Source organism: Pseudoalteromonas mucoides, from assembly GCF_049257175.1.
GTDB lineage: Bacteria > Pseudomonadota > Gammaproteobacteria > Enterobacterales > Alteromonadaceae > Pseudoalteromonas.
In genome coordinates, this window is sequence record NZ_JBMMUC010000007.1 from 57,672 (window position 1) to 115,342 (window position 57,671).

45 protein-coding genes (2 of these 45 cut by a window edge) are annotated in these 57,671 nt (G+C 41.3%); 28 read left to right on the plus strand and 17 right to left on the minus strand.

Features of this window, described 5'->3' with window-relative positions:
* Together AAEU30_RS09510 and AAEU30_RS09515 are read left to right on the plus strand one after the other, a co-directional pair.
* A protein-coding gene (locus AAEU30_RS09510; RefSeq protein ID WP_421960289.1) for a S9 family peptidase crosses the window boundary here: on the plus strand, nt 1-1,657 show its 3' portion. Its footprint begins 422 nt before the window's first position; 1,657 of the gene's 2,079 nt are visible here — the last part of the coding sequence; its start codon lies off the left edge, out of view; its stop codon occupies nt 1,655-1,657.
* Between the two features lie 33 nt (nt 1,658-1,690).
* On the plus strand, nt 1,691-2,089 hold the full coding sequence (locus tag AAEU30_RS09515) for a hypothetical protein (RefSeq protein WP_421960290.1): 399 nt from the start codon (nt 1,691-1,693) through the stop codon (nt 2,087-2,089).
* 34 nt (nt 2,090-2,123) lie between these two features.
* Here AAEU30_RS09515 and AAEU30_RS09520 read toward each other — a convergent pair whose 3' ends face one another.
* Nucleotides 2,124-2,597, minus strand: coding sequence for a Dps family protein (locus AAEU30_RS09520; RefSeq protein WP_421960291.1), 474 nt, complete (start codon nt 2,595-2,597; stop codon nt 2,124-2,126).
* Between the two features lie 359 nt (nt 2,598-2,956).
* On the opposite strand from AAEU30_RS09520, the gene AAEU30_RS09525 reads away from it, so the two are divergent.
* Nucleotides 2,957-3,166 (plus strand): hypothetical protein, encoded by a 210-nt coding sequence (locus tag AAEU30_RS09525; protein WP_290209904.1) that lies wholly within the window; start codon nt 2,957-2,959, stop codon nt 3,164-3,166.
* Here the strand turns inward: AAEU30_RS09525 and AAEU30_RS09530 are convergent.
* On the minus strand, nt 3,163-3,759 hold the full coding sequence (locus AAEU30_RS09530) for a PGAP1-like alpha/beta domain-containing protein (RefSeq protein WP_421960292.1): 597 nt from the start codon (nt 3,757-3,759) through the stop codon (nt 3,163-3,165). The two genes, AAEU30_RS09525 and AAEU30_RS09530, sit on opposite strands and share 4 nt — an antisense overlap.
* A gap of 25 nt (nt 3,760-3,784) precedes the next feature.
* A complete protein-coding gene (locus AAEU30_RS09535; RefSeq protein WP_421960293.1) occupies nt 3,785-4,321 on the minus strand; it encodes a YaeQ family protein in 537 nt (178 codons plus the stop codon).
* A 382-nt stretch (nt 4,322-4,703) separates the two neighbouring features.
* On the opposite strand from AAEU30_RS09535, the gene AAEU30_RS09540 reads away from it, so the two are divergent.
* The 7 genes from AAEU30_RS09540 (at nt 4,704) to AAEU30_RS09570 (ending at nt 14,621) form a co-directional block, all read left to right on the plus strand.
* The gene (locus AAEU30_RS09540; protein ID WP_421960294.1) at nt 4,704-5,102 is read left to right on the plus strand and encodes a type IV pilin protein; all 399 of its coding nucleotides are present in this window, start codon (nt 4,704-4,706) and stop codon (nt 5,100-5,102) included.
* Nucleotides 5,096-5,557, plus strand: a complete 462-nt coding sequence (locus tag AAEU30_RS09545) for a pilus assembly FimT family protein (protein ID WP_421960295.1) — start codon at nt 5,096-5,098, stop codon at nt 5,555-5,557. Before AAEU30_RS09540 ends, AAEU30_RS09545 begins: the two co-directional genes overlap by 7 nt.
* Nucleotides 5,535-5,957 (plus strand): prepilin-type N-terminal cleavage/methylation domain-containing protein, encoded by a 423-nt coding sequence (locus AAEU30_RS09550; protein WP_421960296.1) that lies wholly within the window; start codon nt 5,535-5,537, stop codon nt 5,955-5,957. The genes AAEU30_RS09545 and AAEU30_RS09550 overlap by 23 nt, the downstream gene beginning before the upstream one ends.
* Entirely contained in the window at nt 5,954-6,556 is a 603-nt protein-coding gene (locus AAEU30_RS09555; protein ID WP_421960297.1) for a hypothetical protein, read from the plus strand. The genes AAEU30_RS09550 and AAEU30_RS09555 overlap by 4 nt, the downstream gene beginning before the upstream one ends.
* Before the next feature lie 23 nt (nt 6,557-6,579).
* Nucleotides 6,580-8,820, plus strand: coding sequence for a hypothetical protein (locus AAEU30_RS09560; protein WP_421960298.1), 2,241 nt, complete (start codon nt 6,580-6,582; stop codon nt 8,818-8,820).
* Between the two features lie 253 nt (nt 8,821-9,073).
* On the plus strand, nt 9,074-10,027 hold the full coding sequence (gene ylqF / locus AAEU30_RS09565; protein ID WP_421960299.1) for a ribosome biogenesis GTPase YlqF: 954 nt from the start codon (nt 9,074-9,076) through the stop codon (nt 10,025-10,027).
* Between the two features lie 1,144 nt (nt 10,028-11,171).
* Nucleotides 11,172-14,621: a PAS domain-containing hybrid sensor histidine kinase/response regulator gene (locus tag AAEU30_RS09570; RefSeq protein ID WP_421960300.1), complete on the plus strand. Its 3,450-nt coding sequence runs from the start codon at nt 11,172-11,174 to the stop codon at nt 14,619-14,621.
* Here AAEU30_RS09570 and AAEU30_RS09575 read toward each other — a convergent pair.
* The 7 genes from AAEU30_RS09575 to AAEU30_RS09605 all read right to left on the minus strand — a co-directional run bounded on the left by AAEU30_RS09575 (nt 14,613) and on the right by AAEU30_RS09605 (nt 25,014).
* Entirely contained in the window at nt 14,613-15,899 is a 1,287-nt protein-coding gene (locus AAEU30_RS09575; RefSeq protein WP_421960301.1) for a sensor histidine kinase, read from the minus strand. The two genes, AAEU30_RS09570 and AAEU30_RS09575, sit on opposite strands and share 9 nt — an antisense overlap.
* Entirely contained in the window at nt 15,899-17,275 is a 1,377-nt protein-coding gene (locus AAEU30_RS09580) for a sigma-54-dependent transcriptional regulator (RefSeq protein WP_421960302.1), read from the minus strand. The genes AAEU30_RS09575 and AAEU30_RS09580 overlap by 1 nt, the downstream gene beginning before the upstream one ends.
* A 53-nt stretch (nt 17,276-17,328) precedes the next feature.
* On the minus strand, nt 17,329-19,782 hold the full coding sequence (locus AAEU30_RS09585) for an ABC transporter permease (protein WP_421960303.1): 2,454 nt from the start codon (nt 19,780-19,782) through the stop codon (nt 17,329-17,331).
* Nucleotide 19,783: 1 nt separating this feature from the next.
* Nucleotides 19,784-20,536 carry an ABC transporter ATP-binding protein gene (locus tag AAEU30_RS09590; RefSeq protein WP_421960304.1) on the minus strand — a complete coding sequence of 251 codons (753 nt, stop codon included), beginning with the start codon at nt 20,534-20,536 and terminating at the stop codon, nt 19,784-19,786.
* Nucleotides 20,533-21,810, minus strand: coding sequence for an HlyD family secretion protein (locus AAEU30_RS09595; RefSeq protein ID WP_421960305.1), 1,278 nt, complete (start codon nt 21,808-21,810; stop codon nt 20,533-20,535). The genes AAEU30_RS09590 and AAEU30_RS09595 overlap by 4 nt, the downstream gene beginning before the upstream one ends.
* 159 nt (nt 21,811-21,969) lie before the next feature.
* A complete protein-coding gene (locus tag AAEU30_RS09600; RefSeq protein WP_421960306.1) occupies nt 21,970-22,632 on the minus strand; it encodes a response regulator in 663 nt (220 codons plus the stop codon).
* A gap of 96 nt (nt 22,633-22,728) precedes the next feature.
* Entirely contained in the window at nt 22,729-25,014 is a 2,286-nt protein-coding gene (locus tag AAEU30_RS09605) for a TonB-dependent receptor (RefSeq protein WP_421960307.1), read from the minus strand.
* A 263-nt stretch (nt 25,015-25,277) separates the two neighbouring features.
* Between AAEU30_RS09605 and AAEU30_RS09610 the strand changes: the two genes are divergently transcribed.
* From AAEU30_RS09610 to AAEU30_RS09660, 11 genes are all read left to right on the plus strand, one after another.
* Nucleotides 25,278-26,579, plus strand: a complete 1,302-nt coding sequence (locus tag AAEU30_RS09610) for a GntP family permease (protein WP_421960308.1) — start codon at nt 25,278-25,280, stop codon at nt 26,577-26,579.
* A gap of 9 nt (nt 26,580-26,588) precedes the next feature.
* Nucleotides 26,589-27,773: an E22 family MetX-like putative esterase gene (locus AAEU30_RS09615; RefSeq protein ID WP_421960309.1), complete on the plus strand. Its 1,185-nt coding sequence runs from the start codon at nt 26,589-26,591 to the stop codon at nt 27,771-27,773.
* A 4-nt stretch (nt 27,774-27,777) separates the two neighbouring features.
* Nucleotides 27,778-28,539: a 3-hydroxybutyrate dehydrogenase gene (locus tag AAEU30_RS09620; RefSeq protein ID WP_421960310.1), complete on the plus strand. Its 762-nt coding sequence runs from the start codon at nt 27,778-27,780 to the stop codon at nt 28,537-28,539.
* Nucleotides 28,540-28,547: 8 nt separating this feature from the next.
* Nucleotides 28,548-29,255, plus strand: coding sequence for a CoA transferase subunit A (locus AAEU30_RS09625; protein WP_421960311.1), 708 nt, complete (start codon nt 28,548-28,550; stop codon nt 29,253-29,255).
* 10 nt (nt 29,256-29,265) lie between these two features.
* On the plus strand, nt 29,266-29,925 hold the full coding sequence (locus AAEU30_RS09630; protein WP_421960312.1) for a CoA transferase subunit B: 660 nt from the start codon (nt 29,266-29,268) through the stop codon (nt 29,923-29,925).
* Between the two features lie 331 nt (nt 29,926-30,256).
* Nucleotides 30,257-31,510 (plus strand): OprO/OprP family phosphate-selective porin, encoded by a 1,254-nt coding sequence (locus AAEU30_RS09635; RefSeq protein ID WP_421960313.1) that lies wholly within the window; start codon nt 30,257-30,259, stop codon nt 31,508-31,510.
* A gap of 12 nt (nt 31,511-31,522) precedes the next feature.
* Complete coding sequence (locus AAEU30_RS09640; RefSeq protein ID WP_421960314.1) at nt 31,523-32,506, plus strand: Bug family tripartite tricarboxylate transporter substrate binding protein; 984 nt, start codon at nt 31,523-31,525, stop codon at nt 32,504-32,506.
* A gap of 12 nt (nt 32,507-32,518) precedes the next feature.
* Complete coding sequence (locus AAEU30_RS09645; RefSeq protein ID WP_421960406.1) at nt 32,519-32,989, plus strand: tripartite tricarboxylate transporter TctB family protein; 471 nt, start codon at nt 32,519-32,521, stop codon at nt 32,987-32,989.
* 3 nt (nt 32,990-32,992) lie between these two features.
* Nucleotides 32,993-34,534 carry a tripartite tricarboxylate transporter permease gene (locus AAEU30_RS09650; protein WP_421960315.1) on the plus strand — a complete coding sequence of 514 codons (1,542 nt, stop codon included), beginning with the start codon at nt 32,993-32,995 and terminating at the stop codon, nt 34,532-34,534.
* Nucleotides 34,535-34,549: 15 nt separating this feature from the next.
* Nucleotides 34,550-36,172, plus strand: coding sequence for an ATP-binding protein (locus AAEU30_RS09655; protein WP_421960316.1), 1,623 nt, complete (start codon nt 34,550-34,552; stop codon nt 36,170-36,172).
* 22 nt (nt 36,173-36,194) lie between these two features.
* Nucleotides 36,195-36,917 carry a response regulator gene (locus tag AAEU30_RS09660; RefSeq protein WP_421960317.1) on the plus strand — a complete coding sequence of 241 codons (723 nt, stop codon included), beginning with the start codon at nt 36,195-36,197 and terminating at the stop codon, nt 36,915-36,917.
* On the opposite strand, the gene AAEU30_RS09665 is transcribed toward AAEU30_RS09660, so the two are convergent.
* The 3 genes from AAEU30_RS09665 to AAEU30_RS09675 form a co-directional block, all read right to left on the minus strand.
* The gene (locus AAEU30_RS09665) at nt 36,914-38,197 is read right to left on the minus strand and encodes a DUF3472 domain-containing protein (protein ID WP_421960318.1); all 1,284 of its coding nucleotides are present in this window, start codon (nt 38,195-38,197) and stop codon (nt 36,914-36,916) included. The genes AAEU30_RS09660 and AAEU30_RS09665 overlap by 4 nt on opposite strands.
* A 54-nt stretch (nt 38,198-38,251) precedes the next feature.
* On the minus strand, nt 38,252-41,089 hold the full coding sequence (locus tag AAEU30_RS09670; RefSeq protein ID WP_421960319.1) for a TonB-dependent receptor: 2,838 nt from the start codon (nt 41,087-41,089) through the stop codon (nt 38,252-38,254).
* Between the two features lie 99 nt (nt 41,090-41,188).
* Entirely contained in the window at nt 41,189-42,562 is a 1,374-nt protein-coding gene (locus AAEU30_RS09675) for a Gfo/Idh/MocA family protein (RefSeq protein ID WP_421960320.1), read from the minus strand.
* 264 nt (nt 42,563-42,826) lie between these two features.
* Between AAEU30_RS09675 and agaR the strand changes: the two genes are divergently transcribed.
* From agaR to AAEU30_RS09710, 7 genes are all read left to right on the plus strand, one after another.
* Nucleotides 42,827-43,597 carry a transcriptional repressor AgaR gene (agaR, locus tag AAEU30_RS09680; RefSeq protein WP_421960321.1) on the plus strand — a complete coding sequence of 257 codons (771 nt, stop codon included), beginning with the start codon at nt 42,827-42,829 and terminating at the stop codon, nt 43,595-43,597.
* Between the two features lie 46 nt (nt 43,598-43,643).
* Nucleotides 43,644-44,927 (plus strand): D-tagatose-bisphosphate aldolase, class II, non-catalytic subunit, encoded by a 1,284-nt coding sequence (locus tag AAEU30_RS09685; RefSeq protein ID WP_421960322.1) that lies wholly within the window; start codon nt 43,644-43,646, stop codon nt 44,925-44,927.
* A 17-nt stretch (nt 44,928-44,944) separates the two neighbouring features.
* Entirely contained in the window at nt 44,945-46,081 is a 1,137-nt protein-coding gene (locus tag AAEU30_RS09690) for an SIS domain-containing protein (protein ID WP_421960323.1), read from the plus strand.
* Nucleotides 46,074-47,003, plus strand: a complete 930-nt coding sequence (locus tag AAEU30_RS09695; protein ID WP_421960324.1) for an ROK family protein — start codon at nt 46,074-46,076, stop codon at nt 47,001-47,003. Before AAEU30_RS09690 ends, AAEU30_RS09695 begins: the two co-directional genes overlap by 8 nt.
* A complete protein-coding gene (nagA, locus tag AAEU30_RS09700; RefSeq protein ID WP_421960325.1) occupies nt 47,000-48,172 on the plus strand; it encodes an N-acetylglucosamine-6-phosphate deacetylase in 1,173 nt (390 codons plus the stop codon). The genes AAEU30_RS09695 and nagA overlap by 4 nt, the downstream gene beginning before the upstream one ends.
* 145 nt (nt 48,173-48,317) lie before the next feature.
* Nucleotides 48,318-50,402, plus strand: a complete 2,085-nt coding sequence (fusA, locus tag AAEU30_RS09705; protein ID WP_087531296.1) for an elongation factor G — start codon at nt 48,318-48,320, stop codon at nt 50,400-50,402.
* A gap of 361 nt (nt 50,403-50,763) precedes the next feature.
* Nucleotides 50,764-51,195 carry a hypothetical protein gene (locus AAEU30_RS09710; RefSeq protein WP_421960326.1) on the plus strand — a complete coding sequence of 144 codons (432 nt, stop codon included), beginning with the start codon at nt 50,764-50,766 and terminating at the stop codon, nt 51,193-51,195.
* Nucleotides 51,196-51,287: 92 nt separating this feature from the next.
* Here the strand turns inward: AAEU30_RS09710 and AAEU30_RS09715 are convergent, their stop codons facing one another.
* From AAEU30_RS09715 to AAEU30_RS09730, 4 genes are all read right to left on the minus strand, one after another.
* The gene (locus tag AAEU30_RS09715; protein ID WP_421960327.1) at nt 51,288-54,023 is read right to left on the minus strand and encodes an ExeM/NucH family extracellular endonuclease; all 2,736 of its coding nucleotides are present in this window, start codon (nt 54,021-54,023) and stop codon (nt 51,288-51,290) included.
* Nucleotides 54,024-54,189: 166 nt separating this feature from the next.
* Nucleotides 54,190-55,197 carry a porphobilinogen synthase gene (gene hemB, locus AAEU30_RS09720; RefSeq protein ID WP_421960328.1) on the minus strand — a complete coding sequence of 336 codons (1,008 nt, stop codon included), beginning with the start codon at nt 55,195-55,197 and terminating at the stop codon, nt 54,190-54,192.
* 9 nt (nt 55,198-55,206) lie between these two features.
* On the minus strand, nt 55,207-57,060 hold the full coding sequence (locus AAEU30_RS09725) for a sensor domain-containing diguanylate cyclase (RefSeq protein WP_421960329.1): 1,854 nt from the start codon (nt 57,058-57,060) through the stop codon (nt 55,207-55,209).
* A gap of 2 nt (nt 57,061-57,062) precedes the next feature.
* A protein-coding gene (locus tag AAEU30_RS09730) for a TatD family hydrolase (RefSeq protein ID WP_421960330.1) crosses the window boundary here: on the minus strand, nt 57,063-57,671 show its 3' portion. It continues 174 nt past the right edge of the window; 609 of the gene's 783 nt are visible here — the last part of the coding sequence; its start codon lies off the right edge, out of view; it ends in the stop codon at nt 57,063-57,065.

Sequence of the window (57,671 nt, forward strand, 5' to 3'; positions counted from 1 at the left end):
AGTGGCGATCAGTCCTAATGAGCAACTACTTGCTTACTCAGAGGACACTGAAGGTCGCCGTATATACACCGTAAAGTTTAAAGTGATAAGCGATGACTGCTTACTTGACGATGTACTTGAGAACACAGAAGGCCAAGTGGTTTGGGCTAACGATAACCAAACAGTGTTCTACGTTAAAAAAGATTTAAAAACCTTGCTAGGCTTTCAGGTTTACCGCCATGTATTAGGTACTTCTCAAGATGACGATGTCTTGGTATATGAAGAGCATGATCGCAGCTACTTTATGGGCTTGGGCAAAAGCCGCGATGAAAGCTTAATTATTATTGATTTAGCAAGCACAGAAACCAATGATACCTGGGTGCTCGATGCCAATCAGCCAAGCGGTGAGTTTTCACAGTTAATGCCTCGAGAAGAAGGTCACGAATTTGATGTTGATAAGTTAGGTGATACTTTTTACATCGTCACTAATTGGCAGGCAAAAAACTTTCGCTTAATGACAGCGACACAAGCAACGGTAGCAGATAAAAGTCAGTGGCAAGAACACACCCCGCACCGTGAAGATGTGCTGCTTGAAGGTGTTGAAACGTTCGATAAATTTTTAGTGCTAACTGAGCGCGAGCTTGGTCAAACGCGCTTTGTAGTTGTTAATCAGCAACAGCAGCGTATGACCTTGGAGTTTGATGATCCTTGTTATTATGCTGCGGTTGCTATGAACCCAGAAAGTAACTCTAAAACAGCACGTATTTATTATTCAAGCCTAACGACACCAGGCTCTTTATATGAGGTGAATTTAGCAACGGGTGCAAAAACCTTGTTAAAGCAGCAGCAAGTATTAGGCGACTTCAAAGCTGAAAACTATGCCTCAGAGCGATTAATGGTGACTGCTCGAGACGGCGAAAAAATTCCTGTTTCATTGGTTTATCGCACAGACTTGTTCACACAGGATGGCACTAACCCGTTATTTCAATATGGTTATGGCGCATATGGTATAACCATTGATCCCAGCTTTTCGAGTACCTCACTTAGCTTATTAGACCGTGGCTTTGTTTACGCGATTGCTCATGTTCGTGGTAGTGAAATGCTAGGACGAAATTGGTATGAACAAGGTAAAAAGCAACATAAACAAAATAGTTTTAGCGATTTTATTGATGTCACCAATGCCTTGGTTGAGCAAGGCTATGGGGCAAAAGATAAGATATTTGCATCGGGTGGTAGTGCGGGTGGTTTATTAATGGGCGCGGTGGTTAATCAAGCGCCAGAATTATATTTAGGCATAGGTTGCCACGTACCGTTTTTAGACGTACTGACTACCATGCTTGATGAATCTATCCCTCTAACGACTAATGAGTATGATGAATGGGGTAACCCAAATGACCCTGAGTATTATGATTTAATAGCTGCATATTCTCCGTATGATAATATTACAGCACAGGCATACCCAAATCTCTTGGTGACAACAGGCTTACATGACTCGCAAGTACAATACTGGGAGCCAATGAAGTGGGTGGCTAAAGTACGAGAGCACAAAACGGATGATAATATTCTAGTATTTAAAACTGATATGGATGCAGGTCATGGCGGTGCATCAGGACGTTTTAAGAGCTTAGAAGAAAAAGCCTTAGAAATGGCCTTTTTTGTTAGCTTAATTAATAAATAGCCCTTACAGCGGGCACTTTCGATAGGTAAAACAATGTTTGATGCTCATGGTGATTGGCAATACTCGATAGAACCACCAATTATTTATATAAAAGTGATAGGTTGTTTTAATCGCGAAGGCGTTCAAGCTTTCACTAAATCAATTTTTTCGGACCTGACACAACTGCCTGCTAACTCAATTGAATATGCCATAATTAATCTGGCAGAGTTTGAACTTGCCACAGCTGATAGCTTAGCCGTTGCTAAAGAATATTTTCATGGTGTTAAGGCACGTGGCTATAAACGGGTCGACTACCTTCAACCAAGTTTAATTGCAAAAAATATGCTGGAAAATATCTGGAGTGGAAATGACATGGATATTCAGTTTTACTCATCCATACAAGAGTATCTCCAGCAATATCCCGATCACCAATACGTGAAAAAGTGGCTTTAAATAACAAGGCCCTCATTTGAGGGCCTTGTTATTTTTAATCTAAGTATGCTTTTAACATCCAAACTAGCTTTTCTTGCTCGGTGATGTAATCACCCATCAGAGACGCTGTACCTTCATCATCTGCCTCGCCAGCTTGAGCTAAAATTTCGCGCTGCATTTTAATTAATGTGCTGTAACCCGCAAGCAAGTTTTCTACAGCAGTCACCCCATCGCTAATACCTTTTGCTTCTTTAATCTCACTGATCTCTAAATAATCAGAGAAAGCATGCAGTGGTGCACCATCAAGCGTTAAAATACGCTCTGCGATTTCATCTACTTTTAAAAGTAGTAAGTTATAAATTTCTTCAAATTTTACGTGAAGTTCAAAAAAGTTGCGGCCTTTGATATTCCAATGAAAGCCACGTGCGTTCATGTACTGAATTTGATAACTGCTCAACAGAGTATTTAGTGATTTTACGATATCTTCACTTTTTGCGCTGTTAAGACCAATTGCGTTTACCTGTGACATATTTCTCTCCTAAAATAAACTGATAAGTGTTCTCGGTGACTGAGGTTAAAGTATCACCGATCACTGTTAATCTGTAAAATGGTTATAATCAATGATGGAGATAGATTTTACCTATCATTGATTGAGTTTAATAAAATATTTGCTATCCAAACTTATAATAGACATGGGACCTAATTTTGTAAAAACCACCCCTAGTAATATAAACACTCAATTGGTAAGTAAAAATTAGATGAAAAATATGATCTACAGCAAACTTTTTATCGCATTGTGGGTTGTGATGTAGCAGAGTTGATTTAGGTCAATAGTTTGTTTTTTAGTCGGCTCATACTAAGCCCAGTTACATAACTGGGAGAGTTCACATGCAAGCTAAAACAGAAAAAGAAAGTAAAATGGAGTTGGTTGTTATTGGTATCGCACTGCTGGCATTTGTTGTTGGATTAGTGGGCCATTTAGCGGGCGCAAGTTTTGCAAACTTCGACACCTTTGGTTATATAGCAGCACCAACCCCATTGATACTAGCAATCATTGCATTTGTTGCTTATAAAGTGGCTGCTAGTGCAGAGCACTAAACAAGTAAACTGACAATATAATTCATCACTTGGCGTGAGTAGATCATACCTGTGTGACTTAAATGAAACACTTTATGCTCTGCCATGCCATTGAGTTTGGTCTCGTCTAGCAGTACAGTGCCATCGGATTGACTGCCTTTGGCTATTAATGGCATCAAACCTAAAGGCAGATCGCCAGCGATACTGTAAAGTTTGGCATCAAATGGCCAATCCCCATTTTTAGACAGTAAAAATTCCACACTGTTTTTTAAAAATACATCAAAGCCTTTTTGTTGCATCTGATGCGCAATATGGCTGCCTTTATGTGGAGTACCTAAGGTGATGACCTTTGTAACATTAAGGCTTTGATCTGATTTCGCTTCTAGGTAAGCGCGTGCCACCAAGCCGCCCATAGAATGGCAGACTAGCGCAGTGTTTTTGTCACTTATAAAGGCATCTATTTGCTTAAAAATAGTGTCACGATCAGGTATGAGAGTATTATACGTTAGATTTAGGATGCTCAACCCAGCTTTTTCAAGGCGTGAGCACAGCGGGCGCATGACAAAGCCAGACATATACAATCCATGTAATACCACAACTTGTTTAACAGCCATACGCCCTCTTATTCTATTTAACCCGTTACATTAATTGTACTGGTTTAATCTCAATGTTAACTGAATCAGAGCTCACCCATACTTCACCATCTTGAATCGTAATGGTTAGCGATATATTGCGATCAACCAATGCGGCAAGTGCTTGAGTTGCGGCAAAGTCTAAACTATAAATGCTCAGATTCTTAAAATCATATAGTTTAGGTTGATGTTTTTGCCACCAAGTAGCTTGGTTATTTTCACCATAAGTATAGAGCACGACGTGTTTAGATTTATTACAGGCTTTTTTAAGACGTTTTTCATCTGGTAAGCCTAGCTCCACCCATAACTCAATCTCATCGCTGTAGTTTTTATGCCAAAGTTCAGGCTCATCATCAGCCGATAAACCTTTAGTAAATTCTAAACCATCACAGGCATTGAGTGCATACGCAAGCAAGCGGATCATCAGTCGCTGTTCGTTTTCAGATGGATGCTGCGCCAAGGTTAAATTAAAATCTTGGTAAAGGTGACGGTCCATATCGCTTAGCGATAATTGCGCTTTAATAATCGTAGATTTAAGAGCCATAACAGTTTATTTGAAAAAATTTGCGCCAGTATAGCGCAATTAAACAGTAAAAAACTGATGATGCTTTAAGTTCTGTTATTGGTATTAAATTAAGTCTGTAGAGTTATATCTGCATCTGATTTTTAGCTCAGCTGCTGCGGTTGATCTAAGTTTAATAAAAATTGTAATACTATTGAGTAGAGCTCTTTTGCTCAGCGAGGTATAAATTATTATGTAAAAGCTATAAATAGTTTCTTTTATAACCAATAGTTATTACCAAATATCGTTTCTCTGAATGTATAATAGAAGTTTGTGATGATAAACTGGTAACAACATAGGCCCAAAGTGTTGGTCCTCCTTGAGTTTATAGCTATAAATTGTCTTTTAATGGAAAGGTGTTGTAATGAAATACTGTTCTGATCAGTATAGTAGCTGTTATAGGCAGCTAGGTTTTACCTTAATTGAGTTGATGATTGTACTGGCTATTACAGCAATTTTGGCAACAATTGCATTACCATCTTACCAAAATTACATTGAGCGTAGTCGTGCTCAAGTTGCAGGTGCGGATTTAGTTGCGCTCTCCGTTGCACTAGAAAACCACTTTCAACGTCAATTGAGTTACACTGGTGCAACAACCACTAATGTGAATTGGTATCAGGCTTCTACTGATTACACTATAACCATGACTCTTACCGCTAGTACGTATAGCCTAAAAGCAACCGGCTCTGAATGTAAACTCACATTAACTCATGAAGGCACTCGTACCTTGTCAGGAGAGTGTGGTGGGTTGAGCTCTTGGTAAACAAACAATCGGGCTTGTCTCTTATTGAGTTGATGGTGGTTGTGAGTATTATCGGTGTATTGGCACTGGTTGCTGTGCCTTATACAAAAGCATGGATTTACAATGCACAAATTAATGATGCTAAAAGCCAACTGAATAGTGCTTTTAAACAAAGTAAAGCATTGGCTCTACGTAACCCTATAGATGCCAGAGGCGATAGTAGTAGCGCTTCTTGTATAAGCCTAACGAATAATAAGCTAGAAGTTCGAGAACCTAATGGAAATAATTGTTCAGGAATAGTTATATGGCAAGGGAAATGGCCAGAAGGTGTAGATTTAAGCAACAATAACAAAAATATAACGACTATCTTTATCAATAATCGTGGAGCCGTGTTAAGTAATAATATTCCCCTCAATTCAAATTTAGATTACGCATTAAGCAAAGGCAGTGTGAATGATACCGGTCAACTTTACTAACGGAGGAACTTATCAAAGAGGTATATCTTTAATTGAAGCCATGGTTGCAATGTTGATTCTTGGTATTCTTTTTCTGGGAATTGCGCAAGTACTGGCGCGTGGACTTGTGAGTCAGCGTTATATGAATACTCAAAACTTAGCTTTGTTGGAAATGCGAGAGCGTTTACAACAAAGCAGCGAAACAGATCTATGCACAAATCCGGGCAGTTTAAATTGGGTCGGTATTGTACCCCTGACGGCGAACTGTAATGAATCTGAGGTGACTATTTCTGCTGGCGGTATTAGCGCACCTGTAACTGCTTATTCTATTACTTTATCTACAACAGAAAATGACACCTCAAGTGAATTATTTGGTGGCGATGGAGTTATTCGAATGTCGGACGAGCAGGAAGTGGATTGAATAAGCAACACGGTATATCGTTAATCAGTTTGTTAATTGGGTTGTTAATCTCTTCTATTACTTTGATAGGGATGATGATGATTTTTCGAAATACGATACAAACCACAGTACCTGCATCTGAATCCTCTCGCAGCGATGGTGAACGTGTATCAGCTTTGCTATCTTCGCACATGTTATTACAAGATGCAGGCTTTGGGATCACAGATGCGGCTTATAATACACATTTACGTATATTAAATGATGATACGTTGGTGGCTTTAGATGCACTTTCAGGGTCAATAGCCACAGGGAATACAATTGTGTGGTTAAGTGATATTGCTGGCAGCATACAATGCAATGGATTACGTGCAGATACAAGTGGCGGTTTATGGCGAGTATCTTGTGATAATACGATGGGTAACATTACTCCCAATACTCGACTTGTCTTACCTTCTCAATATTCAACCGACGATGTTGAGCCAATTACAATAGTGGCTACACGCGCCCCTTGTTGGCCATTTGGTATCGGAGTTGAGGGGAGTATTAAAATTACGCTAGTTGTGCAAAATTCAACAGAACACTTTATAGATAGCTCTACGTGTATGGTTAATTTTGTATAATAAGTGAGCAAAAAATGAATGCTATGAAGTTTAATAAACCATTCAAACAGAGTGGAGTTGCCACCATTGCTATATTACTTTTTGTTGGCGTAGCAATATCAGTCGCAGTATTTGGCGCCTTTAGAGCTGTAGAGGGGTCACAAAGTCAAGCTATGACCTTTCATGCTCAAACTCAAGCCCAACGAAAAGCTTGGATAGGTGTCGATATAACATCAAAATATCTAAGCTCTTTAAGTAGTGATAATTTAGAAACATTGATTGAAGCTTTACCCTCAAAGTCAGATTCAGAGCTGTCACAGCAAAAGTTAAATGCAGAAGTTGGGGATGAAAATATACAATTGTATATTTATAAAGAAGAGGTTGGTGGTGATGTATTCGTTTATGCAGAAATCACAGGTGAAGCTGCAAAAAATTCAAAGGCGCATGCTACTTCTACGATTGAAGCTGTATTTGAAATGCAACAAAGTAGCACCACAGAGACCACTTCATGCTCAGTAAACAGAACCGCAGTTATGCGTGGAGTAACTAATTTAACTGGCGGGGGAACGAACTTTATTTCTGGGGATGCCTTATCTGATATCGCTGTTGAAGGAAGCTTAACGCTGGGTTCCTCTTCAAAAAGTGGCATATCAGGCTGCGCTAGCGGCGATGTTACTATGAGTGGTGGTGGAATTAAAGATAATGCAACTTTGCTCGTTGGAGGAGAGTTTAAGGTTGACTCGATGTCTCAACCAAATAATGCAAGTGTCTGGGCGCGTGATATTAATATCGGAAATACAGGAAGTGGAGATTATAACTTTCTCCGTGCAGGTGCATATACCACTACTGTATTAGATAAAACTGGAATAGTAATTGGTAAGGGTGATGTTGGAGGCAAGCTAATCACAAGCACTACAAAATCCTCTCTTCCTTGGATATCTGGTACTTTAATACCGACCAAAAACATTCCTTTTGTTATAGAAATGGATACTGGTGGGCAATTGTTGGTTGATTTGAGCGAAGCTATTATAGATGAAGTCAGTGGGTTTGTTACTGGGCATAAATATGAGGTATTGGAAGGTGAAGGGTCTTTACCTTCCACATTACAATTTGAAGCAAATAATATTTCTGGCGGCAGTATAAACATATATGACTTAAACGTTAACCAGCTCTGGGGACATAGTATTTCCGCTGATGGCTATGGTGCTAACTATAATACGGTTCTATCAAATGGTGATTTTAATATGGGTGCTGGAGATATTGGAACATTGGTTGGCGGAGGGAACCTAACAGCTAGTAAAGGTGGATGCAATAGTAGTTCAAACTGTTGGAACACCCCCAGTTTTGCAAGCCCCAGTGAAATTGCCGGTTTATTTAATGTACCTAGCTACTCTGGAAGTGTAGATCTTAACAATCTAACACAGCAAGTTTCGCATCTTAGTCCTGGGTTACCTGGGATTCCATTCTGTGACACAAGAGTTGAACAAGTTGTTGCCGAAGATTTTAAAACATCTGCTAATTATATATTTGAAGAGATAGGTACTAAACGACAATTAACCATTCAGAATGTGACATTATCGGATGGTACTGAGCTAGATGGGGTTTATAATTTACTGACAGATGATATGCGTTCATTCAATGGGCAGCAATTTTTAACCTGTGGTTGGGGCAATAATCATTGTTTTCGAGATTATAGTGTTTGGGAATTAGATGGGATTTCTGCTTTTCCTCCAGGAGTTGCTTGGTTTGATAGCTCACTTAAAATTAATGGTGTGGGTAGTAATAATGCTGTAAGTGGTATAGGAAACGATCTTCTAAATACTTTAATTACTGTTGGGAATGTTGAGTTAACTAGCTCAGGACATGGTGATATTATCGCTCCCAATTTTGATGTTGTGACTCTATGTCAAGGCAATATTACTCCTACAAACCTTTGTAATCAAAGTGGTGAGTTAGTTGGTGATGACAATAGCGGCTTGCCTATTGCCAATTCAGCTATTGTTTCAGAAGAGTCTTTAGATGTTGCTGGTTGGAGTATAAATGGCCATGTTACGCTTGGTAGTGGAATCACAACGACAGGAGCTAAAGTTATTATCAATGGAGGCTTAGTTGTCGGATCTAACAGCGATGCAAGTACTACTGTCGGCCAAGGGGGCTTGGAAGTTAACACTCAGAATTTATCTGAAGATCAATTACAAACTTCATGCACTAATGATAATGGAACCAATGAAAGCACTGGTATCCAGCTCAAAGGAAGTGGTCCAATTTGGACTCGATATCTATAAATAGTGCATATATTAAGGTGAGTTAAGGGTAAGCTAAGCCTTTAGTCATTTCTCAATTATTAAAAGTAATTACATAACTTATAGTACATAGGTAATATTGGTTTGATTACTGTTTTATTTTTAAAAACACTAAATCACTCTTCTGTAGTAAACTACCCAATATTAGTTGAGGTGATAAATCGAAATTATTCACCCAGTACCCCACACAGTACCCCATGGTGTTATGGGTTGAATTAAAAGGTTTAATAATCAAATGAGTAGAGCAGGAATACAGTGGTTCCCTGGGCACATGAATAAAGCCCGTAATGAAATTAAAGAAATCATGCCACAAATGGATGTGATCATTGAAGTGCTTGATGCGCGCATTCCTTACAGTAGTGAAAATCCTATGGTGACGAGTTTGCGCGAAGGCAAGCCGGTCATCAAAATCTTGAATAAGGCGGATTTAGCTGACCCTAAAATGACCCAAGCGTGGAAAGATTATTTTGAGCAAGAAAGTGGTGTAAAAGCTATCGCGTTCGGTAATGATAAAGCGGGGCAGGTTCATAGCATTAACGAATTATGTAGAAAACTAGTGCCGCATAAGGTTGGCGCGGATAAGCAAATTAAAGCCATGATCATGGGTATCCCGAATGTGGGCAAGTCTACGCTTATTAATACTTTAGCAGGTCGTATAGTTGCAAAAACAGGTAACGAGCCGGCGGTAACGAAAGCACAGCAACGCATTAAACTTGAAGATGGCATTATGCTTTACGATACGCCGGGTATGTTATGGCCAAAAGTAGAAAATGAAAACTCAGGTTATCGCCTTGGTGCTACAGGGGCTATTCGTGATACGGCGCTTGATTATGAAGAAGTGGCCAGTTATACCGCTGAATATTTATTGCATGCCTACCCAGAACTTTTAAAAGCGCGTTATAAAATTGATGAATTACCGCAAAGCGATTGGGAGTTTGTTGAAATGGCGGGTAAAAAACGTGGCTGTATTCGCGGTGGTAACCAAATCGATACGTATAAAATGTCAGAAATTCTAATTAATGAATTACGCGATGGCATTATTGGCCGTATTACTATGGAAACACCAGCCATGCGTGAAGAAGAGGAAGTGATGGTTGCTGAACTTCGTGCTGCAGCTGAAGCTAAAAAAGCAGCTAAAGAAGAAGAGAAAAAGCAACGCCGAGCGCGAGCACGTAAAAATCGTCGTTAGTTTTTGCTAAGGCTCTTCAAGCCATAAATCACAGACATAAAAAAAGCCCGTAAGGGCTTTTTTAGTTTCATATCAACCGTCACCGATATGAGCAATGTAGCAAGTAAATAGTAGGAGCGGTTACCCGTTATCAACATCAAGGGGCGTTGCGATTAATAACAGGTAACCATAGCTTTAACGTGGGCTACACGTTGTTTCAGGGTCGAGAAACAAATTCAGTTTATTCCGTACAAGCCGTTGTGTTTTATCGCCTTGTTAATATTGATTATCAGTTAGATTTAGTAAGGTGTCAACATCTATTTGAAAATAATTCTCATTAAGTTTTGGTTGTTGGGTATTTCTATTTAATTTAAGTAGTTACAGGAGAGAGAATTAATTTTTATAGGAATTTGAGGCATAAAAAAAGCCCGTAAGGGCTTTTTAGTTTCATATCTACCGTCACCGATATGAGCAATGTAGCAAGTAAAATAGTAGGGCGGTTACCCGTTATCAATATCAAGGGGCGTTGCAATTAATAACAGGTAACCATAGCTTTAACGTGGGCTACACGTTGTTTCAGGGTCGAGAAACAAATTCAGTTTATTCCGTACAAGCCGCTGTGCTTTATCGTCTTGTTGATATTGATTATCAGTTAGATTTATTGAAGTGTCAACATCTATTTGAAAATAATTCTCATTAAGTTTTGTTTGTGAGTTATTTCTATTTAATTGAAGTAGTTACCAGGTGGATCTAATTTTTATAAGAATTTGAGGCATAAAAAAAGCCCGTAAGGGCTTTTTAGTTTCATATCTACCGTCACCGATATGAGCAATGTAGCAAGTAGGGTGGTTATCTGTTATCAACATCAAGGGGCGTTGCGGTTAATACCAGATAACCTTAGCTTTTTACGTGGACTACACGTTGTTTCAGGGTCGAGAAACAAATTAAATTCTGTTCTGACAAGTCGTTATGTCTATCGGCTTGTTGATATTGATTATCAATTAGATCTTGTGATGTGTCAATAGTCATTTGCAAATAATTATCATTACTTTCTTTGCTTTGATAAAGCTGTTTTTACAACAACCACTTAGGACTAAAGTTAGTGCTGATTTTTTTTACAAAAACACCTATGCTGATTTAATAATAATTAAAAGAATCTGTGATTATGTTTTCTATTTGGTCAATAAGTTTGCTTGCGGTGGTCTATCTAGGGATTTTATTTGCTGTAGCTGGCTGGGCTGATAGACGAAAAGTATTACCTTTTAAAGGCTTAACTTACGGTTTATCGTTAGGTGTTTATTGTACCTCGTGGGCATTTTTTGGCACCACAGCGCAAGCGGCTAACAATGGTTGGTGGTTAGCGCCAACCTATGCGGGTACTATTTTATTGTTTCTTTTTGGCTGGCAAATCTATTGTCGTATTGCGCATATCTGTCGTCAGCAAAAGTTGACTTCAATGGCTGATTTTATTGCTACCCGTTATGGTCAATCATCAAGTTTATCTGGCTTGATCTCGTTGATTTCAGTAATTGCAATTGTGCCTTATATTTCGTTACAGCTTAGTGCGACTGCGCAAAGCATTAACTTACTCACTGCACGGGCTGCATCACAAAGTCATCAAGTATGGGCTGATAGCACTTTTTATATCACCTTGTTATTAGCGCTATTTGCTATTTTATTTGGCGCTAGGCGATTAAGGCCAAGTGAGCATAATCCAGGGCTTATCGCCAGTATTGCCTTTGAGTCTGTGGTTAAATTAATTGCATTTATTGTGGTTGGTTTATACGTGTGTTTTGTGCTTTTTGATAGCCCGAGCGTTCTGTTTGCAAAAGCCGCTGAGCTTAATATAGATAAACAAGTAGCCGCAACTCAAAGCCCAACCTATGTGTATGTTGCGCATACAATATTGGGTATTTTGGCTACTCTATGCTTGCCGCGACAATTTCATATGAGTTTTATTGAAAACAACAATGACAAAGAGCTGACAACAGCACGTTGGTTATTTCCAGTTTATTTATTACTTATTAACCTATTTATTTTGCCGATTGCTTATGCTGGCTTGATTTACTTTCAACACAGTGATGTAGGGTACGATACCTTTGTACTGGCACTTCCCATGGCGGCAGATAGCCCGCTTGTTGCTTTACTCGCTTTTTTAGGCGGTTTTTCTGCTGCAACCAGCATGGTGATTGTATCGGCTATTGTATTGTCGGTCATGATCACAAATGACTTTATTAACCAATTTATTCTCCGTCGTTCACAGCTTACTTCGGGTAGCCGAGGACTTGATAAGAGCAATTTACTGCATGCCCGAAAAGTGGTTATTGTGCTAATTTTGCTGCTTAGTTATTTTACTCATCGGGTGTTAGGTGAAACCAATACATTGGCCAATGTAGGTTTAATGTCGTTTACCCTTGTGGCGCAGTTTGCTCCTGCAATGATCATCGGATTATGGTGGCGGCAAGCCTCTTGTAAAGGCGCACAATTGGGTATTTTGAGTGGTTTTGTTATTTGGGGCTACACCTTATTGTTACCGAATCTAGCGAGCGGTTTAGGCGGTGATAACAGCTGGCTAGTAAATGGTCCTTGGCAGATTGCTTGGTTGGCACCAACGGATCTATTCTCCCTTGGGCTTGAGAGTATTAGCCAAGCGTTAATTTTATCATTGGGTGCCAACTGCTTAGTTTATTTTTTAATTCCCCTATTTAGCCAAGCCACATTAGCTGAGCGCTTGCAAAGTAATAAATTTATTAGCCAAGTAACTGACTCGCGAGTAAATACAGCCTTGCAACCACTTAGCTACCACGATTTAGGGGCATTACTGCAACGCTTTGCTGAGAAAGATGCGAGCCAAACCTTAGTGAGTGACTATTTTCCTGCTGATAAAAGTAAGTGGAAGCATCCAGCTAATGTTGAACTTGAGCTATTAATTGAGCGAGAGATGTCGGCAGTGATTGGTGGTGCATCTGCGCGGTTAATTTTAGACGTTGCTAAGAATGAGCAGCGTCAACCGCTTGAGCAAGTGGCTGAGTTTGTTGATGAAGCAACACAAGTATTAAAGTTTAATCGTGATTTATTACAATCGACCATAGAAAACATACAGCAAGGTATTAGTGTGGTCGACAGTGAGTTACGCTTGGTGGCATGGAATCAAGGCTATAAACAGATGTTTGCCTACCCTGATGACGCGCTTTATATTGGTCGGCCAGTAGCTGATATTATTCGCTTTAATGCTGAGCGAGGCTTATTTAGTAGTGAAAATATTAATAATGAAGTTGAGAAACGGCTGGCGTATTTAAAACAAGGTAGCACGTATAAATACCAGCGCTTTCACAATGATGGCCGGGTGTTTGAAATGCAAGGTAACCCTTTGCCGGGCGGGGGCTTTGCAACCACGTATACAGATATTACTGAGTTTGTTAAACAACAAAAAGCGCTCACTGAAGCTAATGCAAGTCTTGAAGAAAAAGTGGCGGCGCGCACTACCGCGTTAACTCAAGCCAATCAGGAACTATCACAAGCTAAGCAAGTCGCAGAACAAGCAACAGTGAGTAAAACACGCTTTTTTGCTGCTGCGAGTCACGATTTACTGCAACCATTCAATGCCGCTAGTTTATTTTGCTCATTAATGAATGAAAAAGCGCAAAATACTGAGCTCAAAGAGTTAGCACTCAATATTAAAAACTCACTGGGAAGTGCCGAGGAGCTACTATCGAGTATTTTAGAATTAACCAAGTTAGATTCAGGTGCATTTAAAGTACAAACGAGTGAGTTTTTAATAAGTAGCCTAGTTGAACCACTACGTAATGATTATGCTGCACTTGCCGAGGAAAAAGGTTTACGGTTTATTATTGAAACCTGTGATGTCCGTTTAACCACAGATAAAGCTTTGCTACGTCGAGTGCTTCGTAATCTACTGAGTAATGCAATTCGTTATACTGACCAAGGTGAAGTACGGTTGAAAATGCAACATCATGATGAGCATGTTTCTTTCATTGTTGAAGATACGGGTATTGGCATTGCAACGGCTGATCAGCAAACTATTTATCAAGAGTTTAAACAACTAGGCGCTAAGCATAACGCTGAAGGATTAGGTTTGGGTTTAGCCATTACTAAGCGTATTTGTGATTTACTTAATATCCCCTTAGTTATGGGCTCAGAGCTGGGCAAGGGCACGCAATTTACGCTAACGCTGCCTTGTAAAAAAAATCATACTCATAATGGTGTTCATCATATCGAACAAAGCCAAGAAACACAGTTAGGTCGGTTACGAATTTGGTTAGTTGATAACGACAGCAATGTCCTCGAAGCACTTAAACAATTACTTGAAAATTGGGGCTGTGAAATAGCCACTGCAACTAACTTAACAGAGCTTGAGCAATTAAAATCAGCTCACGCTTTACCACAATTACTGATCGTTGATTATCAACTAGACGACGGTGTGACTGGGCTTGACGTTATTGATCAGGCAGGCCTTGATACTCTGCCTGCTATAGTTAACACTGCCAATCATGATGAAGGTATTCGTGAGCGCGTGCTTGATGCAGGCTACCCGCTTTTATATAAACCACTCAAAGCGCCTGCATTAAAACGAATGATAAAACGGCTAACGTGATTGCAAGGACACGAATACTTGGGTTCCCGATTTATTTGCGCGTGCGTTAACACTTAGCTCACCGCCTTGGTTGCGTATCAATTCGCGGCTGATCACCAAACCAATGCCTGCACCTTGTGTTTTGGTTGAGTAAAAGGGCACAAATAGATTGTCGGGGTTGGCAATGCCAGTACCGCTGTCAGTCAGCTCAATCACAACGCCATCATTTTCCTGTTGCCAGTTAAGTGTGGGGGGCGTGTTACCGCCCGCTTCAAAGGCATTTTTTATCAGGTTGATAAGTGCTTGTTCAAGCTGACCTAAATCGGCGGTAAAATTAACTGGCTGAGATGAGTGAATTACGAGCTCAGGGAATATTGCCTGTAGCCGTAAGTTCACTTGCTCGCTATTGATTTGCTGTTTATTTGGCCTAGGGAGTTTTGCAAACGCACTGTAGCTATTTACAAAATCTAATAAATGTTGGGCGCGTTTTTCAATCACTTGCAGCATATCTTGGGCAAGGTCAGGGCTCGGGGTTATTTGCCCTTGTTGTTTCATGGTTTGCAGTGATTGGCTCATCGAGTAAATTGGCGTTAAGGAGTTACGTACTTCATGGTTGAGCACGCGAATTAAGCGCTGCCAAATGTCTTGCTCATTTGCGCGCAGCTGTTGTTCGATTGAAAATAGCGTAAGCAGTTCGTAGTTTCGCCCTGTGCGCCAAAATGTTTGTGCTGATACGATAAAGCGGCGCTTAAAACGAGACTCTTTCTCTATTTGCCAACGGCCGTCGTTATAAACTAATCCTAAATCGGCGCTACTTAACCCCTCAACATTGGATGTTGTTAAAGTGTTTAAAAATGCTTTATTGGTAAAGTAAACTTGCCCGTGAGGGTCTAAAATAACAATGGGTAAATCAAGCATGCTGGCAAACTCAAACACGAACTCTTCGGTTTGCATATAGTGGCGTTTACTTTGCGCTATTTTGTCACTGAGCTTGGTAAAGTCATTTTTAAGGTTGGCTACTCGCCCACTTTGATACTGTGCTAAATGCCAGCTATTACTCTCGTTGTTAGCCAGTGCATCGAGCTGTGTTCCAAAGCGTTCGATAACATCAAGGGTTAGCTTGTAGCTTTTGACAACTGCAAACAGGCTTACTGCAACAATGGGGAGTATAATACTAATGCTTGCAAACCAATCGAGCCCCCACGTTATTACAAGCAAAATACACAGCATTAATACAATAAACATCACTAAGGCGGCATAACGCATTAGGCGCTGTTCGAGCGAGTGAGTGCGGGCCATTAAAAGTCTGCTTCTTTTAAATCAAGCTGGTGTTTATCGATTCGTCTGTAAATCGCTGATTTACTCAAGCCTAAAAACTCACCTGCGGCCACAACATTACCATTAAATTGCGCCAATGCTTTTTGAATCATCTGTTTTTCAAGTTCTTCCAGAGGCAGCAGGGGTAATGATTCACTCGTTGCGGTGTTGCTTGCATCACTACTGGGTTGTTCAAGAATTAAATCACTGGCGTCAATATTGTCGTTATCGCTCATGATTACGGCACGTTCAATACAATGGCTAAGTTCTCGGACATTGCCCGGCCACGTGTAGTTCGTGAGAGCCTTGGTCGCAGAGGCTGACAGTGACATGCCTTCACGCTGGTATTTTTTACTGTGTGTTGCAAGCAAGTGATGGGCTAATTCTATAATGTCTTCAGGGCGCTCACGTAGTGGCGGAATATGCAGTTCAATGGTGTTGAGCCTGAACAGTAAATCGCGGCGGAATTCCCCCGCTTCAATGGCTTTAGCAAGCTCTGCGTTAGTGGCAGCAATAATCCGTACGTCCGCTGTTTGGGTCTGGCTTGAGCCTAATACTTCAAACTCTTGGCTCTCTAGTACGCGCAGCATTTTACTTTGTAGCTCAAGGGGGAGTGTGGCTATTTCATCTAAAAATAAGGTGCCGCCATTGGCTATTTCAAAGCGACCTAAACGGTCTTCTTTGGCGTCGGTAAAGGCGCCTTTTTTGTGACCAAATAATTCGCTTTCAAATAAAGAGGGCGCAATCGCGCCAATATTTACGCTCACATAGCGTTGCTCGCAGCGGTTAGAGTGTTGGTGAATATAGTTTGCAAGCAGGCTCTTACCGGTGCCATTTTCTCCGGTGATTAAAATACTGGCATCGGTTTTTGCGGCGCGTTTAGCGCGTGTTAGTAATTGTTGCATTACCGCTGAATTGGCGATGTAATCAGTTTTTTTTGGTAAGTTCAGTGCTTTTAAACAGGCATTATCGTGATTGCTTTTTTTCAGCGTTAGTTGCTGTTGTACAACGCTTGTTAGACGCAGGTTATTCCAAGGCTTTTCAACAAAATCAGCAGCGCCTAATTGCATCGCTTTTACCGCGACATCTACACTCGCCCACGCGGTCATTACGATAACAGGAATAGTTGAGCCAAGTGATTGCAGTTGCTTTAAAAATCGCAACCCTTCATCCCCTGAGGTGGTATCGAGGCGAAAGTTCATATCGAGCAAAATAAGGCTAATTGTATTGCTGTTTATAATATCAAGAGCTTGCTCAGGGCCTTGTGCTTCAATACATTGCAAGCCAAGTTGGTTTAAAGCGACGATGGCGGCCATGCGAACATCGGCTTGGTCGTCGATTACTAAAATTGGGTCCATTTTATATGTATGATCCTGTCGTGGTGGCCCTGTTTGGGCCACCCTTATCATTATTATTCGTTACGAAGTGCGGCCATGGGTTTGGCTTTAATTAATAGCAATAGTGGCCTAAAGCAGGCGAACATTGCAATAATCAAAGTGATAAACCACGCCATTAATTGCAAGCGCACGTCTAAAATTAACCAAGATACAAGCTGTTCTTGCAGGCTATGGTAGCCGGCTATCATTACACTTAGCGCTAAAATAAAACCGATTAACACAGGGAGTACGGCTTCTTTGCTCATAAGTTTAAATAAGCGTGCTTTTTTAGCCCCTAGCGCCATACGAATACCAAATTCATACCGACGTAGGCCTAAGTTGTAGCTAAGTACTCCAAATATACCTATTGCAGCGAGTAATAGAGTAAAAAGCGCCAACGTACAACACAATACTAATGTAAGGCGGCTCATATACAGCAAACCATCGTACTCTTGCTGTAAGTCTCTAAATTGCCATAAGGTTAGGTGACTATTGGCTTTTCTTAATAAATTCAAAACTTGCTTGCTAGTAAGCTCAACACTGGGTTCTGTTTCAATAACAAACATATAACTCCAAGGTTGTGCTGGCCACCACATGTGCCGACCAAACGATTCATCATAGTACTTAGGGTGATTAAAATCTTCGGTTACCCCGACAATTTCAAACATTTTATCTTCAAGGCCTTGGTAACTTTTACCGATAATGTCTGTGTATTCTTGATCAGGTAATAACCATTTAGCCACACTAATAGATACCAAAAGTTCATTTGTTTCCCCTCGCATAGCTTGTTCGCTAAAAGTACGCCCTGCGAGTATTTTGGTGTTTACTAAATCAAAGTAATCAGGCCCGACCCATTGGCTGGGGAAGAAGATGGAGCTTTTACCTTCAACATCGGTCAGGGTATTGGCATTTTGCCTTGGCGATACTGGGCTTTGCCCAAGTGCGACATCTTTAATGCCTTCGCTATTTTGTAATACTTTTTGATACTGCTTAATTTGCTCGTAGCGCTCAGCTAATGTTGCATCGTTATTAACTTGAAATAACTGTGCAAAATACAGGTTTTCAGTATCGCTGCCTAAAGGGCGGTTGATGGTCTCTAAGGATTTACTCACCACCATGACCGAGAAGCTAACCAGTAAAGCGGCTACAAACATTTGCACGCCAATTAATAAACGAACAGTACGCCCTGATACTTGCGAAACACCGCCTTTACCGCTGTTCTGCATTTGCTGGTTGAGGGTTTTATAATTAATTAAATACGCTGTGATGATTGAGAAAATGTAAGCTAAAGCAATACACATCACTATGGCGATAAGTACCAAGTTGATATCTACAGTTAGGCTATTCACTAATGGTAAGCGGCCTTCAGCAAGCACTTTAAATAGCCTAATTCCCCAGACTGACAAAAACAGCGCAATACTGACCGAAATACTCATCAATATAAGCGATTGTAGTAAAATGCTGTTAAATAATGTTTTACGTTTTGCGCCCAGCACAGCTTGTAAAGCTAAGGTTTTATGTTGCGCTAACGCTCGAGAAAAGAATAAGGTACTGACGTTTAGTACAGCAATGACGAGTAGCCCTAACGCACCAGCGAGCATCATTAAGCTTAAATCATCGTTGTTACCTAGCTCTACTTCACGGTAAGGCGTGACAACGGGGTTCACATCTGTAATACCACCATTATTAAGCCACTCAGATTTTATGGTATCAATTTGGGCTTTTAAGTCGGTTTTTACTTGCGAAGTAGTGACTCCTGGCTTTAATACTGCTATTAACTTGAGATTTCTAAAGGTGTTAGTCCATGGGCTTTGCCAGTCATCGTTATGAAAAAATCGACGATCGGCACTGCTTGGATACCAAACATCAACAGAGCCCGCTTTAATCATGTAGGGTGGGCTGAAATTAGCCGCTACAACACCGGTTATAATATGCCCATCACCTTCAATTTCACTGGCTGTTTTTAAGGGTTTACCAATTACATTAGGGTCACTATTAAAATGCTCTTTCCAGAACTTCTCTGAAATGACTACACTATTATCAACTTCCTCTAAGGTTTCGCCCTTTTTAAAGCCACGTCCGAGTAAAAAAGGAGTATGTAGGAGTTCAAAGTATTCACCACCTACATACAGCACATCTTTTTTTGGTTGACCGTCTAAGTTTAAAAAAATATTTTCAGCGGCATTCATCATAAATGCCTGCTCAAAACTTTGATTGTTCTTAATCCAGTGCACCATGGATTGATAACTTTGAAAGCCAACCGCATCATAATCATCATAAGTGAGGCTTTGCTCAACCACCACCATGCGGTTCTCATCAAATACATCGAGCGGTTTTAAAAAGTAACTATTCACTAAACTTAATACAACAAATAATGCCGCTAAAGTCAGTGCGAGTGTTGAAACAACGGCGGTGACAAATCCTGGTGCATTCATCAGTGATGCCCATGCTAAGTGCAGTTGGCTTCGTGTTTTAGTTAAACGGCTCATGTTAAACGACCTCAGCACTGTCTGTTGCTAAGTTGGCTGTTGGTGCCGCTTGGTTTTTGCTCGCGTGCGAGTAAGAGACAATTTCGCCATCGAGTAGTTTTAGCTGAGTTTTTGCCCGCCCGGCATAACGTAAATCATGGGTTACCATGCAAATGGTGGTGCCTTTTTGATTAAGTGCATCGAGTAGGTCCATCACTGCATCGCCGTTTTTAGAGTCAAGGTTACCGGTAGGCTCATCGACCAATAAAATACTCGGCTTTCCGGCAAGTGCGCGAGCAATAGCAATACGCTGTTGTTGGCCACCAGAGAGCTGGTTGGGCTTATGTTGTGCGCGGTGACCCATTTCAACTTCATCAAGGGCATGTTTTACTGCACTTTGAATATCAGCTTGGCTCATCGCGGGCTCGCGATAAGTCAGCGGCAGGGCAACGTTATCAAATACTGATAGCTCATCGATTAAATTAAATGACTGAAAAATAAAGCCAATGTGTAAATTACGTAGCTCGGCTTGCTGGTCCATATCAAGGGTTTTGGTATCGACATTTTTAATGGCATATTGACCACCTGTTGGGCTATCAAGTAAACCTAATAGCGACAGCAAGGTCGATTTTCCGCAGCCCGATGGGCCGCTAATACAAATATAATCACCTTCATTAATAGTCAGGTCGATATTTTTTAAAGCATAGGTTTCAACGTTTTGGCTGCGATAAACCTTGGCGATGTTTTTGAGTGAGATAAGCGTATTGTTGTTCATAAACTTTCCTGTTCGATTTTTATAGTTGCCAAATGCTGCCATTTTGAAAGGTCTGAAATGATCAGCTGTTCGCCCACCGTAGCGCCATCTAAAAGTTGAATTTTATTATCACTGAGTGTACCAAATTCAATATTTATTGGGGCAGCTAAATGAGTGTTGGGGTTAAGTTTAAAAAGCATCGCTTTTGAATGAGCTTTTGCTTTTTGCGGTAATTTGATGGTGAGTGCATTCGCTATTACATTACTTATAACATGGCCTTCAATGCTTAAGTCGGGGCGTGCATTGGCAGGTAATTCACCAATAAGGTCGAGCTCAATCATTACCCGACCATCACTCACGATGGGGTCAATTCGGGTCACTTTAGCTGTTACTTCGCCTTGCTTTGAGTTGCTAAAGGTATTGACGCGGGCTGGCATATTGAGTGCGATTTTTTCAGCGTCACTTTGTTTAATACTGAGCTCTGCTTTGAGTGCGCTATCAGAGCCCACCACAGCTAAGCGAGTGCCTGGTGTGAGGTTTTGGCCTAGTTCTACGTTGAGCTCTTGCAGCATGCCGTCAATGCCCGCTGTAATTTTTAGGTCATCAAAAGCTTGCTGTTGTACTTTATAATTTAACTCAAATTGGCGTAATAACTCTTGCTGAACCTTACTGCGCTGCAGGTGCATTTGCGCTAATTGCGCGAGACGTTTTTGTTCAATCTCAACGCGCTGCTTTAGCTGTTTTACGGTGAGTAAGCTGCGTTTGTAATCAAGACTTGAAACAATGCCTTGTTCGATTAATTGACTCTCGGCTTCGCTTCTTAGCTGGGCGCTTTCAAGCTCACTCTGTAAAAGAGTTAGGTTAGCTTCGCGCTCCAATAACTGACTCTTTTGGTTAATTTTTTGTTCGCTAAAGCTTGCTTGTTGCCGTGCAAGCTCCAATCTCGCGATCGACAAACGCTGCGCTTGTAGTGGGTTCACTAGGCTGATAATAACCGTGTCTTTGCTAACACGTGTACCTGGATACACATGAATGGCCTCGACCATTGCAACATCTGTGTTGGTTAAATAACGTTGATACTTGGATTTTAATCGGCCAAAGCCTTTCACTTTTACAACAAAATCAGCTTGTGTCACGCTGGCAATCTGTAATTGGCTGGCAGAAATTGTTGTAGGGGCGAGCCAAGATTGCACCAGCCATATAAAAATTATGATGCTAACCATTAAGGCAGCAGCAATGAGCTTTTTACGCTGATTTGGTTTTTTACTCGTCTTTAAAGTGCTATCTAAATCCATTGGCTGTGTTTCATTATATTTTAATTAATGAACACAGTAGCGAGGAATATGCCAAATCTTAATGCTTTGATTTAAAATGGTTTTATGTTTTTATCAGAAGTTGCCTTTCCCATAAATGGGATTATTTAATTGAAACTGGGATAGCAGTTTACTGATTTGTTAGCCCTCTACTGCTTTACCAACTTGTGAGAGCTGATTAAATAAAATGCCTGCTTGGGTGCGGTTATATACGTTGAGTTTGCGCAAGATTGCGGATACATGTTGTTTGATAGTGGTTTCTTGAATCGACATTTCAAACGCAATTTGTTTATTCAGCAGGCCATCAGCAATCATGGCTAAAACACGGTATTGTTGCGGGGTGAGTTTTTCGAGGTTACGGGCAAAACTGCTTTGTTCGTCATTGACAACGACATCGGTTAAATCTATGTCGAGTGGCAGCCAGGTATCGCCGTTGAGAACATGGCTAATAGCATCACTGATAACATCTAATGATGATGACTTTGGAATATAGCCTGCAGCACCTAAGCTCATTGCTTGTTTAATTATAGTGGGTGTTTCGTTGGCTGATACCATAATAACAACAATATCAGGGTGGCGGTTTCGCAGTTGCGACAGTGCTTGCAAGCCATTAGCGCCGGGAATGGTTAAATCTAAAAAAATAAGTTCAGTTTCCGGGTGGCTTTTAAGTAAAGTGAATAAGCCATCTATATCGCTGGTTTCTTTTATATGCTTTTCAGGCACACAGGTTGCGGCCGCTTGGCGCAATGCGCTTCTAAATAGTGGGTGATCATCGGCAATTATTGTGTTCACAGCGAAAGACATTCCTAATACTCCAACACGTTATGTTATAAGTGATTTTTTAGATTGAAACAAGGTTTACCTGCTAGGGAAATATCAGGTAAACCTTTAAACACTAGCTTAGAAACGATAGCCCACAGTGAATGACACTGTACGAGGGTCGCCGTAATAGCTGATTAGCGTATTATCACCACCAAGGCCTGGCGTATATTTACTGGTATCGCTAGGGTCACTTGGATCAGGGGCAACAAATTGATAACCGCCAATCATATACTCTTCGTCAGTGAGGTTTTTACCATATAATCCGGCACTCCAGTGGCCGTCAGTGCTGTACCATGTGATACCAATATTCAGTAACCCATAGGCATCTTGCGTGAGCAGGCTATCTTCTTCAAAGAGTGCGTAATCACCACGGTAATAGTAGTTACCGTTCATAACAAAGTCGCCCATATCGGTATACATGCGGTATGTTGCACCTAAATTAAAGGTGAGGTCTGGCGTGTTAGATACACTAAAACGGTCTGATTTATCGAAGGTTTCGCCAGTTTCAGGATCTGTATCAATGACATTATCAAAACTACTGTCAATATAACCAATAGATGCATCAAAGCTCAGTGCTTCGGTAGCAATATAATTGAGCTCAATTTCTATGCCGTCGGAGGTCGATTCACCAATGTTACCTAAGCGCTGATTTAAGTCGGCAGCGTTGTCGCCTGGTAGTACAGAGATGTATTGGCGGTCTTGGTGATCAAGTGTGAAAAGTGTCACATTGGCGCGTAGGTTATTGTTCCATTCACTTTTCATACCCAGTTCAAATGAGTCTACTATCTCAGGTTTTGCAGCCGGTTCAGCGGTGGTTGCACGCGGGTTGAAGGTGCCTGATTTAAAACCTTGTGCGTAACTGGCAAAGAACATGATATCGCGGTTGTATTGATACTCAACCCCTGCACGCGGTGTAAAGCGTGACCAGTCTTCGCTGTCATCCAATACTGTGGGGACTAGTTGACCTTCTGGGCGAACATAGCCTGGCACCCAGCCAGATTCAGGGTAAACGGTATCAAATATAAGGCCATTATTGACTTGGGCTTCTTTGCTGTCTTGAGTATAGCGAGCGCCTAACGTCATCGACCACTTATCATCAAAAGCATAAGTACCTTGAATATAGGCTGCTTTACTGGTGGAGTTGCTACAACCACTTACTTCGCGGGTAAGTCCTGGTGCGGCTAAGCTTTTACCGAGCTCTTCTAAAATAGCTTCAAACTGACCACACGATTCACCATCGTAATAATAAAGTCCTGATACAAGTTTGTAGTTATCACCTTGATGGTTTAGCTGTAATTCGTGTGTGGTTTGTTCGTCATCATAAATAGCGGGTACGTCAAAAATACGGATAGAGGTATTATCAAAATCAATATTTGTTGGCGAGTAGCTTTCACGGCTTGAGCCGATGTACTTTAAGCTGGTGCTGTTACTCATATCCCAGCGCGCGGTTAAGCTATAGCCTTCAAGCTCAACCTTGTTCCATGTTGGCAAGCTGGTATAAGAGTTGTATACGCTATCAGGGACGGGAGCATCAGTGAGTAAGCTCGGCAATAAGCGATAGCCGCCTTTTGCGTTAGATTCATCCTCGGTTTTATCCCATGCGAGTTTGAAGAATAAGTCGTCGGTGGGTGTGTACTCTAAGGTCACGCGTGCAGCGGTAACGTCTTTGTTGTAGTTTTCACGGTCTTGATTATCAAGGTCAGAGGTTAAAAACTCACCAAAGCCATCACGGTTCAAAGTGGCAAAACCAAAGCCTACATAGAGCTTTTCATCGATAAGTGGCAGTTGCCCGGTTATTTTTAAATCTTTTTGATTGTAGCTCCCTACGGTCCCTTGTACGTTAAGTGTAGCATCACCACTCATTTCTTTGGTAACGTATTTAATTGCCCCACCAATGGTATTTTTACCATATAGCGTGCCTTGTGGGCCGCGTAGTACTTCAATTTGTTGTACGTCTAGTAAATCCAGTACAGCACCTTGTGGACGAGCTAAATAAACGTCATCGATATAAATACCAACACCGGGTTCATAGCCCCAAAGAGGGTCTTGTTGGCCAACTCCTCGAATGAATGCCGTGATGGTTGAGTTAGTACCGCGGCTGGCTTGCAGTGTAGTGTTAGGTGAAAACTGTTGCACTTCAGTCATCACGCTAATGCCGTTCTCGGCCAACTCTTGTGCGCCGATAGAGGTCACTGCCACAGGGACTTCTTGTAGGTTCTCTACGGTTTTACGCGCGGTTACTTCAATGCGTTCTAACTCGCCTTTGGCTTGAGTGGTTTGCTCGGCGGCAATACTGCTGGTACTTAATAGTGCCAGTGAAACGGCGAGAGTAACGGGTGTGATTTTTTGATTGAGCTTAATCATGGTGTGTTCCTGTTTTTGTTGTCTTTGTTGATTGTTTCATTGCTCATGTCACCTGCATTTAATGTAGAAGATAGTTGCAAAAAAAGGAATTAGTACCATAGTGCTATACGCTCTCAATGCCTTGACTTATATAGCTTTTAAGCCAAATTTAAACGATGTAGTACCTTAGTGTTATGTCATTTTTAATGTTTTAACGTAAGACTTAAATCCAATTACTGCGATGTCACCTCATCTTTGTAATAACAATAATTATAGGAATGTCTATGCTGAGCATGATAGGGCTGTTAGGCGGTTTAATACTGCTGATTATATTAACGTTGCGTGGCGTAAACTTGTTTATTGCTGCGCCAATCTGTGCGCTGCTGGTTGCGTTAAGTAGTGGTATGGCAATATTTCCAGTAACGGCAGAGAGTAATTTTATTACTGCCTATATGGATGGTTTTGCTGGGTTTTTAAGTGCATGGTTTTTTATGTTCTTACTCGGGTCGCTATTCGGTAAGTTTATGGAAGACACCGGTGCGGCAGATAGCGTAGCAAGCTACATAGTTGGCAAGCTAGGCATGAAACATGCGGTGCTTGCAGTGGTCATTGCCTGTGCCGTACTTACTTACGGTGGGGTTAGCGTGTTTATTGTGGCGTTTTCGGTCTATCCGATGGCGCTTAGTTTATTTAAAGACGCTGATTTACCCCGGCGTTTTATTCCTGCCACCTTGGCATTTGGCTCGGTGACATTCACCATGACCTCGGCAGGCTCGCCTGAGATTCAGAACTGGATACCGGTTAAGCACCTTGGTACATCACCTTATGCCGCATGGGAAGTGAGCCTAGTAGTGGCTATTTTTATGGCGATAGTGGGTTATGTTTGGCTTAACAAAATGATTAAAAAAGCGGTTTCAAACGGTGAACGATTTGCTGCCCGTGATGATGACCCTGTGATCTTGGAGCGTGAACGACCACACCCAATCACTGGGGTAATTCCGCTTATAGTGGTGTTGCTTTTATCATTTATGTTGCACGATATTTTACAACAAACAGCCTTAATCGTGGCGTTACTCGGTGGCGTGTTAAGTATTGTAGCAATCAATTTTAAATACTTTCATAACATGGGCAAGGCCATCAATGTTGGGACCACGGGTGCGCTGGTTGCCATTGGGAATACGGCCGCCGTGGTAGGTTTTGGTGCAGTGGCTAAAGTGTCGCCGGCATTCATTGCAGCGGTTGATTTAATGACTCATATGCCCGGCAATGAGCTGGTTGGTGCAGCGGTAGCGGTGAGCGTTATTGCTGGCTTAACTGGTTCTGCCTCGGGCGGGCAAGCCATTGCACTGCCACTTGTCGCCCCTGGTTATTTAGATATGGGCGTCAACCCAGAACAATTACATCGTGTGGTGGCTATTAGCTCTGGCGCACTCGATAGCTTACCTCATAATGGATATGTTGTGACCACTATACGGGCTATCTGTAATGAAACACATCAACGAGCTTATTGGCCGCTGGCTGCATTAACCGTGGTTATTCCACTTATTGGTGTCGCATTGGCATTGGGTCTATTTATAACTTTTTAAGGAAGGGCAATGAAAACAACACTAATAATTATCGGATTGCTTTTATTTTATACGAGTGCCGCGTTTTGTGCAGACAAAGCAGCGCCTATGCTGGTGGAGAAACAACATTTTACCAGCAAAGATTTTACCACTGTGTCTGGTAAGACTTTACCGCAGGTTGATATTGGTTGGGAAAGCTACGGCACGCTGAATAAAGCTAAAGATAATGTGATTTTAATTACTCATTATTTTTCTGGCACGTCTCATGCGGCGGGTAAATACAACGCTGATGACGCTCTGCCTGGGTATTGGGATGTAATTATTGGCCCTGGCAAAGCCATTGATACTAATAAGTACTTTGTGATCAGCTCTGACACTTTAGTAAATGCAAACTGGCATGATCCGAACGTAATTACAACGGGCCCTGCTTCAATCAATCCTGCGACTAATAAACCCTATGGGCTCGACTTTCCTGTGGTGACAATTACTGACTTTGTAAATGTGCAAAAACGGTTGCTCGATAGCTTAGGCATCAAAAAGTTACATGCAGTGATGGGGGCATCAATGGGATCATTCCAGGCGCTTGAGTGGGCGGTACGTTACCCAGATCAGGTGGAGCGACTTATTCATGTGATTGGTGCTGCAACCATGGATGCGTGGACGGTGGCGGCCCTTGAAAAATGGGCATTACCGATTCGGTTAGATAAAAATTGGCAGCAAGGTAATTATTACAACAAAGAGCGCCCGCTAGATGGTTTGGCAGCAACCATGCTGAACATTACTCAAGATGCCATGCACCCGATTATTTATAACGCCAGCTTCCCGAACTTTAATGTGCTTGATAAAGGAGCATTGAATGATATTCGCACCTTGCCACAGCTTAGCCAAACATTAGCAACACGGGCTATGGCACGCGCGAAAACCCAAGATGCTAATCACGTGTTGTATTTAGTACGTGCATCACAGCTTTTTACCGCGGGTATGCAAGGCGACTTAACGAGTGCACTGAAAAACGTGAAAGCAAAAACCTTATTGCTGCCTGCAACAAACGATTTATTACTTCGTCCTGAAAATATGCGCACAGTGTATAGCGCCATGAAAACAGCTGGAAAAGAGGTTGAAATTTCAGAGATTAAAGGCGGCTGGGGACATTTAGATGGTATTTTTTCTATCTCACCAAAGGCTGAGCTTATCAGTGACTTTTTAAAGGAGTAACCGCATGAGTAAAACGGTATTAATTACTGGGGCTGCCAGTGGTATTGGTTTTTATATTGCTGAGCAACTAGCCAAGGCTGGTCATTACATTATCGTCACCGATTTACATCAACACAGCGCCAAACAAGCTGCAGCTAAAATTATTGAGCAAGGTGGGAATGCACAAGGCTTTGCACTGAATGTGGCTGATAGTGATGCAATTGAAGTATTTTTTAATGAGTTTAAACGGCCGATTGATGTATTGATTAACAATGCCGGTATTCAGCATGTAGCCAAGCTTGAGGATTTCCCGGCTGATAAGTGGCAGTTTTTACAGCAAGTGATGTTAGTTGGGCCAGCGATGATGACCAAAGCGGTGTTACCGCGTATGCGAGAGCAAAATTTTGGCCGCATTATTAATATTGGTTCTATCCATGCGATGGTGGCGTCTAAATATAAGTCAGCTTATATTGCTGCCAAGCATGGCTTAATTGGCTTTGCTAAAACCATGGCGCTGGAAACAGGGGATGCCAACATTACCATTAATACGGTATGCCCTGCGTACGTAAAAACGCCGTTAGTTGAACAACAAATTGTATCACAAGCTAAAGAGCATGGCCTATCAGAGCAGCAAGTCATCGATACTATTATGCTTGCACCCATGCCTAAAAAAGCCTTTATTGGTTTGGATGAAATACATCATACCGTCGCGTTTTTAATGGCAGATGCGGCACGTAATATTACCGCACAAGCAATAGCGATAGATGGCGGTTGGACAGCACAATAGGGGGTATTATGGCAGGTTTTGATAAAGTAGTAGCTAGTTACGATGAGGCCATGGCTGGTCTTACTGATGGCATGACAATTATTGCCGGTGGTTTTGGTTTATGCGGTATTCCTGAAGGACTTATTGCGCAGGTTAAGCACCAAGGTACTCGAGATTTAACCGTGGTATCAAATAACTGTGGGGTTGATGGTTTTGGCCTTGGGGTGCTGCTAGAAGATAAACAAATTAGCAAAATGGTCGCCTCTTATGTGGGTGAAAACGCGTTATTTGAGCAGCAATTATTAAGTGGTGAGCTCGAAGTAGAGTTAACCCCACAAGGCACATTAGCCGAAAAAATGCGTGCCGGTGGGGCGGGTATACCTGCCTTTTATACCGCAACTGGAGTGGGTACCCCTGTGGCTAATGGCAAAGAAACACGCACCATTAATGGCCGTGATTATTTACTCGAACCGAGTATTACCGGAGATTTTGCCATTGTTAAAGCGTGGAAGGCAGACCGCTACGGTAATTGCATTTATCGTCACACAGCGATGAACTTTAACCCCATGGCCGCCACCGCAGGGAAAATAACCGTACTAGAAGTTGAAGAAATCGTAGAATCTGGTGAGCTTGAACCCAGTCAAATTCATACCCCAGGTATCTATATCGATAGAGTAATAAAAGGCGAGTTTGAAAAGCGCATCGAAAAAGTCACTACGCAAGCGGCAAAGCTTTAAGGAGTAAATAATGGCGTTAACACGAGAGCAAATAGCAAAACGCGTGGCTATGGAATTACAAGATGGCTATTACGTTAATTTGGGTATTGGTATTCCCACGTTAGTGGCGAATTATGTGTCTGAGGATATTGAAGTAATGTTGCAGTCTGAAAATGGCCTACTAGGTATGGGGCCATACCCCAGTGAAGCGCAAGTCGATGCAGATATGATCAACGCAGGAAAAGAAACCGTCACAGCGGCTAAAGGTGCTGCCATTTTTAACTCCGCAGAGAGTTTTGCCATGATCCGCGGTGGCCATGTTGATTTAACTGTGCTCGGTGCGTTTGAAGTGGATCAAAACGGCAATATTGCCAGCTGGATGATCCCTAATAAGCTAGTCAAAGGCATGGGCGGTGCAATGGATTTAGTCGCAGGGGCTAAAAATATTATTTGCACCATGACCCATGCAAACAAACATGGCGAATCAAAGCTGCTCTCAGAATGTAGTTTACCGCTAACAGGTGTGGGGTGTATTAATAAAGTGATCACCGATTTGGCTCTGTTAGAAATTAAAGATGGTGCATTTCACCTTTTAGAGTGCGCACCAGGTGTGTCAATTGAAGAAATAAAAGCTAAAACGGCAGGTAAGCTTGTTGTTAGCGAGCGTGTAAAAACCATGAATGTCGATTAATAATATAGGCAGACACTTACCGAAATTATCTTCTATGTAAAAAGTACTGTTGCATGTTTTATATAGGTATAAAACATGCTCCTCTATCACTTTGAACCCACCTGTATAACCAAATAACAAATCAACCACTTACCATTAAACTCTGTGCGCTAATTCATTGTGTTCATAAAGTTCATGCACTTTATGGATTTAATTATTTTTAGTTCGATCAATGCAGCTTAACTTCTAAACATTTCGTTAATTTCACGTTAACACTATGCTCGATGATAGATAGCAGATTGCAGTCGCTCATCTAACGACAACAAAATCATACACAGGTGTGGAGAAAATAATGAAAGCAAGTAACACACAACTGGCTTTGGCCATTGCAGCCGCTTTAGCAAGTACTTCAGCATTAGCCGCCAACGATACTGAAAAATTACAACAGCAACTGGATGAGCTACAAAAAGAAGTTGATTCAATGAAAGGCAATAAAGCTTTTAACCTTGAATTTGGTGGCCGCTTACAAGTGGACTATAACCACTTTGACGGTGCCTATAATGCAGGTCCTAACCGCTCAGGTGAGGCGGCAAGTGATTTATTTGTACGCCGAGCTCGCTTGTATGTTGAAAGTGAGCATAGTGACTGGGACAACAAATTACTACTCGATTTTGCCGAAGATACGGGTGAAATTGTGATGGCACGTTTACGCTACAGTGGTTTTGGCAATGGTTTAAAAGTACAGGTGGGTAAACTGCGTGAAGACATTTCTTTAAACGCATTAACCAGTTCTAAGCATATTGCCACGATTGAGCGTAGCTCGCTTGCAGATAACGTATCGCCTTACTTTCAGTGGGGTACATCGGTATACCAATATTTTAAAGACACTGGCTTTCGTTATGCCGTTGGTGTTTATAAAAATGAAGCGTTTGGAGCCAATGGCCATAATGACGATGATGGTTCGCTCGCTCTATCACTGACAGGGCGTTTAACATGGCAACAAGATTTAGATGACGGCGTATTGCATCTAGGTAGTTGGTACTCAAAACGTGATATGGGTGGCCGGGTATTAACTGGTGCGCTTGCGCGTGGTGAAGTACGTAGTACGAACACGCGATTACTTAATTATGCTGTAGGCGGAGAGTTAGTTCGTTTAAATAGCTTTGAGCAAGTAGGCCTTGAAGCGGCATATCAAAACAAAGGCTTCAGTGTCGAAGCTGAGTATGCAACCCGAGAAATCGACACGTTAGAAAATAGTTCTGCATTAAATGGGGAACGTTTTGATGCCTATGCCGTAACTGCAAGCTACTTCTTAGATGGTTCACAAAAGAAATATTCAAAAGGCAGCGCGGTGTTTTCTCAACCTAAAGGGGTGAAAAATGCCTGGGAGCTGGTTGCTCGCTTTAGTGGCGCAGATGCAACGTCTGAATCACAAGGTACTGAAGTGACTACCTATACTGCGGGTGCTAACTATTACTACTCTTCACAAATTAAGTTTATGGCTAATCTTGTTTACTCTGAAGTTGAAGGCCCAGGTGCTGATGACTTAGTCGGTAATGAAGATGATGGCTTAGGCTTAGCTGCGCGTATTCAGTACTTATTTTAAGGGGCATAACACATGAAGTTACTTACAGAAACGTTTAAATCATTTAAAACCACAGTACTGGCAGCTTCGCTGGTACTAAGCAGCCCTTTTGCGATGGCTGATATTCACTTTTTAGTACCAGGTGGCCCTGGAGGCGGTTGGGACACGACGGCACGTGGTGTTGGCGAAGGCTTGGTCAAAGCTGGCATTGAAGATAATGCGTCTTTTCAAAATATGTCAGGTGGCGGCGGTGGTCGTGCGATAGCCTATTTGATTGAGTCAGGCACTAAAAAAGGCGATATCCTAATGGTTAACTCAACACCAATCGTGTTGCGTGCATTAACCGGTAAAATTCCTTACAGCTACCGTGATTTAACGCCAGTTGCTAGCATGATCGCCGATTATGGCGCATTTGTGGTGCGTAACGATTCGCCGTTTAAAACCTGGCAAGATGTAGTTGCCGCAATGAAAGAAGATCCAAGCTCTGTAAAAGTCGCTGGTGGCTCAGCACGTGGTAGCATGGATCACTTAGTGGCAGCGCAAGCGGTCAAGTCAGCTGGCCTTGATGGGCGACGTTTACGTTATATTCCTTACGACGCAGGCGGTAAAGCCAAAGCTGGGCTGTTATCTGGCGAGGTTAACTTGCTCTCTACAGGCTTGAGTGAGGCACTCGAAGTTGCCAATGGTGGTCAAGCACGTATTTTGGCTGTCACTTCTGGAGAGTCTTTACCTGACTATCCACAGATCCCAACACTTAAGTCACTAGGCTATGACATGGAATTTGTTAACTGGCGTGGCTTTTTTGCAGCCCCGAATTTACCCGCAGATAAACTGGCGCAGTACACCGAAAAATTACGCAAGCTACAAACTACCCCTGAATGGGAAGCCGTACGTGCTCGTAATGGTTGGTTAAACCTGTTTCAAGAAAAAGATCAATTTATAAAGTCACTTGAGCAGCAAGAAGCACAGCTTAAAGTAGTCATGGAAGAACTCGGCTTTATTCGTACATTACGTTAATCGGGGCTAATGATGTTAAACCGTGAATTACTAGGGCCAGGTTTATTCCTGGCGCTATTTACCTTATACGCCATTGTTGCATGGCAAATTCCACTTCTTCCTTTTGAAGAGTATGAAACAGTGACCTCGGCGACATTACCCAAAGTATATGCTGTCTTTGGTATTGTGGTCTGTTTATTATCGATAGGGGCAACACTCTTAAAATCTAAAGAGCAAACCGCTGAGCCAGTACAGCATTTAGAAAAGGAGAATGTATTACGTACTTTCGCCTTGCTAGTGCTAATGGTTTTATACAGTGCAGCATTAGAACCTATTGGCTTCTTGATCTCAACGAGCGCCTTTCTATTGGTTGGTTTTTTTGTGATGGGTGAGCGACGTAAAAAGATTTTATTGTTCGCATCGATTCCTGTTGCCGTGGTTTTTTGGTTTTTAATGACCCAAGTGCTCGGTATCTATTTGGTTCCTGGCGATCTGTGGAGTTAAGTTATGTTTGATGGAATTATGCTGGGTTTGTCGACCGTGCTCGACTGGAATAATTTGTTGTATGTGATTGTTGGTTGTTTTGTTGGTACCTTTATTGGCATGTTACCAGGCCTTGGTCCTATTACTGCTATCGCGTTAATGATCCCAATTACTTATAGTATCGGCGCCGACTCAGGCATGATCTTAATGGCTGGGGTTTACTACGGTGCTATTTTTGGTGGCTCAACATCATCAATATTAATCAATGCACCAGGAGTAGCAGGCACGGTAGCCTCCTCATTTGACGGCTACCCGTTAGCTAAACAAGGTCATGCTGGTAAAGCGTTGGCTATTGCTGCTTACTCCTCCTTTATCGGTGGCACAATAGGCGCAATATTACTCATGGTAGCAGCGCCACTACTGGCAAAAGTATCCCTTAGCTTCCAGTCTCCGGATTACGTTGTATTGATGTTTTTAGGTTTGACTGCGATTGCTGCATTCTCTAATAAAGGGCAATTTTTAAAAGCCATGATGATGACTGTATTTGGTTTAATGCTTGCAACAGTGGGTATTGATCCATCATCTGGCACAGAGCGTTTTACCTTTGGCCAAGCAGACTTACTTGATGGTATTAGCTTTTTATTAGTCGCAATGGCAACCTTTGCACTTGCTGAGGCATTGATTAATGTTGTTCGCCCTGAGAAAAAAGAGGTGAAAAGTATTAATGACTCTGACACTCCGCAAATTGGTTCAACCAAATTAAGTAAAGAAGAAATTAAAGAGATGGCACCAACTGTTGGCCGATCTTCTATTCTTGGTTTTATTGTTGGTGTACTCCCAGGCGCTGGGGCGACAATTGCTAGCTTTATGGCGTATGCAACCGAGCGAAACTTAGCACCAAAAGCATTAAAAGATAAATTTGGTAAAGGTTCATTACGTGGTTTAGCTGCGCCAGAGTCAGCTAACAATGCAGCCTGTACCGGTTCTTTTGTGCCATTATTAACATTAGGTATTCCAGGTTCTGGTACTACCGCTATTATGTTGGGTGCATTAATTGCTTATGGCATTCAGCCTGGTCCAATGTTGATGGAAGAAAACCCAAGCGTATTTTGGGCTGTTATTGTTAGTATGTACTTTGGTAACATTGTACTGCTTATCTTAAATTTGCCACTGATCCCTTACTTTGCAAAAGTATTGGCGATGCCTAAATCAGTGCTCACTATCATGATCTTATTCTTTAGCTTAATTGGGGTTTATTTAGTCTCTTTTAATACATTTGATCTGTTTATGATGGTTGGTTTTGCGCTGGTGGCTTTGGTGTTAAGGATTCTCGCTTTCCCAATGGCTCCTTTACTACTAGGCTTTATTTTAGGTGATATGATTGAGCGCAACTTCCGTCGTTCGATGATGCTATCAGATGGTTCGCTAAGCTTTTTATGGGAGCGCCCACTGACGTTGAGTATTTTTATCATCTCAATCTTGGTATTGTTATTCCCTTTAAAAGACTTTATAACGCAGCGCCGTGCAGATAAAGCCGCACTAAAAGCGAATCAAGAGCATACCTAATAATTAAGGTTAAGTATGAAGTACACCAAAAAGCGAAATTCGTTGCACAGCATGGTTAAAAAACCTAAACGTTTAGAAACGCGGTTAATAATATGGGTGACTGGATTATGCGTACTACAAGCAATATTATTTGGCGGTTTGGTGTATCAAATTACTGCACAAAGTTTGCATAACCACATTGGTGATAAAGCGTTAGCTGTTGCCACTAGTATTGCATCCAGTAAAGATGTGGCTCTGGCTTTACAAGAACCTAGCAATTTAGTAGCAATCAATCAAAAAATAGAAAATCTGCGTCAGCTTACTGACGCGGATTTTATTGTTATTGGTGATAAAAATGCCCATCGAATTGCGCACCCAGATCGTAATAAACTCGGCCAACCTATGGTCGGTGGTGATAGCCAAGCTGCGTTGCGCGGAGAGCGCTATATATCTGTAGCCCAGGGTAGTTTGGGTGAGTCGATTCGAGGAAAAGTACCTGTATACGATGAACAACAAAATATTATTGGTTTAGTCTCGGTTGGCTTTTTAGTTCAGTCAGTGGAGCCTTTGATTCAGGCGCGTATTGTTGAAATAGTCGCTTGGGGCCTGCTATTAGTTGTACTGAGCATTTTAGCCGCCGTGTTAATTGGCCAACGTGTTCGTAATGCTATTTTTGGTTTGCAGCCTGATGAAATCGCAAGGCTATTTTCAGAACAGGACGCTATTTTGAACACTATGCGCAGTGGTGTTATAGCTCTTGATCCTGATGGCCGAGTGCGTAAATTAACGCAGCGCGCGTGCGAAATTTTAGAGAAACCGACAGCTTACACTGAGCAAGACTTATTGCTCAGTGATTTACTGCCAGAACATGCTGATTTTTTATTACGTAATCAACGCCGTAAAATGGTTGGCTTTGAGCTGTTTGCGGCTGATAAACGGCTTGTTTTATCTCGTTTTTCATTGCAAGTACAAGGTCAAAATGATGGTATTTTATTGACTTTGCGCCCCGCTGATGAACTTGAATATATGAGTCAGCAACTCACGAAAATGCAGGCATTTGCTGAACTTTTACGCGTGCAAACCCATGACTACTCAAATAAGCTTAATTTAATTGGTGCTTTGATCCAAATGGGTGAAACCGATAAAGCAATTGAATTAATAGGCCAAGAAAGCCAAGGTTCACAAGCGCAAATACATCATTTGTTGGAGCGTATTCAAGATCCTGTACTAGCAGGACTATTGGTTGGCAAATATCATAAAGCGCGAGAACTAAATGTAATTCTTGAGCTGAACCCAGATAGCTTACTGAGTGAAATTACCCATAAAGACATGATTGAACGAGTAGTGTCAATTTTAGGTAACTTGATTGATAATGCGATTGATGCGGCAATTCGCGCTGCAGAGCTACGTAAACCCCATGTGCGCGTTACGGTTGATGAAACAAGTAAAACGTTATTATTTGATGTTGAAGACAGCGGTATGGGCTTAGGTAGTGATCATGAAGTGATATTTACTCCGCAATATAGCTCAAAATCAGGGGCTGAACATGGCGTAGGTTTGTACTTAGTTAAAACCAATTTAGATTCATGCGGTGGTAGTTTAGAAATTGGTGAATCAGACCTTAAAGGCGCTCGACTAAGCGTTTATATTCCAAAATGAAAAACATAAGAGTGATAGTAAAATGACATATTCAGTGATCATTATTGAAGATGAAATCGAAGTTGCGCAATTATTAGCACAATATTTACTGTTACCTAATGGTGGAGCGGGAAACCAAGTGGCGCGGCAAGGACTACGTAAAGGGCAGTATCAAGTTGTTGGTATTGCGGCGAACCTTGCTACTGCGGATGCACTGTTAAAGGCGATAGAACCTGATTTAATATTATTAGATATTCACTTACCGGATGGAAATGGATTAGATTTATTAACAGAATTACGTGCACGGGCAATTAAAAGCGATGTGATGCTACTCACGGCTGCAAAAGAAGTTGAAACTCTTGAAAAGGCAATTCAACTAGGTGCATGTGATTTCTTAGTGAAACCGTTAATGTTAAACCGCTTAGACCAAGCATTGGCTCGTTTCGAAGCACGTCATCAATGTTTGTCAGATGCTAATGAAGTTACGCAATCTATGGTCGACACTTTATTTGGTTCGAGTGAGCAAAGTAAAGCACCCGCTCGGTTACCCAAAGGGGTTGATCAATTAACATTAAGAAAGATACTTGATGCTTTTAATACGAATAAAAAAACATCGTTCACTGCCCAGCAAATGGGCGATCTTGTGGGAGTGAGTCGCTCTACAGCAAGGCGTTATTTGGAATATTTACTTGAAGCAGAACAAGTGGGGGCCGACCAAAGCTATGGTAGCATTGGCCGACCAGAACGCTGTTATAAAATGGATTAGTGTTTAGGCAGTGCACTCAAATCAACATCAGGTTCAGCGGTTGTCATGCGCTCAAACTGACTTTGCAATTTGGTAGGACCAGTGAAGAATCCAGTATTACGTAAGTAAAATTGCCCATTGTGAGTGCCGCCTTGGTAATCCATTCTAGATTGTTTGGCGGCAGTTGCATCATAGGTAAAACGTGCTTTAGTAAGTGCATGCCATTTTCCTTCGGTATCTCTGAGCCACTGATTACCGTATAACGCTTTACGCTCGAATTGCCCAGCGTCAGGAATGAAGTTTTCTAAAAAGCTATGTGGTCTAGCTACATAAGTATTTGTGTTTGGGCGCCTGAATGATGCGATAAATAACCAGCCTTCATTCAAAGGGTCATAAAAATAAGCGCTGTAATCAGTGTGATTGACCAGATTGTCGGTAGGGTTGACCTTTAGCAAAAAACGATACGTTTGCTCTGCTTGCCATGGAAAGATTAAATAACTTTGTCCACCCGAGCCTTCATTACCAAATTTACCAGTGTAAACATTTTGACCCTTTGCTAGCAGTTGAATACGCATATTATTTGGTATCGCAGTTGGATCATCTGTTTGAAATGGACTCCAAACTGAAAACAAAACTCTGCGCTCTGTTTCAGAGTTAACCTGTATACCAAAGTAACCCTCAGCAAAGCCATTGGCCATAAAATAGGCTCCTTGATGATCATATCCATGTGGTACCGTGAGTTCTGAGTAAAACCACTGATAGCTTTTTGAAGTATCGTTTATTGGGTAGTTTAAATGTACAGATGGACCGCGACGTCCCCAATAAATATCATCCTTTACATACAAAGGTGCTGGCAACTCTGTATCTAGCGTGATAATTAGCCCTTGAATATCAGCAAAGGTTTCTGCTGTTTTAGCTATACCGGTAAGTTGCAATTGTTGGTATCCGATCTGTTCTGGCATAAACTCACCAAGATCGATATCTTTATACTGTTGATTAGTTAGCGCAATTAACTGACTCTGTTGATTGAAATCGACTTTAAGCTGGCTTTGTTCACCTGTAACTTTTACGCGCAACTTTAAATTAAAGGCGGCTTTTGTTGGCAGATAAAAGTAGTGATTGACGGGTATTGTTGAGTCTTGCCAGTGCGTGATCCCCGCATCACTAATCAGTTTTTTATTTACTGAGATACTATGACTAGTAGCACTATTACCGTAACTAGGAATAAAGTAATCTGTGGTTTGGTTCGCCACTGCAAATGAAGTCCATAATAATGAACCAATAAATAGTAATACTCTCATAGCGAGCTCCATAAATAGCGCCGACAAACGGCGCTAATATAAGTAGGTATAAGCTTAAAATGATGCTGAAAAACCAAGGCTTACTGAGCGTCCATAACGTGCTAAACGACGGATCTGTTCTTCGTTTTTCACATATGACCATTGTCTTTCATTAGTTAAATTAGTGACGCTTAAATCTAAACGTATTTTTTCGCTAATATTGTAGCTGGCACTAAAATCATATTGGCCATAGTCAGCTGCCCATTCAGGGCCACCCCAAGCATCAGGGTAAACTAAATAATCGTCGCGCCAGTTATAAGCTATACGCGTTTGAAATGCCTCTTTTTCATAGTAAACAACAGCATTATATGAGTGCTCAGACATACCAACAAACGGTAGATCGTTTAGTTCTTCATCGTCATAACTACTGTCTGTGAATGTGTAGTTTATTTGCACTCCTAAACCATCAAATGGTGCAGGTAAAATGTCGTCAAATGATTGTTGATAGGCGGTTTCAAAGCCTAAAATAGTCGCGCCTTTTTCTGATGTCGGTGATATTTTAGTAAAAACAGGACCATCTACTTCAACACCATCTTTAAAGTAATTACCTACCTGCGCAGTGCCTATACGGCCACGAGCGATTACTGATTCTATGTCTTTATAATACGCTGCAAATGTTAGTGCGCCATAATCAGAGAAATACCATTCAATGGTGCTGTCTATTTGGTTGGCTCTCAGTGGCTTTATACCTGGATTTGAGGCATGGTATTCAGCATTATTAAAATCTAAATAACTATAAGGTGAGAGATAGTCTAAATTTGGTCGCGTGATCACTTTTGCGGCACTAAAGCGATAAAGTAAATCATCACGTAAATTCAATTTAAAATTTAAACTTGGTAGCACATCGGTGTAGCTTTCTTCTGTGGTAGAGCGAGTGTAGTAATCTTCAATTTCGCCATCAACACGATAGCTCAATGCGCCATCTTTTTCAGTTACATTGTAGCGAACGTTCTCAACATCAAAAGTATAACCATCTGAAGAAACATCAGTTTGTATCACCCTTACGCCCATGTTAAGTGTAAATGGTAATTTGCCTAAGTCACCTTGCAGGTTTGTTTCGATAAAAGCAGCTAAAGTTTGCTCTGTTAAGGCAAACGAATCATTTGGACTACTCTTAGCTGTGATTTTATCTTGTGCAGCTTGTGGGTTAATTGATTCATAAAAAGCATAAAGTTTGTCGTAATCAAAACTTGCCCATGGATCAGGGTGTTTACCAGGCTCACCATCTAAAAAGTTATCAAAGTTTGCAGGTACTAATACATCGGCAGGTAAGCGAAATAAATTCAAGCCACCCAGTTCTTCAACGCTAGAGTCATCAAAACTAGGGTATTCTGAGTTTTTAAAATACGCACCACCGTTACTAAACATTGAGGCGTTTTTAGACTTATAAACACTGCGCTCTTTTGTTTGTTTGCCATAATGCACACCAAATTGTATATCTTTGACTAATTCAAAAGTTGGGATATAAGTTGCTGCAAGTCGAACTTCTTCAATCTTATCTTTTACATCAGTGCCATAATTATAGCTGTAATGTGCACCAAAGGGCTGCTCGGCACTTAAAGCTGGAGTCATGGTTACATCGGGCAGCATATTACTACCTGTTTGGTCAATCGTGATTCCATCGACAAAACCGCGGGCTACAATAAAGCGATTATTACCATTGCTTACATTCTTAGCTTGTGACTGTGAAATATCTAAATCAAATGTTAGAGCTTCTGTTGCGTACCAAACGGTATTAAAGCCCCATTGCCAAGTATCCGTATTACGTGGCACAGATACATTTAATAGCTCTGCCATTGCTCCATCGACTAACTCGACATAATTTGCATTGCCGTCTTCATTAAACTTTACTTCACCAATTGACGGTATACCTGGTGTCCAAGATTCATCGTATGTCACAAACGAGATTTGGTATTGCTCACCATTGGTCTCGTACTGTGAATACATGCTGTCAAAGTTGACGTCTACACTGTCTGAAGGGCGCCATTGCAAGGCTAAGCTTGCGCCAAGTCGTTCGCGAGTATCTTGCCAGTTTGAATAGCGGACGTAGCCAGGAATAACCGATGGGTGCGATTGCTCGTTATCTTCAAGTGTGCCGTTACCATTACTGTCAATGGGAATACGTACATCCACATTCTCATCAGGATCATAAAAACCTTCACCTTCGTATGAATCGGCACGTTGTGTTCGTTCAGAATAAACGGCAGTAAATAGTGCGCCAAAAGTGTCATCAAAAAATGTGTCGCTAATTAAAAAAGATGCTTGCGGGTTGGTGTCCCCAGTACGTTCTTCGTAAATTCCTTTTGCGCTGCCAGATAAGGTAAAGCCATCTAAATCTAGGGGTTTACGGGTTTTAATATTGATAACTGAACCAATCCCGCCTTCTTGCGTTTTACTTTGTGGAGATTTATATACTTCAAGTGATTGCACTATTTCTGGGGCAATCAAATCAAAGTTAAAATTACGACTAGAGTGCTCAGAAGCCATGCGCCGGCCATTGACTGTGGTTACATTGTAGTCTCCGCCTAAACCCCGAACCGTAACGTTTTGCCCTTCGCCACCGTTACGCGTAATGGCAATACCGGTCATTCGTTGCAGTGCTTCTGCAATATTTTGATCCGGAAACTTACCAATATCTTCTGCAACGATGGCATCCATAACCCCAACAGCTTGTTGTTTTAAATACAGGGACTCCTTAATACTCGAGCGAACACCTCTAACTTCGATTACTTCTACTTGCTCGGTTTCGGCTTCTTTTTCCTTTTCTTTGTCTTCTTCAGCAGCCAATATTGTACCACTGAAAATAGCACTCATGGATAAAAAAAGGGTGGGCAGTTTTAGTTGTGTTTTCATAATAGTTACCTGTATTTTACTTGTTGATGGTTGTTTTTATTAATTTATTTAGAGCTAAGGGCATTAGCGTGGTTACCCACTAATACCCTTGAGGGTTAATTACGAAATAATGCCTAGTGGTTTTGCTTGTTGCCACAGACCACGAGTAAAGTCAGGGAAGTCTTTACTGTTACTACGATCGGCGACAGAAGCAACGGAAAGTGGAAAAACGGCTGACCATGCTGCAGCGTCATACACATCTTGATCAAGTGGCTCACCGTTGCGAAGGCAAAAAATAATGCGCCAAAACATTAGAAAATCCATGCCACCATGGCCGCCGTTACGCTCAGCTTCTGCGCCCATTTTTTGCCAAAGTGGATGATCATATTTGTTATACCAGTCAGCCATATCGTAGTCCCACTCGTGGTAGCTTTTACTGCCCCCTTGCTCAAGGGCAATGCGGTTAGGGAAACCTGCAAATACACCATTAGTACCTTGAATTAAGTTATGACGAGAGTAAGGGCGTGGCGTGGTTGTATCGTGTTGGACCATAATGCTTCGGCCTTTAACCGTTTTAATGATGCTGGTATTCATATCGCCAGCGACGTAGTTCAACTTATTGCGACCATGATCTGCTGGAAATTCCTTTTTAGCGTATGCTGCGCGTCCTAGTGATGGTGAGCTCATTGATGTTATGTAGTCAAACCGATCGCCACGGTTGATATTCATATACTGTGAAACAGGACCTAAACCATGAGTAGGGTATAAATTACCGTCAACAGCTGCATGCCAAGGAGTACGCCATGAACCTGTTTTATGGTCAATTTCTTTCATTTGCCAGCGTAACTCGTGAATATATGCCGCTTCACCATGCAATAGTTCACCAAAAACACCTTGGCGAACCATATTTAGTACCATGAGTTCATCACGGCCATAACAAACATTTTCCAACATCATGCAATTCATCTGGGTGCGCTCAGACGTATTAACTAGTTGCCATGCTTCTTCAACAGTCACCGCTGCAGGCACTTCAACAAAAGCATGTTTGCCACTTTCCATAGTGGCTACTGCCATAGGAGTATGCCATTTCCATGGGGTTGAAATTATCACAATATCAATATCTTGGCGTTCTAACATACGAAGGTAATCATGATCGTTTTTGCCGTAGGTATCTGGCTTTTTAAAGCCTTTATCGACAACTATTTTTACTGCTCGCTCTACAACGGCCTGATGGGTGTCGCAAATTGCTTTGATTTCAACACCGTCTAAATGGCAAAAATGTTTAACGGCGCCAACACCCCGCTCACCCACACCAATAAAGCCGACTCTTACCACATCCATTTTAGGTACTGTTAAGCCAAGTGTTGAATGCCCTTGTGTTGCCGTTTTTAGCATTGAGTTGGCATTGGTTGTGGAGGCACAACCTAACGCTGCGCTGGTTGCTGCAATTGCGGCCATTGATTGAAGAAATCGTCTGCGGTTTAGATCGCCCATGATAGTGCCCTTATATGTTTATTATTTGTAAAATTGTTTTCACAGGGTTTTATTTGTACACGTAAGGAAATTCCAATGCAAGGTAAAAATCTTTCGTTTGCTTTCACTTCTTGGTTTGTTAAATTATTTTTATATTTTAAATTCTTGTATTTCAATTGCTTGATGGCTTTTGTTGTGAATTGAGAGGGAATGTAAAAAAATTGAATTGAAAGTAAACGAAAGCTGCGTACAATGAATGAAAGTTAATTATGAAAGAGAGCGAGCATGCTTAACACTATCGAAAGACGACATGAAATTGTGCAATTGGTTTTCAAGCAAGAGCGTGTACAGGTTCCTGAGCTTGCTCAGTTGTTTGGTGTATCAACGGTGACGATTCGCAATGATCTTAATGAGCTTGACGAAAAGGGCTTGCTAGTACGTTCCCGTGGTGGAGCTGTGGCGAGTAATCGTTTAACTCAAGAGTTATCATTAAAAGAAAAACATGACGCAAATCGTGGCATTAAAGAGCGATTAGGTAAGTTTGCTGCCAGCCTAATTAAAGATGGTGAATCGATCATTTTAGATTCTGGCACCACGACCGAAGAAGTCGCTAAAAACTTAACCAATCATCATAGTGTTGTTGTGATGACAAATGGTTTAAACGTCGCACACTCTTTACTCAATGCACCTTCTGTCGAAGTGCTGATGACAGGTGGAACTTTGCGTAAAAAATCACTGTCTTTTTATGGTCGTCAAGCCGAACAGCACTTGCAACAATATCATTTTGATAAGTTGATTTTAGGTGTTGACGGTTTTGAGAAAGATATTGGTATTACCACGCATTTTGAACTTGAAGCCTTGTTAAATCGAGTCATGTGCGAAGTGTCACGAGAGATCATTGTTGTTACCGACTCAAGTAAATTCAATCGAAAAGGAGTGCACAAAATAATTTCTGCTAGTGAAGTAAATACAGTGGTGACAGACAGCGATATTCCAGCCGATATTAAAGCGGCTCTCGAAAGTGTTGGTGTCGAGCTGCACATAATCGACCTTTAATTTTCCATAGTAATTATACAACGACTAATCAATATAGAGGCTTGCAATGACGATATTACAGAAATTAATCGCGGCGAATAAATGTGGTGATAAACGGGGGATTTATGCCGTTTGTTCGGCGCATCCATTGGTACTCGAAGCCGCTATATTGCAAGCCAAGCAAGACAATAGCTATTTGTTAATTGAAGCTACTGCGAATCAGGTCAATCAGTTTGGTGGTTATACCACGATGATGCCAGCAGACTTTATGGCATTTGTCCAAAGGCTTGCAACAGAGCAAGCCTTTGCAGTTGATAAGCTGATCCTCGGAGGTGATCATTTAGGCCCAGTGTGTTGGTGTGATGAGGACGCTGAAGCAGCGATGCAAAAGGCTGAACAGCTAATAGCTACTTATGTGGCGGCAGGGTTCAAAAAAATTCATTTAGATACCAGTATGCGTTGTGCTGATGACGATGCAATTTTAGCGGATGAAACGGTGGCAATACGCGCGGCGCAGTTGTGTGCAGTGGCTGAAAAAACAGCCGTCAATACATTTGGCCACAGTGATTTAGTGTACGTGATAGGAACTGAAGTACCCCCACCAGGTGGAGCTGATGAGCATATCGATACGCTTGCGGTGACAGAAACAGACCATGTAGCGAGTACATTAGCGCTACACCATGATGCATTTTTAAAGCTTGGTTTATCAGCTGCTTGGCAACGTGTAGTTGGCTTAGTTGTTCAACCGGGTGTTGAATTTGATAATACCCAAGTATTTGATTACGACAGTAGTAAAGCTCAGCAGTTAAAACAATATATACAAACAGTGGATAGAATTGCTTTTGAAGCACATTCAACTGATTACCAAACCCCAGTTGCCTATAAGCAATTAATAAATGACCATTTTGCGATTTTAAAAGTGGGCCCTGAGCTTACTTTTGCTTTGCGTGAGGCGTTATTTGCATTAAGTCATATTGAAGATGCGTTGGTTGATACTGAGCAATGCTCACATTTACGTACCGTTATTGACGCTGATATGCAGCAATTCCCAAAGAATTGGCAACGTTTTTATCAAGTTGATAGTTCATTGCAGAAGCTATATCGACGCTTTAGTTTTAGCGATCGAATCCGTTATTACTGGGGACAGCAAGGAAATCAAAATGCGGTTGAAACGTTATTCAGTAATCTGCAAGCACAGCCGATCCCGTTACCGCTACTAAGTCAATATATGCCATTACAGTACCTTGCTGTACGTAATGGTAGTTTAGAAAACAACCCTAAATCTTTGGTGCTTCATCACATAATGCAAGTAACCAGCCGCTACGCAGATGCGTGCTTTAAACAACAGTAGACGTAGATGAGGTAGTTATGTCGAATTATTTAAAAATAGATGAGTCTATCTTGCAGAGCAAAAATAGTTTTTGGACTGCGAAAGAAATTATGCAGCAGCCAATGAGTTGGCGGGAAACACTTGACTTAGTGAGTGCTGTTCGTGATCAACTAGATGATTGGTTATCCGATATTTTAGAGCAGCCTAATGCACAAATTATTTTCACAGGCGCAGGTACGTCGGCATATGTTGGAGAGGCGGTCGTTGGCTATTTAAATCAACATATATCAACTCCGTGTCGAAGTGTTAGTAGCACTGAGTTAGTTGCATGCCCAGAGCAGTACTTACAAAAGGATACACCAACTTTACTTGTCTCGTTTGCGCGCTCGGGTAACAGTCCTGAAAGCGTTGCTGCTGTTGATGTGGTCAACCAAAGTGTGCGCAGTGCAGCACATTTGTTTATTACATGTAACTCAGAGGGAGCGTTAAATAAGCAGGCTGTTGATAATCAAAAGTGTTTTTCATTGTTAATGCCAGAGCAAACTCTTGATAAAAGCTTTGCTATGACGAGCAGTTTTACTTCAATGTTGGTGGCAAGCTTGGCGGTTTTTAGTAATGTCGATGATGCTGTAATAGCAACCGCTGCGAGTGTTGAACAAGCCATTCCTGAAATGTTAAGTGAATTGAAAGTATTAGCTGAGCTGCCTATGCAGCGTTTGGTGTATTTAGGGGCTGGTTCATTAAAAGGCTATGCACAAGAGTCTGCACTAAAGTTGTTGGAGTTAAGTGCTGGACAAGTAATGGGGTATTTCGAATCACCACTAGGGTTTAGACATGGTCCTAAGTCGCTGGTTGATGAGTATACTTTGATCATATTATTTGGTGCTTTAAACGCTCATACCCAGCAGTATGACAAGGATCTACTGACAGAATTAAATGATGACAAAAAAGCACTTGCGGTAAAGGCGTTGTCATTACCTGACTCACTGGTTAATAAACAATTAGACGATGTATTTAACGGGCTGTTTTATATGGTGTGCGCGCAAATCATTTCTTTTTATAAAGCATGGCAATTGGGTATTACTGTTGATAATCCGTGCCCAACAGGGGAGGTTAACCGTGTAGTTCAAGGTGTGACTATTTACCCGTTCACACAAGGAGATATTAATGACTAAGCAGTATATTTACGGCATTGATATTGGTGGTAGTAAAATTGAACTGGCTGTATTTGACGCGTCATTAAAGCAACTTGAATCATCACGAATTGTGACTCCACAAAGTAGCTATCAAGATTTCTTAAATGCGTTAGTGGTTATGATTCTAAGCGCTGATAAAAAGTATCAATGTCAAGGCGCAGTAGGCATTGGTATGCCAGGAATTATTAACGCAAACCAAGAAGTGCTATCAGCGAATGTACCTCATGCAACCGGACATAATACCGCGCAAGATTTAGCGAAGCTCATTAATCGCCCTGTAGCTATTGAAAATGATTGCCGCTGTTTTGCATTATCAGAGGCACAAAGTTACATAGGCATACAACATACACGAGTGTTTGGTGCAATTATAGGAACCGGTGCTGGTGGAGGGTTATGCATTGACGGTAAGCTTTACAGAAGTGCTCAAGGTATTGCTGGCGAGTATGGTCATTATGCGCTGTCCGCCGTGTTGCAACAAAAGTATCAATTGCCTATTTTAAAGTGCGGCTGTGGTTTAATGGGTTGTGTTGAAAGTTATATTGCAGGGCCTGGTTTAGCAAAAATTTATCGACATTTTTCCGGTGAAGTGCTGACTACTTTTGAAATCGTTGAAGGGCTAAGAAAAGGCGATGTGCTATGTCAGCAAAGCTTTGCCTGTTATGTTGATTTGATTGGTAGCACGTTTGCAGCAATTATTATGGCTTATGATCCTGAAGTGATCGTAGTTGGTGGTGGTATGTCGCTGGTAAGCGAGTTAATGGATAAACTGGAGCAAGCAATCACACCTTACATTTTTACTGGTATTCGGGTGCCAAAAATTGTACTTGCTGAATTTGGCGATGCAAGTGGTACGCGTGGCGCTGCTATTTTAGCAAAAGCACAAGTTGGGGCGTTGTCATGAGTGAGTCAGTATATTATGTCAAAGCTGCAGCTATTTATTGCCAAGATCGTGTGCTTAAGGAGCACTTTATGTTGGTAGAAAATGACCGCATCAGCGCTTTTACTCAAACACCGCAATTGGAATTTCCTATACATGATTATGGCGATGCTGCGATTATTCCTGGATTAATAGATTTACATATTCATGGCCGTGAAGGCTGTGATGTGATTGATTGTAAAATGAGTAGCATTGAAACTATCTCAAGTTCATTAGCACAGCATGGTGTAACGGGTTTTTTAGCAACAACAGTAACGACAGATTGGCAGCAAACTTTAGATGCAATGGCTATTATTGGTCAGGCATATGTACAGCAGCCCAGAGGTGCCCAAGTACTTGGTGGTTATAGTGAAGGGTTGTTTTTTAGTGAAGTTCATAAAGGCGCCCATAACCAAGAGTACTTTTTGGAGCTATCAAAACCTCATTTAGAGGCCATGATTAAAGCAGCCGCAGGGAGTCTGAAAATTGTTGCTCTAGCACCAGAAAAACCCGGTGCTAATGCGTTAATTGAGTACCTTACTGGGCAAGGTATCAGAGTTATGCTTGGTCATTGCGATTCTAATTTTGAGCAAACAGAACAAGCTCTTGAGCACGGTGCGTGCGGTGGGGTGCATGTTTTTAATGGCATGCGTGGTATACACCATCGAGATCCTGGCTGTGCGGGGGCTGTATTAATGAACGATGCCGCTTTAGTTGAAGTTATCGCCGATGGCATACATCTTCACCCTACTATTTTACAATTAATTTATAAGCTAAAAGGTCCGCAAAAAATTGCATTGATCAGTGATTGTATTAATGCTGGTGGCCTAAATGATGGACAATACAAACTGGGAAAAATGGATGTGTTTGTTGATAATGGAGTTGCGAAAACAGCATCAGGCTCCTTAGCGGGCAGTACATTAACTTTAGAGTTGGCTGTGAAAAATATGCATCTGCTAGGTAGTGTTACTCTGCTAGAGGCCATAAACATGGCCAGTATTGTACCAGCTCGATTTTTAAACATTGCAGATCAAGTAGGCTCTTTAGCAGCAACTAAGCAAGCAAATTTTGCTATCTTAGATAACAATTTTACTATTCAAGCGACCTACATAAAAGGCCAAAGGTGCTTTTTAAGAAGCGCTGATAATGCTTAAAGTGTTTTGTCATCAGCGTTAAATAGCATGGAAAGTAAAATATTATAAAATTGATTGCATTTTAAGCGACTTCTATGGTGATGTTCGCTTTAACTAATGCTATACTCCCGCCGAATAATTTTTCGACTTTATTAAGAGTAAAATAATGGCAGATTTATCGAAGTACAGAAACATTGGTATTTTCGCGCACGTTGATGCGGGTAAAACTACCACCACTGAGCGTATCCTTAAACTAACGGGTACTATCCATAAAAGTGGTGAGACGCATGATGGTGAGTCAACAACTGACTTCATGGAACAAGAAGCTGAGCGCGGTATTACTATCCAGTCTGCGGCTGTAAGCTGTTTCTGGAAAGATCACCGTTTCAACGTTATCGATACTCCAGGACACGTTGACTTCACAGTAGAAGTTTATCGTTCACTTAAAGTATTAGATGGCGGTGTTGGTGTATTCTGTGGTTCTGGTGGTGTTGAACCACAATCAGAAACTAACTGGCGTTACGCTAACGAATCAGAAGTTGCACGTATTATCTTTGTAAACAAATTAGACCGTATGGGTGCTGATTTTTACCGTGTAACTGAGCAAGTACGTAAAGTACTTGGTGCTGTACCACTAATCATGACTTTACCAATCGGTATCGAAGATGAGTTTGTTGGTGTTGTTGACGTTTTAAACAAACAAGCATATGTTTGGGATGAGACTGGTCTTCCAGAAAACTACGAAATCACAGACGTTCCTGCAGACATGGTAGAAAAAACTGAAGAGTACCATGAGATGCTTATCGAAACTGCTGTAGAGCAAGACGATGACCTAATGGAAGCGTACATGGAAGGTGAAGTTCCTTCTATTGAAGATATCAAACGTTGTATCCGTAAAGGTACGCGTGACCTTGCTTTCTTCCCTACTTACTGTGGTTCTGCGTTCAAAAACAAAGGTATGCAATTAATTCTTGATGCTGTTGTTGATTACTTACCAGCTCCTACAGAAGTTGACCCTCAACCTCTTATGGATGAAGACGGTAACGAAAACGGCGAGCATGCAATTGTATCTGCAGACGAACCATTCAAAGCGCTAGCATTCAAAATCATGGATGACCGCTTTGGTGCATTAACTTTCGTACGTATCTACTCTGGTAAACTTAATAAGGGTGACACTATCCTTAATGCGTTTACTGGTAAAACAGAGCGTGTTGGCCGTATGGTTGAGATGCAAGCTGATGATCGTAAAGAGCTTACTTCAGCACAAGCTGGTGATATCATCGCTATCGTAGGTATGAAGAACGTGCAAACTGGTCACACTCTATGTGATCCTAAGCACCCAGTAACACTTGAGCCAATGGTATTCCCAACGCCAGTAATCTCGATTGCTGTACAGCCTAAAGATAAAGGCGGTAACGAGAAAATGGGTGTTGCTATCGGTAAAATGGTTGCAGAAGATCCATCTTTCCAAGTTGAGACTGACGAAGATTCAGGCGAAACTATCCTTAAAGGTATGGGTGAGCTTCACTTAGATATCAAAGTAGATATCCTTAAGCGTACTTACGGCGTAGACCTTATCGTTGGTCAACCACAGGTTGCTTACCGTGAAACTATCACTCGTGAAATCGAAGATAGCTACACGCATAAGAAACAATCTGGTGGTTCTGGTCAGTTCGGTAAAATCGACTACCGTATCAAGCCAGGCGAAGTGGGTTCAGGCTTCACGTTCTCTTCATCAGTTGTTGGTGGTAACGTACCTAAAGAATTCTGGCCTGCAGTTGAGAAAGGCTTTAAGTCAATGATGGGTGAAGGTGTTCTAGCTGGCTTCCCAGTACTTGACGTTGAAGTTGAACTTTTCGACGGTGGCTTCCACGCCGTGGATTCATCTGCAATTGCTTTCGAAATCGCTGCTAAAGGTGCTTTCCGTCAATCGATCCCTAAAGCGGGCGCGCAACTTCTTGAGCCAATCATGAAAGTTGATGTGTTCACGCCAGAAGATCACGTTGGTGATGTAATCGGTGACCTTAACCGTCGTCGTGGTATGTTAAGCGACCAAGAAGCTGGTTTAACAGGCGTTCGTATTAAAGCAGACGTTCCGTTATCTGAAATGTTCGGTTACATCGGTTCACTACGTACTATGACATCTGGTCGTGGTCAGTTCTCTATGGAGTTCTCACACTATGCACCATGTCCACAAAACGTAGCTGATACTGTAATCGCTGCAGAAAAAGAGAAAAAAGCGGCTAAGTAATTAGTCACTTAAACTCTTAAAAAGCCCGCACTTGTTGCGGGTTTTTTGTTTTTATAAATACTATTAATATATGAAAACAATAATCTATATCAACCGTTTGGTTAGTATTATTAATAATAAACAACCATATTTACCTACCGCAATATTTGTAACTAGAAAACTCAGAAAAATAATATATCAGGGATAATGTTGATATATTAACTAGTTATGATAAATCCTTTTGTGCTAGTTAAAAAGTAGTGCAAATACTCTTGTTAACTCTTTTATTGTGTGTAAAATTATGCACCTAAAACATTGATTTTAGACTGTAAATGGAAAGCCTTCCTTGAAGAAGAAGGTCATAATAAAGGAGCTTCATTCAATGAATGTAGTAAAATTATCGCCAAATTGGACTTTGCAAATAGTAAAAGTAATTTTCGCATTACTTGTTGCCTACATTCTAAGTGCGATAACTGCTTTAGGCTTTGAATCAGCAAGCGTCATTATCATTCCTCTCGTTTTAATGATTAGCCTCTTTAATATTATGCAATTAAAGTTTCTACATTGTTATAAAGCAGGGGTAAACTATTCTCGTGGTCTGGGTAAGCGATATATTAATGCAGATGAAATAAAAAGTATTAGTTTTAAACGTTATGGAATAATCACAGAGTTTAAAATTGTAACGTTAGCAGAGCAATCTCATCGCTTTATAAATTGGCATATAACAGCAGAGCAAAAAACAGGAATTAAAAACTTATATGCAGCAAAGTATGTGGGTTGTGATAACAATAATACGCAAAGTTGTAATGCTTAACTGGTAGGTTGTTTAGCTTTAATCTTACTAATTCAGGTGTAAATTAAATCAATGCCACTTTAAATTAAAGTGGCATTTTTATTACTTATAATTTATTTTTTGGCTTTTCTTCTCGCCAAAAATGGTAATGCTAATAAGCTGAACCACGCTAATGAGCCCGAATCATCTTCATCATCGTCTGTTTCATCATTGCTTATATTTATAAATACTAATTGTGCAGCGGACAAATTGCCTACGCTATCCTGTGCCTGCACCATTAATGTGATCTTATGTTCAAACTCATAGTCAAGCGCTGCTGCGACAATAAGCTGGCCTTGTTCATTTATAGTGATTGCTGAGTGACCAGACACAATAAATTTAGTGACAGGCGTGTAGTCACTATCTGCATCTGTAAACTCTAAAGTGCCAATAACAGTGCCAATATCTGCGCTTTCAATGATATTAAAGCTTTGCTCAGCGGTTAACACTGGAGCTTGTGGCTCTGGAGTTGGCTCAGGCTCTACTTCTGACTTGATATCAATGATAACAGGGTCGTGATCAGATGCGCGATAAGCACTTTGTGAGTAAAGGCTAGCGACTTGGTTATCTGACTTAAATTCAACGTTATAATCCAGACTGATCGGTTCGTCAGCATTGATATGCCAATCAGTTGCGGCGACAACTTTATCCAGCAGGCTTTGTGTTGCTACAGCATGATCTAGGCTGCCCAAGCGGCCTGAAAAGCTATATGAATAGCCCAGTGTATTACCATCAAGCTCAGCAATCACATTTTTATAGCCCTTATCAGCGAATGCACGAATTGGATCTTCCATTGCATATGCGTTCATATCACCAACGAGAATGATGTCTTCGTCTTCAACACCTGTTGGTTTGCTGTCTAGCCAATCGGCAAAGGCATTCGCACCTGCTACACGAATTTCATTCCAGCAAGATTGTCCATCACCTAAATCAGCATTATTACCGTCAGCGCTGCCGCAGCTACCTTTTGATTTTAAGTGAGCTACAGCGACAGTGAATACTTCACCTGAATTTATTGCTTTAAAGCTCTGAGCAATTGGCGCACGGTTACTGTAGTCAAATGGGTACTCAGTGGTTATTGCAGGAGTACCCACTTCATTGACCATATTTGCACGATAAATTAGGGCAGTAGTAATGGCATCAGTACCAATTTGGCCAACGTTAAAGTCTACAAACGCGTATTCGTTATTACTGTCAGCGTCGTTCAATGCAGACACTAAGCTTGCAACAGCACTGTATTCATCAAAGCCATCATTTTCAATTTCCATCAAACCAATAACATCAGCCTCTAATGCGGTGATAGCACTTACCAATTTAGCTTCTTGACGAATTAACTCCTGCTCAGAATCGGCGCCACGGCTGGTCGGGAAGCCACCGCCTTGACCGTCACCATTAAAGTAGTTTAGTACATTAAAGCTCGCTATCCGTAAGTTTGCATCAGAGTGTAATTTAGGAGCATCAGTACGTGGGTTTGTAGCAGTAAACTCAGGTTGTACTGTTGGGTGAATACGGTAACGGTCAAAGCTGTAACCCAAAACGCCAGTAATAACGCTGACAGAGTCGCCCAAACGTAATGTATTGAAGGCATCCAACCCTGTTCCAGGATAAGGTACCGAGTCAAGGTTTTGTTTCGTTGAGCCATCATCCAATAGAATTTGTTTCTTCTGATTTTCAATTTCTACTGCATTTGCAGTATCACCCGGTAAAGCTACTTGTGTGCCTTGGTATAAGCGTTCTGTAGCAAGGCCAACCTCTCCATAGCGACCAAGACCATAATTGTTGGTGACAACGAGTGTCTGATCTAAGGTCACTAGCATACCTTCATAGGCTTCTAGGTCGCTTACACTTGCAACTGGCAAGGTAATTTTTGTAGCCGTTGTTGTTAAGCCTGAAGCACATATTTCGATTTGGCTTACATCGCCAATTTGTGTCGCACTGTAATATTCAGCAACTGTACCTTTGACGCGAATATGGTCACCGACAGCTACATCGGTATCTGAAAAATATACAAACACGCCTTCCGATGTTAATGGGTTGGTATCAATATCTGCTTCAAGAGAAGTAATAAAGAAGCCATTTAATTGCTCGCTTCCTTGGAAATCAGCAGTAACGATACCTTCAAGCTCAATTTCTTGATTTAGTAATGGGCTATCGCCTCCTTCGGCTTGGACTGCATTAATGAGCGTTTTAGCTGCGCCACACTCTAACGGCGTTACCGGTTCTGGCTCTGGTTCAGGTGTTGGCTCAGTACTTTCTCCGTGGAAGCCTAGTCCGCTAAAGTCATCTTTATCAAATTGCAGCCATTGCTCACTCGGATCAAACTCGGTAGTTGCATCTGTATGGCCAGATGCTATATCAGACTTGCGGCGTAGTGTTTTATCTTTAGTTGTTACACCACCATTGCTCCAAACCCCATCAGCTCCTATTTGACCAAAGCTATCAACTACACTGGCACCTAAGGTAAGGGTTAAAGCATCATCACCATTAAAGTTTACTGCGCTACTGAATAGATCTGCTTTATTCTTTAATTCATCTACAGCTCTACTATCAGAAGTAACAATTACATATGTGCTGTTTGCGGCTATTGAACCTGTCAGATTCTCGCTTGATGTTGCTGATACATTTTTATTTGAAAATAAATTAAGTGTATAACCGTCTAAAGATATGGCATCAGATGATGTGTTATAAATTTCAATCGCTTTATTATAACCACCCCCTTCAACATATTCTGAAATGATTAGGTTTGCTGATGCTGGAGCACTAAGGCTTGCAATAACAAGCGCCAGTGGCGTTATTTTTGTAGTAAACATTATTATTTTTTCCCGTGTATTGTGTCCCAAATGGGACAAACAGTTTAAGGAAAATTTATGACAAAGAAAATACAATATGTTAATTTTATGAAAATAAAAAGGGCGGATAATCGCCCTTTATTGAATGATCTATCTAGAACAGTATCTATTTAACCTACCATTCAAGTTACTTATTAAGCCATTGCGCAGCTTGTTTTGCAAAGTAAGTTAAGATCCCATCAGCTCCAGCACGTTTAAACGCGAGTAGAGACTCCATAATTGTCGCTTCTTCGGCTAACCAACCGTTATCAATGGCAGCTTTATGCATCGCATATTCCCCGCTGACCTGATAAGCAAAGGTTGGCACGCCAAATTCTTCTTTGACACGTCGTACAACATCTAAATATGGCATGCCGGGTTTGACCATTACCATGTCTGCACCTTCTTGTAAGTCTAAAGCAACTTCGCGAAGTGCTTCATCAGAGTTTGCAGGGTCCATTTGATAGGTTTTTTTGTCGGCGCCTTTTAAATTACCAGCAGAGCCTACCGCGTCACGAAAAGGTCCATAGTAACTAGATGCATACTTTGCAGAGTACGCCATAATACGAGTGTGAATGTGACCATCAGCTTCAAGCGCTTCACGAATAGCACCAATACGACCATCCATCATATCGGAAGGAGCAACAACGTCAGCGCCAGCCTCAGCATGTGAGAGCGCCTGCTTAACTAAAATTTCGGTTGTAACTTCGTTAATTACATAGCCTTCATCATCAATAATGCCGTCTTGGCCATGAACTGTAAACGGATCAAGTGCAACGTCGGTGATTACTCCAAGCTCTGGGAATGCCGCTTTTAATGCGCGAACAGTACGCTGTGCAAGGCCATCATCACTGTACGCTTCCTCGGCTAGAAGCGATTTCTTGTCTGCTGGAGTGACGGGGAAAATAGCGACAGCAGGTACGCCCAAATCAACCAATTCTTGTGCTTCTAAAAGTAATAGATCGATAGATAAACGCTCAATACCTGGCATTGACTCTATGCTTTCACGGCGATTTTTTCCTTCAAGTACAAATACTGGATAGATTAAATCATTAACACTTAGTTGATTTTCAGCCATAAGGCGACGTGAAAAATCATTACGACGCATTCTACGCATGCGTGTATATGGGAAAAGATCCAGACCTGATTGGGCCATTATTTGCTCCTAGTCTAATATTGGAAAGCTGATTACGCGATTACGACCATTTTGCTTGGCGTGATAAAGTGCTTTATCCGCGCAGTCAGTGAATAATCCAGGGTTATTAATATCTTCTGCGATAGCGCTATAGACACCTGCGCTAATTGTAAATTTTATATCTGAGTTGGCAATAGTAATCGTAGTATTCATTATTGATTGTCTTATAGAGTCGGCAATCTCTAAAGCACCTTGCATCGGGGTGTTGGGAAGTAACACGACAAACTCTTCACCACCGTATCGAGCAACTTCGTCAAGTGGGCGTTTTAAGTGGCTTTTTATTATATCAGCCACAGCACGAATTGTTTGATCACCGATTAAATGACCATAACTATCATTGATCACTTTAAAGTGATCGATATCGAGCATGATAATACTTAAGGGGGTTTGTTCTCGACGAGAGCGGCGTAAATCCATGACTAACTTTTTGTCGAAATAACGTCGGTTTTTAATTTTTGTTAACGGGTCTTCCATATTGAGCTGCTCTAACTCGCGATTTTTTTCTTCAAGCTCACGTAAGGTAACTTGTAGCTCAAAAGTTCGCTCTTCAATATTGCTTTCTAAGTCTTGTCGAGCTTGCTCTTGCAATGCCAAGCGTTCGTGCAATAACTTATCTTGAGCCTCATTTTGCGCTATTTTTGCTTGTTGTAAGGCTGTTTGTGCATCGCGCTCAATGATGAAATGCCTAATAGTGGCAAAGCTTAAACTTAAGGCGCAGATTAAAAAGCTAATAAACATAAAGGGCAAACTTCGAGAGTTTAAGTCGAAGATGTTAAATACAACGATGTTTAGATAAATTAAAGAGGCGCAAAAAATTATAGCCCCTGTTAACAAAGCATTCAGTGGTTGGCTGGGTTTATGCTTAATGTTTATAGTAATAACAATGCTGTGTATGAGCATCATTAACAGACTTGCAAGTAAACTATAGCTTACAAATAGTTGAGTTGGCAGCCACCAAGTAATAAGTAAACTGGTAAGCAAAAGATAATTACTCCAAGTATGTATCTTATCGAACTGAGGCCAAACAATCTCAGCTTTTAATTGCTCAAATAAGGGCTTGAATAAGTAAGTGGTAATTAACAACATGCAGGGAATAGCAAGCTGTTGCAAGCTTGGTAAAGAAGGGTGGAAATAACGATAACCAAAGCCATAAAGGTAGATGAGTAATAACCATAGAGTAACAAGTATACCTGCGGAGAGCGCAAAGTAACGTTTTCTAGAAAAAACAAATAACACAAAGCAAGTAAGAGCGAGAGATAAAATAAAACCTACAAGTAAGCCATAGAGTAGGTTAAATTTACTTTTATATTTTAAATACTCATCGTTTTGCCAAATACTTAGGGGCACTCTTAAACCGGCTTGATTTTCAACTCGTAATAACAAGGTGGATGTACTTTGTGCAGGCAGGTTTAATTTTACTAATAAGGATTCATTTTTTATTTGCCTGTTTTTAAGGGGTAATGCATCACCAATCTCTTTAAAAAGTAAAGTTTCATCACGGTGATAATGATAAATAGACACTCTATCTAATAGCGGATTATCAATAGATAATAAGATAGCCAGATTGGTTTGTTCAGTATTATTTAGTTGAACGCGTATCCACGCGACTTGTTCACTGAGACCTAGATTTAAGTTATGTTTGCGAGTAGTATTACGCCAGTTTGTTATTGTTTTAGCTTGTTCGATTGTCAGGGGCTCAGCTGTATATTCAAAAGGAATATCTTGTAAGTGACTGAGCTGTTTATCAAGCGAAATACTGGTTGCAAAAGTTGCAGAGGAACTAAATATAAGGAAGCTAAGCAGCAACCACCAAGCACACCGCATAATCAAGCCTTAGTGATAAATAGCTGTTGAAAGTTAAGTGTAGTTTGTTTCGCTACTGTTGCAAAGTCTAAGCCTTTTAATGTTGCAATAGTCTGGCAAACGTAAGGTAGGTAGCTGGGCTCGTTACGGCGTGATTTTGGTTTTGGCTTAATTGTTCTGGGTATTAGAAAGGGGGCGTCTGTTTCTAACAATAACCGCTCTAATGGAATACTAGGTATAAGCTGCTGTAACTCTTGACCCCGACGCTCGTCGCATACCCATCCAGTAATGCCTATATATAAATCTAATTCTAGGTATTGTGCTAAAGCACTCTCATCACCAGTAAAACAGTGAAGTACACCGCGTATTTTATGTTGCTTCAAAATTTTCAGCATATCTTCACTCGCATCGCGTTCATGCAAGTATACCGGTAAATTTAACTGTTCAGCTAGTTTTAGCTGACGCGTCAATACGCTTCGTTGAGTATCTCGAGGTGAAAAGTCGCGGTTATAATCTAGGCCACATTCACCAATAGCCACTACCTCAGGTTGAGCAGCAAGTAAACGTAGTTGTTGTTCTAATTGTTGGTCCGCGGTTTTAGCGTCGTGGGGATGGACACCAGCAGTAGCCAA

Coding starts and splice junctions, on each gene's coding strand:
- AAEU30_RS09515 (WP_421960290.1), top strand. CDS start 1,691: ATGTTTGATGCTCATGGTGATTGGCAATACTCGATAGAACCACCAATT.
- AAEU30_RS09520 (WP_421960291.1), bottom strand. CDS start 2,597: ATGTCACAGGTAAACGCAATTGGTCTTAACAGCGCAAAAAGTGAAGAT.
- AAEU30_RS09525 (WP_290209904.1), top strand. CDS start 2,957: ATGCAAGCTAAAACAGAAAAAGAAAGTAAAATGGAGTTGGTTGTTATT.
- AAEU30_RS09530 (WP_421960292.1), bottom strand. CDS start 3,759: ATGGCTGTTAAACAAGTTGTGGTATTACATGGATTGTATATGTCTGGC.
- AAEU30_RS09535 (WP_421960293.1), bottom strand. CDS start 4,321: ATGGCTCTTAAATCTACGATTATTAAAGCGCAATTATCGCTAAGCGAT.
- AAEU30_RS09540 (WP_421960294.1), top strand. CDS start 4,704: ATGAAATACTGTTCTGATCAGTATAGTAGCTGTTATAGGCAGCTAGGT.
- AAEU30_RS09550 (WP_421960296.1), top strand. CDS start 5,535: ATGATACCGGTCAACTTTACTAACGGAGGAACTTATCAAAGAGGTATA.
- AAEU30_RS09560 (WP_421960298.1), top strand. CDS start 6,580: ATGAAGTTTAATAAACCATTCAAACAGAGTGGAGTTGCCACCATTGCT.
- ylqF (WP_421960299.1), top strand. CDS start 9,074: ATGAGTAGAGCAGGAATACAGTGGTTCCCTGGGCACATGAATAAAGCC.
- AAEU30_RS09570 (WP_421960300.1), top strand. CDS start 11,172: ATGTTTTCTATTTGGTCAATAAGTTTGCTTGCGGTGGTCTATCTAGGG.
- AAEU30_RS09575 (WP_421960301.1), bottom strand. CDS start 15,899: ATGGCCCGCACTCACTCGCTCGAACAGCGCCTAATGCGTTATGCCGCC.
- AAEU30_RS09580 (WP_421960302.1), bottom strand. CDS start 17,275: ATGGACCCAATTTTAGTAATCGACGACCAAGCCGATGTTCGCATGGCC.
- AAEU30_RS09585 (WP_421960303.1), bottom strand. CDS start 19,782: ATGAGCCGTTTAACTAAAACACGAAGCCAACTGCACTTAGCATGGGCA.
- AAEU30_RS09590 (WP_421960304.1), bottom strand. CDS start 20,536: ATGAACAACAATACGCTTATCTCACTCAAAAACATCGCCAAGGTTTAT.
- AAEU30_RS09595 (WP_421960305.1), bottom strand. CDS start 21,810: ATGGATTTAGATAGCACTTTAAAGACGAGTAAAAAACCAAATCAGCGT.
- AAEU30_RS09600 (WP_421960306.1), bottom strand. CDS start 22,632: ATGTCTTTCGCTGTGAACACAATAATTGCCGATGATCACCCACTATTT.
- AAEU30_RS09605 (WP_421960307.1), bottom strand. CDS start 25,014: ATGATTAAGCTCAATCAAAAAATCACACCCGTTACTCTCGCCGTTTCA.
- AAEU30_RS09610 (WP_421960308.1), top strand. CDS start 25,278: ATGCTGAGCATGATAGGGCTGTTAGGCGGTTTAATACTGCTGATTATA.
- AAEU30_RS09615 (WP_421960309.1), top strand. CDS start 26,589: ATGAAAACAACACTAATAATTATCGGATTGCTTTTATTTTATACGAGT.
- AAEU30_RS09620 (WP_421960310.1), top strand. CDS start 27,778: ATGAGTAAAACGGTATTAATTACTGGGGCTGCCAGTGGTATTGGTTTT.
- AAEU30_RS09625 (WP_421960311.1), top strand. CDS start 28,548: ATGGCAGGTTTTGATAAAGTAGTAGCTAGTTACGATGAGGCCATGGCT.
- AAEU30_RS09630 (WP_421960312.1), top strand. CDS start 29,266: ATGGCGTTAACACGAGAGCAAATAGCAAAACGCGTGGCTATGGAATTA.
- AAEU30_RS09635 (WP_421960313.1), top strand. CDS start 30,257: ATGAAAGCAAGTAACACACAACTGGCTTTGGCCATTGCAGCCGCTTTA.
- AAEU30_RS09640 (WP_421960314.1), top strand. CDS start 31,523: ATGAAGTTACTTACAGAAACGTTTAAATCATTTAAAACCACAGTACTG.
- AAEU30_RS09645 (WP_421960406.1), top strand. CDS start 32,519: ATGTTAAACCGTGAATTACTAGGGCCAGGTTTATTCCTGGCGCTATTT.
- AAEU30_RS09650 (WP_421960315.1), top strand. CDS start 32,993: ATGTTTGATGGAATTATGCTGGGTTTGTCGACCGTGCTCGACTGGAAT.
- AAEU30_RS09655 (WP_421960316.1), top strand. CDS start 34,550: ATGAAGTACACCAAAAAGCGAAATTCGTTGCACAGCATGGTTAAAAAA.
- AAEU30_RS09660 (WP_421960317.1), top strand. CDS start 36,195: ATGACATATTCAGTGATCATTATTGAAGATGAAATCGAAGTTGCGCAA.
- AAEU30_RS09665 (WP_421960318.1), bottom strand. CDS start 38,197: ATGAGAGTATTACTATTTATTGGTTCATTATTATGGACTTCATTTGCA.
- AAEU30_RS09670 (WP_421960319.1), bottom strand. CDS start 41,089: ATGAAAACACAACTAAAACTGCCCACCCTTTTTTTATCCATGAGTGCT.
- AAEU30_RS09675 (WP_421960320.1), bottom strand. CDS start 42,562: ATGGGCGATCTAAACCGCAGACGATTTCTTCAATCAATGGCCGCAATT.
- agaR (WP_421960321.1), top strand. CDS start 42,827: ATGCTTAACACTATCGAAAGACGACATGAAATTGTGCAATTGGTTTTC.
- AAEU30_RS09685 (WP_421960322.1), top strand. CDS start 43,644: ATGACGATATTACAGAAATTAATCGCGGCGAATAAATGTGGTGATAAA.
- AAEU30_RS09690 (WP_421960323.1), top strand. CDS start 44,945: ATGTCGAATTATTTAAAAATAGATGAGTCTATCTTGCAGAGCAAAAAT.
- AAEU30_RS09695 (WP_421960324.1), top strand. CDS start 46,074: ATGACTAAGCAGTATATTTACGGCATTGATATTGGTGGTAGTAAAATT.
- nagA (WP_421960325.1), top strand. CDS start 47,000: ATGAGTGAGTCAGTATATTATGTCAAAGCTGCAGCTATTTATTGCCAA.
- fusA (WP_087531296.1), top strand. CDS start 48,318: ATGGCAGATTTATCGAAGTACAGAAACATTGGTATTTTCGCGCACGTT.
- AAEU30_RS09710 (WP_421960326.1), top strand. CDS start 50,764: ATGAATGTAGTAAAATTATCGCCAAATTGGACTTTGCAAATAGTAAAA.
- AAEU30_RS09715 (WP_421960327.1), bottom strand. CDS start 54,023: ATGTTTACTACAAAAATAACGCCACTGGCGCTTGTTATTGCAAGCCTT.
- hemB (WP_421960328.1), bottom strand. CDS start 55,197: ATGGCCCAATCAGGTCTGGATCTTTTCCCATATACACGCATGCGTAGA.
- AAEU30_RS09725 (WP_421960329.1), bottom strand. CDS start 57,060: ATGCGGTGTGCTTGGTGGTTGCTGCTTAGCTTCCTTATATTTAGTTCC.